The 57,671-nt window shown below is 30.0% G+C and carries 55 protein-coding genes, 1 other RNA gene and 1 pseudogene (2 of these 57 cut by a window edge); 29 read left to right on the plus strand and 28 right to left on the minus strand.

Going from position 1 to position 57,671, the window contains the following annotated elements:
• The 6 genes in view from IM744_RS16460 to IM744_RS16485 are tightly spaced (at most 5 nt apart) and all read left to right on the plus strand, a layout consistent with a single transcriptional unit that may run on beyond the window.
• A protein-coding gene (locus IM744_RS16460; RefSeq protein WP_194509267.1) for a Coq4 family protein crosses the window boundary here: on the plus strand, nucleotides 1–374 show its 3' portion. 127 nt of this gene lie to the left of the window's left edge; only the last 374 of its 501 coding nucleotides appear in the window; its start codon lies beyond the left edge, outside the window; it ends in the stop codon at nucleotides 372–374.
• A 1-nt stretch (nucleotide 375) separates the two neighbouring features.
• Nucleotides 376–663 (plus strand): hypothetical protein, encoded by a 288-nt coding sequence (locus IM744_RS16465; protein WP_194509268.1) that lies wholly within the window; start codon nucleotides 376–378, stop codon nucleotides 661–663.
• Nucleotides 664–668: 5 nt separating this feature from the next.
• Nucleotides 669–1,298, plus strand: a complete 630-nt coding sequence (locus IM744_RS16470; protein WP_194509269.1) for a SanA/YdcF family protein — start codon at nucleotides 669–671, stop codon at nucleotides 1,296–1,298.
• Complete coding sequence (locus IM744_RS16475; RefSeq protein WP_194509270.1) at nucleotides 1,295–1,678, plus strand: ribosomal maturation YjgA family protein; 384 nt, start codon at nucleotides 1,295–1,297, stop codon at nucleotides 1,676–1,678. Before IM744_RS16470 ends, IM744_RS16475 begins: the two co-directional genes overlap by 4 nt.
• Nucleotides 1,666–2,322 carry a DUF1361 domain-containing protein gene (locus tag IM744_RS16480; protein ID WP_194509271.1) on the plus strand — a complete coding sequence of 219 codons (657 nt, stop codon included), beginning with the start codon at nucleotides 1,666–1,668 and terminating at the stop codon, nucleotides 2,320–2,322. Before IM744_RS16475 ends, IM744_RS16480 begins: the two co-directional genes overlap by 13 nt.
• A 5-nt stretch (nucleotides 2,323–2,327) precedes the next feature.
• Nucleotides 2,328–3,035 (plus strand): hypothetical protein, encoded by a 708-nt coding sequence (locus IM744_RS16485; RefSeq protein WP_194509272.1) that lies wholly within the window; start codon nucleotides 2,328–2,330, stop codon nucleotides 3,033–3,035.
• A gap of 26 nt (nucleotides 3,036–3,061) precedes the next feature.
• Here the strand turns inward: IM744_RS16485 and IM744_RS16490 are convergent, their stop codons facing one another.
• The 3 genes from IM744_RS16490 to IM744_RS16500 form a co-directional block, all read right to left on the minus strand.
• Nucleotides 3,062–3,856 (minus strand): SDR family NAD(P)-dependent oxidoreductase, encoded by a 795-nt coding sequence (locus tag IM744_RS16490; RefSeq protein ID WP_194509273.1) that lies wholly within the window; start codon nucleotides 3,854–3,856, stop codon nucleotides 3,062–3,064.
• Nucleotides 3,846–5,051, minus strand: coding sequence for an NAD(P)-dependent oxidoreductase (locus IM744_RS16495; RefSeq protein ID WP_194509274.1), 1,206 nt, complete (start codon nucleotides 5,049–5,051; stop codon nucleotides 3,846–3,848). The genes IM744_RS16490 and IM744_RS16495 overlap by 11 nt, the downstream gene beginning before the upstream one ends.
• A 68-nt stretch (nucleotides 5,052–5,119) precedes the next feature.
• The gene (locus IM744_RS16500) at nucleotides 5,120–5,332 is read right to left on the minus strand and encodes a hypervirulence associated TUDOR domain-containing protein (RefSeq protein ID WP_194509275.1); all 213 of its coding nucleotides are present in this window, start codon (nucleotides 5,330–5,332) and stop codon (nucleotides 5,120–5,122) included.
• Between the two features lie 237 nt (nucleotides 5,333–5,569).
• Here IM744_RS16500 and ssrA point away from each other — a divergent pair.
• The 10 genes from ssrA to IM744_RS16545 all read left to right on the plus strand — a co-directional run bounded on the left by ssrA (nucleotide 5,570) and on the right by IM744_RS16545 (nucleotide 19,726).
• Nucleotides 5,570–5,965: a transfer-messenger RNA gene (gene ssrA / locus IM744_RS16505) on the plus strand.
• A gap of 127 nt (nucleotides 5,966–6,092) precedes the next feature.
• Complete coding sequence (locus IM744_RS16510; protein WP_194509276.1) at nucleotides 6,093–6,374, plus strand: helix-turn-helix domain-containing protein; 282 nt, start codon at nucleotides 6,093–6,095, stop codon at nucleotides 6,372–6,374.
• Nucleotides 6,375–6,583: 209 nt separating this feature from the next.
• Nucleotides 6,584–9,823, plus strand: coding sequence for a helicase-related protein (locus IM744_RS16515; protein ID WP_241738359.1), 3,240 nt, complete (start codon nucleotides 6,584–6,586; stop codon nucleotides 9,821–9,823).
• Nucleotides 9,823–13,461, plus strand: a complete 3,639-nt coding sequence (locus tag IM744_RS16520) for an Eco57I restriction-modification methylase domain-containing protein (protein ID WP_194509278.1) — start codon at nucleotides 9,823–9,825, stop codon at nucleotides 13,459–13,461. The genes IM744_RS16515 and IM744_RS16520 overlap by 1 nt, the downstream gene beginning before the upstream one ends.
• On the plus strand, nucleotides 13,461–15,464 hold the full coding sequence (locus tag IM744_RS16525) for an ATP-binding protein (protein ID WP_194509279.1): 2,004 nt from the start codon (nucleotides 13,461–13,463) through the stop codon (nucleotides 15,462–15,464). The genes IM744_RS16520 and IM744_RS16525 overlap by 1 nt, the downstream gene beginning before the upstream one ends.
• Nucleotide 15,465: 1 nt before the next feature.
• Nucleotides 15,466–16,044 carry a hypothetical protein gene (locus IM744_RS16530; RefSeq protein ID WP_194509280.1) on the plus strand — a complete coding sequence of 193 codons (579 nt, stop codon included), beginning with the start codon at nucleotides 15,466–15,468 and terminating at the stop codon, nucleotides 16,042–16,044.
• A gap of 6 nt (nucleotides 16,045–16,050) precedes the next feature.
• Nucleotides 16,051–16,515 carry a hypothetical protein gene (locus IM744_RS16535; RefSeq protein ID WP_194509281.1) on the plus strand — a complete coding sequence of 155 codons (465 nt, stop codon included), beginning with the start codon at nucleotides 16,051–16,053 and terminating at the stop codon, nucleotides 16,513–16,515.
• 336 nt (nucleotides 16,516–16,851) lie between these two features.
• Nucleotides 16,852–17,541 carry a hypothetical protein gene (locus IM744_RS16540; RefSeq protein ID WP_194509282.1) on the plus strand — a complete coding sequence of 230 codons (690 nt, stop codon included), beginning with the start codon at nucleotides 16,852–16,854 and terminating at the stop codon, nucleotides 17,539–17,541.
• A 1,316-nt stretch (nucleotides 17,542–18,857) separates the two neighbouring features.
• A complete protein-coding gene (locus tag IM744_RS20810) occupies nucleotides 18,858–18,980 on the plus strand; it encodes a hypothetical protein (RefSeq protein ID WP_262893008.1) in 123 nt (40 codons plus the stop codon).
• A gap of 107 nt (nucleotides 18,981–19,087) precedes the next feature.
• Nucleotides 19,088–19,726, plus strand: coding sequence for a hypothetical protein (locus tag IM744_RS16545; protein WP_194509283.1), 639 nt, complete (start codon nucleotides 19,088–19,090; stop codon nucleotides 19,724–19,726).
• Nucleotides 19,727–19,836: 110 nt separating this feature from the next.
• Here the strand turns inward: IM744_RS16545 and IM744_RS16550 are convergent, their stop codons facing one another.
• The 4 genes from IM744_RS16550 to IM744_RS16565 form a co-directional block, all read right to left on the minus strand.
• Nucleotides 19,837–22,503, minus strand: coding sequence for a UvrD-helicase domain-containing protein (locus IM744_RS16550; protein ID WP_194509284.1), 2,667 nt, complete (start codon nucleotides 22,501–22,503; stop codon nucleotides 19,837–19,839).
• Nucleotides 22,504–22,626: 123 nt separating this feature from the next.
• On the minus strand, nucleotides 22,627–24,555 hold the full coding sequence (locus IM744_RS16555; RefSeq protein ID WP_194509285.1) for a WG repeat-containing protein: 1,929 nt from the start codon (nucleotides 24,553–24,555) through the stop codon (nucleotides 22,627–22,629).
• 1 nt (nucleotide 24,556) lies between these two features.
• Complete coding sequence (locus tag IM744_RS16560; RefSeq protein ID WP_194509286.1) at nucleotides 24,557–24,835, minus strand: hypothetical protein; 279 nt, start codon at nucleotides 24,833–24,835, stop codon at nucleotides 24,557–24,559.
• Between the two features lie 156 nt (nucleotides 24,836–24,991).
• Complete coding sequence (locus IM744_RS16565) at nucleotides 24,992–26,068, minus strand: hypothetical protein (protein ID WP_194509287.1); 1,077 nt, start codon at nucleotides 26,066–26,068, stop codon at nucleotides 24,992–24,994.
• Nucleotides 26,069–26,395: 327 nt separating this feature from the next.
• On the opposite strand from IM744_RS16565, the gene IM744_RS16570 reads away from it, so the two are divergent.
• Nucleotides 26,396–26,722 (plus strand): hypothetical protein, encoded by a 327-nt coding sequence (locus IM744_RS16570; RefSeq protein WP_194509288.1) that lies wholly within the window; start codon nucleotides 26,396–26,398, stop codon nucleotides 26,720–26,722.
• 143 nt (nucleotides 26,723–26,865) lie between these two features.
• Here the strand turns inward: IM744_RS16570 and IM744_RS16575 are convergent, their stop codons facing one another.
• From IM744_RS16575 to IM744_RS16595, 5 genes are all read right to left on the minus strand, one after another.
• Entirely contained in the window at nucleotides 26,866–27,585 is a 720-nt protein-coding gene (locus IM744_RS16575; protein ID WP_194509289.1) for an ATP-binding protein, read from the minus strand.
• Nucleotides 27,586–27,587: 2 nt separating this feature from the next.
• Entirely contained in the window at nucleotides 27,588–28,241 is a 654-nt protein-coding gene (locus tag IM744_RS16580) for a hypothetical protein (RefSeq protein ID WP_194509290.1), read from the minus strand.
• Nucleotides 28,242–28,253: 12 nt separating this feature from the next.
• Nucleotides 28,254–28,538 carry a helix-turn-helix domain-containing protein gene (locus IM744_RS16585; RefSeq protein WP_194509291.1) on the minus strand — a complete coding sequence of 95 codons (285 nt, stop codon included), beginning with the start codon at nucleotides 28,536–28,538 and terminating at the stop codon, nucleotides 28,254–28,256.
• Between the two features lie 95 nt (nucleotides 28,539–28,633).
• A complete protein-coding gene (locus IM744_RS16590; protein ID WP_194509292.1) occupies nucleotides 28,634–29,737 on the minus strand; it encodes a hypothetical protein in 1,104 nt (367 codons plus the stop codon).
• A gap of 9 nt (nucleotides 29,738–29,746) precedes the next feature.
• Nucleotides 29,747–31,006, minus strand: a complete 1,260-nt coding sequence (locus tag IM744_RS16595) for a tyrosine-type recombinase/integrase (RefSeq protein ID WP_194509293.1) — start codon at nucleotides 31,004–31,006, stop codon at nucleotides 29,747–29,749.
• A gap of 784 nt (nucleotides 31,007–31,790) precedes the next feature.
• Between IM744_RS16595 and IM744_RS16600 the strand changes: the two genes are divergently transcribed.
• From IM744_RS16600 to IM744_RS16620, 5 genes are all read left to right on the plus strand, one after another.
• On the plus strand, nucleotides 31,791–33,866 hold the full coding sequence (locus IM744_RS16600; protein ID WP_194509294.1) for a hypothetical protein: 2,076 nt from the start codon (nucleotides 31,791–31,793) through the stop codon (nucleotides 33,864–33,866).
• A 304-nt stretch (nucleotides 33,867–34,170) separates the two neighbouring features.
• The gene (locus tag IM744_RS16605; protein WP_194509411.1) at nucleotides 34,171–34,428 is read left to right on the plus strand and encodes a DUF6090 family protein; all 258 of its coding nucleotides are present in this window, start codon (nucleotides 34,171–34,173) and stop codon (nucleotides 34,426–34,428) included.
• A 51-nt stretch (nucleotides 34,429–34,479) separates the two neighbouring features.
• Nucleotides 34,480–34,935, plus strand: coding sequence for a hypothetical protein (locus tag IM744_RS16610; protein ID WP_194509295.1), 456 nt, complete (start codon nucleotides 34,480–34,482; stop codon nucleotides 34,933–34,935).
• Nucleotides 34,936–35,140: 205 nt separating this feature from the next.
• Nucleotides 35,141–35,437, plus strand: coding sequence for a DUF6090 family protein (locus tag IM744_RS16615; protein WP_194509296.1), 297 nt, complete (start codon nucleotides 35,141–35,143; stop codon nucleotides 35,435–35,437).
• A gap of 136 nt (nucleotides 35,438–35,573) precedes the next feature.
• Complete coding sequence (locus IM744_RS16620; RefSeq protein WP_194509297.1) at nucleotides 35,574–35,867, plus strand: hypothetical protein; 294 nt, start codon at nucleotides 35,574–35,576, stop codon at nucleotides 35,865–35,867.
• Between the two features lie 61 nt (nucleotides 35,868–35,928).
• Here the strand turns inward: IM744_RS16620 and IM744_RS16625 are convergent.
• Nucleotides 35,929–36,899 (minus strand): annotated as a pseudogene (locus IM744_RS16625) (IS110 family transposase).
• 487 nt (nucleotides 36,900–37,386) lie between these two features.
• Between IM744_RS16625 and IM744_RS16630 the strand changes: the two are divergent.
• Nucleotides 37,387–38,481 carry a formylglycine-generating enzyme family protein gene (locus IM744_RS16630; protein ID WP_194509298.1) on the plus strand — a complete coding sequence of 365 codons (1,095 nt, stop codon included), beginning with the start codon at nucleotides 37,387–37,389 and terminating at the stop codon, nucleotides 38,479–38,481.
• Nucleotides 38,482–38,694: 213 nt separating this feature from the next.
• Nucleotides 38,695–39,693, plus strand: coding sequence for a 2-hydroxyacid dehydrogenase (locus IM744_RS16635; protein ID WP_194509299.1), 999 nt, complete (start codon nucleotides 38,695–38,697; stop codon nucleotides 39,691–39,693).
• Nucleotides 39,694–39,707: 14 nt separating this feature from the next.
• On the opposite strand, the gene IM744_RS16640 is transcribed toward IM744_RS16635, so the two are convergent.
• Together IM744_RS16640 and IM744_RS16645 are read right to left on the minus strand one after the other, a co-directional pair.
• On the minus strand, nucleotides 39,708–40,646 hold the full coding sequence (locus tag IM744_RS16640; RefSeq protein WP_194509300.1) for a L,D-transpeptidase: 939 nt from the start codon (nucleotides 40,644–40,646) through the stop codon (nucleotides 39,708–39,710).
• 77 nt (nucleotides 40,647–40,723) lie between these two features.
• On the minus strand, nucleotides 40,724–40,954 hold the full coding sequence (locus IM744_RS16645) for a heavy-metal-associated domain-containing protein (RefSeq protein WP_194509301.1): 231 nt from the start codon (nucleotides 40,952–40,954) through the stop codon (nucleotides 40,724–40,726).
• A gap of 122 nt (nucleotides 40,955–41,076) precedes the next feature.
• Between IM744_RS16645 and IM744_RS16650 the strand changes: the two genes are divergently transcribed.
• The 4 genes from IM744_RS16650 to IM744_RS16665 all read left to right on the plus strand — a co-directional run bounded on the left by IM744_RS16650 (nucleotide 41,077) and on the right by IM744_RS16665 (nucleotide 44,345).
• The gene (locus IM744_RS16650; RefSeq protein WP_194509302.1) at nucleotides 41,077–41,850 is read left to right on the plus strand and encodes an MlaE family ABC transporter permease; all 774 of its coding nucleotides are present in this window, start codon (nucleotides 41,077–41,079) and stop codon (nucleotides 41,848–41,850) included.
• Complete coding sequence (locus IM744_RS16655) at nucleotides 41,847–42,608, plus strand: ABC transporter ATP-binding protein (protein ID WP_194509303.1); 762 nt, start codon at nucleotides 41,847–41,849, stop codon at nucleotides 42,606–42,608. The genes IM744_RS16650 and IM744_RS16655 overlap by 4 nt, the downstream gene beginning before the upstream one ends.
• Before the next feature lie 6 nt (nucleotides 42,609–42,614).
• Complete coding sequence (locus IM744_RS16660; RefSeq protein WP_194509304.1) at nucleotides 42,615–43,604, plus strand: MlaD family protein; 990 nt, start codon at nucleotides 42,615–42,617, stop codon at nucleotides 43,602–43,604.
• 138 nt (nucleotides 43,605–43,742) lie between these two features.
• Nucleotides 43,743–44,345, plus strand: a complete 603-nt coding sequence (locus tag IM744_RS16665) for a hypothetical protein (RefSeq protein WP_194509305.1) — start codon at nucleotides 43,743–43,745, stop codon at nucleotides 44,343–44,345.
• A gap of 77 nt (nucleotides 44,346–44,422) precedes the next feature.
• On the opposite strand, the gene IM744_RS16670 is transcribed toward IM744_RS16665, so the two are convergent.
• A complete protein-coding gene (locus tag IM744_RS16670; RefSeq protein ID WP_194509306.1) occupies nucleotides 44,423–46,021 on the minus strand; it encodes an ABC1 kinase family protein in 1,599 nt (532 codons plus the stop codon).
• A 106-nt stretch (nucleotides 46,022–46,127) separates the two neighbouring features.
• A complete protein-coding gene (locus IM744_RS16675) occupies nucleotides 46,128–46,502 on the minus strand; it encodes a hypothetical protein (RefSeq protein WP_194509307.1) in 375 nt (124 codons plus the stop codon).
• A gap of 132 nt (nucleotides 46,503–46,634) precedes the next feature.
• Between IM744_RS16675 and IM744_RS16680 the strand changes: the two genes are divergently transcribed.
• Nucleotides 46,635–47,039, plus strand: a complete 405-nt coding sequence (locus tag IM744_RS16680; RefSeq protein ID WP_194509308.1) for a CBS domain-containing protein — start codon at nucleotides 46,635–46,637, stop codon at nucleotides 47,037–47,039.
• Between the two features lie 130 nt (nucleotides 47,040–47,169).
• Here the strand turns inward: IM744_RS16680 and IM744_RS16685 are convergent, their stop codons facing one another.
• From IM744_RS16685 to IM744_RS16735, 11 genes are all read right to left on the minus strand, one after another.
• Nucleotides 47,170–47,688 carry a flavodoxin domain-containing protein gene (locus IM744_RS16685; RefSeq protein ID WP_194509309.1) on the minus strand — a complete coding sequence of 173 codons (519 nt, stop codon included), beginning with the start codon at nucleotides 47,686–47,688 and terminating at the stop codon, nucleotides 47,170–47,172.
• Between the two features lie 161 nt (nucleotides 47,689–47,849).
• The gene (locus tag IM744_RS16690; RefSeq protein ID WP_194509310.1) at nucleotides 47,850–48,311 is read right to left on the minus strand and encodes a DinB family protein; all 462 of its coding nucleotides are present in this window, start codon (nucleotides 48,309–48,311) and stop codon (nucleotides 47,850–47,852) included.
• 12 nt (nucleotides 48,312–48,323) lie between these two features.
• A complete protein-coding gene (locus IM744_RS16695) occupies nucleotides 48,324–49,202 on the minus strand; it encodes an RsiV family protein (protein ID WP_194509311.1) in 879 nt (292 codons plus the stop codon).
• Nucleotides 49,203–49,218: 16 nt separating this feature from the next.
• Nucleotides 49,219–49,674, minus strand: a complete 456-nt coding sequence (locus IM744_RS16700; RefSeq protein WP_194509312.1) for a pyridoxamine 5'-phosphate oxidase family protein — start codon at nucleotides 49,672–49,674, stop codon at nucleotides 49,219–49,221.
• Between the two features lie 64 nt (nucleotides 49,675–49,738).
• Complete coding sequence (locus IM744_RS16705) at nucleotides 49,739–50,962, minus strand: metallophosphoesterase (protein WP_194509313.1); 1,224 nt, start codon at nucleotides 50,960–50,962, stop codon at nucleotides 49,739–49,741.
• Nucleotides 50,959–51,549: a CDP-alcohol phosphatidyltransferase family protein gene (locus IM744_RS16710; protein ID WP_194509314.1), complete on the minus strand. Its 591-nt coding sequence runs from the start codon at nucleotides 51,547–51,549 to the stop codon at nucleotides 50,959–50,961. The genes IM744_RS16705 and IM744_RS16710 overlap by 4 nt, the downstream gene beginning before the upstream one ends.
• Nucleotides 51,550–51,661: 112 nt before the next feature.
• The gene (locus tag IM744_RS16715; protein ID WP_194509315.1) at nucleotides 51,662–53,635 is read right to left on the minus strand and encodes a heavy metal translocating P-type ATPase; all 1,974 of its coding nucleotides are present in this window, start codon (nucleotides 53,633–53,635) and stop codon (nucleotides 51,662–51,664) included.
• Between the two features lie 68 nt (nucleotides 53,636–53,703).
• Nucleotides 53,704–53,913 carry a YgaP family membrane protein gene (locus IM744_RS16720; protein ID WP_194509316.1) on the minus strand — a complete coding sequence of 70 codons (210 nt, stop codon included), beginning with the start codon at nucleotides 53,911–53,913 and terminating at the stop codon, nucleotides 53,704–53,706.
• A gap of 68 nt (nucleotides 53,914–53,981) precedes the next feature.
• Nucleotides 53,982–54,287 (minus strand): hypothetical protein, encoded by a 306-nt coding sequence (locus IM744_RS16725; protein WP_194509317.1) that lies wholly within the window; start codon nucleotides 54,285–54,287, stop codon nucleotides 53,982–53,984.
• A 45-nt stretch (nucleotides 54,288–54,332) separates the two neighbouring features.
• Nucleotides 54,333–57,527, minus strand: a complete 3,195-nt coding sequence (locus IM744_RS16730) for an efflux RND transporter permease subunit (RefSeq protein ID WP_194509318.1) — start codon at nucleotides 57,525–57,527, stop codon at nucleotides 54,333–54,335.
• 109 nt (nucleotides 57,528–57,636) lie between these two features.
• Nucleotides 57,637–57,671: the 3' end of an efflux RND transporter periplasmic adaptor subunit gene (locus IM744_RS16735; protein ID WP_194509319.1), read on the minus strand. It continues 1,042 nt past the right edge of the window; the window shows 35 of its 1,077 coding nt (coding positions 1,043–1,077); its start codon lies beyond the right edge, outside the window — the gene reads right to left on this strand; the stop codon is at nucleotides 57,637–57,639.

Genomic DNA, 57,671 nt, shown 5'->3' on the forward strand with positions numbered 1-57,671 from the left:
ATCCAATACATTCTTTTGGGAGGCATTTGGGAGAATTTTTAAACAAACATGGGTTTGAACTCATTGCAAAAGTAGAGCGTCATGATGCCTATCATACTTTAACCGGTTATGGTACAGAAGTAGAAGACGAAATTGCATTGCAATGTTTATGTTTTGGTAACGGAAAACGCAGCTTATACCTCTATGGTTCTATGATTCTAGGAATTATCATTCTACCAGATTATTACAAATACTATAATCAATCCTATCATATTGGCAAGCGCTCTAACCCTTTTCATCATTTTGACTACAAGCAGTTATTACATGTTAATATCGATGATTTTAGAGATGCCATATTTTCAAAGAAACAACGTCAAACTTTAATTTTTAATTGAAATGGATAGACTAAAAACAGCTATTGTAGTAGCAACGCTTTTCTTTATAATTGGCACACTTTTTTTGATACTTCAAATTTGTTTCAAAGGCATCTTTGAAATTACATTATTTGGATACTATTACGTGTACTTTTCTGTTATAGTCAACATAATAGTTTTAGGGTTACTACTTCTGGTTTTAATTTTTAAAACCAACAGAATTAAAACGCTTAAAGCTATTGGTGTGCTTTTAATAAACATACCAATTGCTTATCTCTATTTTCTCATTGTTATGAAACTCATTGATTAAAACTTATGAAAAAACTTAAAATTTTACTACTGCTTGCCATCTTCATCTTACTGGGTTTAATGATGACTAATTATATGATAAACTCACAAGCAGAAGACTATATCTATGATTCGGTTGAAGACATACCAGAGAACAAAGTCGGACTCCTCTTAGGGACTTCAAAATTTCTTTCTAACGGAAATATCAACTTGTATTACACCTATAGAATCAATGCAACTGTAGAACTTTACAACGCAAGAAAAATAGAATTTGTTTTAATAAGTGGAGACAACGGAAGCTCAAGTTATGACGAGCCCACAACTTTTAAAGACGACTTGATTGCTTTAGGCATACCTGAAGATAAAATCTTCCTTGACTATGCAGGATTTAGAACTTTAGACTCTGTTATTAGATCTAAAGAAATTTTCGGTCAAAGTTCAATTACAATCATATCTCAGCAATTTCATAACGAACGTGCTATTTATTTAGCAAAACATAACAACATTAAAGCTGTGGCATTTAATGCTCAAGATGTTTCTGGTCGTTACGGACTCAAAGTACAACTTCGCGAATATCTAGCAAGAGCAAAAGCATCAATAGACATATTGTTTAACGTAGAACCTAAATTTTTAGGTGATAAAATAGAAATTAAATGACCATCAAATTCAACAAACCCTTTTTTGCCTCCAGCTTGCTATTATTTTCTACGGAAATTTGCATAGCAGCATTTCTAACCAAAGGTTTTATTAGACACACCTTTGGTGATTATTTGGTGGTCATTTTAATGTATTGCGCTATTAGAAGCTTTATTAAAACCAAACCTATTTATATCGCATTAATAGTTTTAATCATCTCTTTTAGTATTGAATTTTTACAACTCTACAATCTTTTAGATTATCTAAACCTTAGAGACAACAAACTCGCAGTCATTGTTTTAGGAAGCACTTTTGAAACATCAGATCTTATTGCCTATAGCCTAGGCATCATCACCATTTTTTTAATCGACATAAAAACAAATAGCTCATGGAAACTATAAAAACATTAATATTCAATAGATTTAAAATCATCTCATTATTAACCATTTCAATGGCATTGAGTATAGTCTTATTGATGATTAGAATGAAAATACATCAATCCTTTTATTTGTTATTTTTAATCTGGAATTTATTTCTAGCCATCATACCATTTGCGATAACAACAGGATTAACAAGCTCTAAGAAAGTTAATAAATTGGTGTTATTTTTTTTCTTCGGAATTTGGCTCCTCTTTCTCCCAAATGCACCTTATCTCGTGACAGATTTAATGCATTTAACAAGAACTGACCAAAGTTTTTTATGGTTAGATATATTGGTCATTATGTCATTTGCTTTTAATGGTTTGATATTGTTTTTCTTATCGTTATCAGATATGGAAAAACTCCTAAAACAACATCTTAATTCTAAATTGCTCACTCCATTAATGTTCTCAATTTTTGGGCTCACAGCCTTTGGCATTTATCTTGGACGTTTCTTAAGACACAATTCTTGGGAAATCATCAATAATCCATTAAATATCTTTAGAGATATATTCAATATCGTATTTCAACCTAATATAGAAGCTTGGATCTTCACTTTAACTTTTGGGAGCTTTTTGGCAGTATCTTATTGGATGCTTAAGGCTTTTTCTAACTCTAAAATTTAAAACTTATGAAAAACTATATCATAATTCTCGTTATCCTAATTTCAATTTCTGCCTGTACAAAACAAGACAACAGAAAAGTAGTAGATGAAACTAAAGATGTTTCCGAAGTAAAAAAAGAAAGCAAAACTGTAGCTATTGCAGAGTTACCCTTTGTTATAGATAGCACTTCATATATGATTCATCTAATTGGGAATTATACGACTCATAAACGCAGGTCTGAATATATAGGATCTAGTGGTAGTTATTCATCAGATGATATTTCTTTTACAAATTTTAGTAAAAATAGGATTAGTGGAAACATTTCAAATGTAAAATTTCAACATATAGATTCTAATGAACTAAAATCGTTAACTAAAAACATACTCAATATTCACTCCATGAATTTTCTTCGTGAAGTTTATAAAAAAACAGAAAACGGTTATTTTGTATATAACCTCACAGATAAAGACACTAATGCAGATGGCGAGCTTGATTATAATGATTTAGAATCTCTATATATTAGTAATTTAAACGGAACAGAATTTAGAAAGCTATCACCTAACGGACAGGATTTAGTAACATGGAAAACAATTTTAGAGGCTAACAAGCTTTATTTCAAAACTATAGAAGACATAGATGGTAATGGGGAATTTGATAAAAAAGACAAAACACATTACTTTTATTTAGATCTTAATAATGTTGGTTCAAAAGTTGTTGAGTATCATCCTATTTAAAGATTGTTACTACAATTAGAAGTTAATTAATTTGTGTTTCTATTTTTATCTTGGATTTTCCTAACAATTTTTGTCGTCCTATTTCTAGTCAGCATTCTTGGTAGTATGGATAAAAATTTATTAAAAAGTCCAGGTATTGCAACAACTTTACGATTGTGCATCGCTTTATATCCATAAGCAGCAACATCCTTTGGACATGCCATATTAAAAGTTATTTTGTTGTCATCGCAACCTTCTGAAACCACACCTTGAAATGACGTTTTAGTTGGGCCAGGACATAATACAGTAACACTAACTCCTGTCCCTTTTAATTCGTTTGAAATGGCTTGTGAAAAAGATAAAAGATAAGCCTTAGAGGCATAATATAAAGCCATTAAAGGACCTGGTTGAAAAGCTGCTAAAGATGATAAATTTAAAATTTTACCAGAACCTCGTTCTACCATATCTGGTAAAATAAGTTTTATTAAATGTGTGGTTGTTATAATATGTAAATGCAACATTTCCAAATCGCGCTCCCAATCTGTATCGTAAAAGGTACCAAACATTCCAAAACCAGCATTATTTATGACAATATCTATTTCAGTATTATTAATCTCATCATAAATCTCTTGAGCAATATTTACTAAACTCAAATCTTTTACCAGCAAGATAATTTTGATAGGATGTATTTTTAGGATATTGGTTTTTGCTTCTTCTAATTTTTTTGAATCGATATCAATTAAAATAAGATGATAACCATCCTTAGCCAATAGAAGCGCTAACTCAAATCCTAATCCTGAAGCTGCTCCTGTTACTAAAGCGGTTTTTGTGTTATTCTCCATCTACATAATCCTGAAGGTATTTAAAACGTTCAGTTAGCTTACCATCTGCGGTTGTCATTCTTGCGCGTTTTAATATTCCGCGAGCATCGTCATTAAAAAAGGCAGGAATCACATGCTCTAAGAACATATCTCCAAAACCTTCACTCGCATCTTTTGGCAATTCACAAGGTAAATTATCTACTGCCATTACTGTAATTGCTCCTTTTGCATCAAAAGCAACTTCTTTTTCAGTTTGAGGATCATATCCATAAAAAGGATCTGCGATTGTTGATGGTTTTATTGTACTAGCCACAGGTCCATCAATATCACATGAGACGTCTGCTACTAAATTGATTCTAAAATAGGGATGTTTAGCATCTTCTCTTGTAAACAAATAAGGTGCATTATTACCATAAAAGTGTCCTGCAATAAAATAATCTGTTTCTTTAGCGTAAGGCATAAAATTACTTTCGTAACCTGTTGGGTCTTTATAAAACGCAAACTTATCTCCTACTTTACCATCTTTACGTTTGGCATATTCCATGACATCTGCCATGACATAAACAGGCTCAGTGAATTGAGATGTTAAGTATAATGTATCGCTGACTTCTTTAATTTTTAAATGGTCCAAAATTTCTTTTGCTCCAAGTGCTACTTTCCCAGTACCTGTAAGGAGTATTTTAATGTTTGGTAAGGTGATTTTATCTAATTCTGCTTTAACCTCATCTAAATCTGCAAGCGTTTCTACTTTTGGAAGATTGAATAATCCATCTCTTAATCCTAAGGCTCTAAAACCATTGTAAGCTCCAACTAATCCAGCATAACGTCCAAAACCTATGAGTCTTGCTCCACTTTGTTTAACGATAGTTTCATGATCATACATCTCAATATGTTTATTGAGCATATCAACCAATAGCTTTCTATTATATGGTTGTTTCTTTATGGTATGTGAGAAATAAAAGTATTTTTTCTTCGGAAGGAGTGCGTCAAGCGGAACTTCTTTAACTCCAATCATCACATCACAGTCTGACACATCATCTGTGACAGTAAATCCTGCTTTTCGATAAGCCTCGTCTGAAAACACTCGAATATCTGAAGACTCGACTACAAATTCTGCTTGTGGAAATTGTAATTGTGCTTCTTTTAATTTTTCGGGTGAGAAAACCACACGTCTATCTGGTGGGTTTTTACGTTCTTTGATTATAGCAAATTTCATGTGTGATAATTTTACACGAAAATAAGCTGATTTTACCGTTTTAGCAAGTCAATTATTGCTTTAAGAAATTAATCTATGCGTTCTACTTCACTTTCAGATTTTAAGACACAATCTCCATCTTCTTGCTGAATATATAATGCTTTGTTACCTTCTTCTCCATTGCGAGTTACCTCATTGCCTTTTATGGTTTTAGTTACTTTTTTGGTGTAAGTGTCTTGAACTTTTCCTGAAGCTGTACTGTTTCCCCAATTCCATTTAACTTGTGTTCCTTTTTTGATCATTCTATTGAGTTTTACTTAAAATTAAGAATTAGAACTGACAATTTTTCTTAATAGTTTTATAAAACGGGTTTGGTATAGCATTTGCATTACTATTTTTAGTAATTTCGCACACCTTTTTACTGTTATTACAGTTGATTGGGTGAGTGCGTTAAGGATTGAGGTATTGTTGGAGCTCCTCGCAGAGAGCGACTACCGAAAGCCTGACCTGAAAGGGAACGCTAAAATAATTACTAAAATGGGGTCGACTGGTTTTGACAGCGAGACTCATTGAACGGTAAGCACGTCGTGTAATGACTTTGAAACACGTAAAAGGCTAGGTCAACTTTTTAATCGGCGAGAATAACTACGCTTTAGCTGCATAATCTGAATTACAGTAAGATTAAGCCTCGTCCTACTAGGTAGGAGTGCTAAATGTCTCCAGAAAGCCTTGGTTAATGGCGTTCTTATTAGAGGCATCGAAAATATTAACTTAGATCGTGTGGCGCTTTGATGCACTTTCGAGATTAAGAAGATAAGTTATAAGTGGGTTGTCTTTTGCCAGCTTATAATCGAAAACCTAATGAAAGAATAAGCGTGTAGAAGGCTCTTTAATAGCTTGTTTGGACGAGAGTTCGATTCTCTCCGACTCCACAATTAACCCTGTAAATAACTTGTTTACAGGGTTTTATGTTTTTAGGTGACAAATGAGGTGACAAATCTGATGTTAATAACTTGTTTTAAATTCCTTACTTAAAAAATATTAACACACTAAAATAGTAATATGAAAAATATCAAATTTGAGGATATGCCAAAAGCTGTAGAATTAATTTTAGAAAATATAACAGCAATAGCAGATATTTTAAATCAACAAGAACTTCATTCTCGTTTTCAAGATCCTGAAAGCTTAATGACCAGAAAAGAAACAGCCGAATATCTAAAAATCGATTTATCTACATTATGGAGTTGGACTAAAAAAGGGAAAATTAAATGCTACGGAATTAGTAATCGTAGATATTATAAGAGAAGCGATATTGAAAAAGCATTAGTTCTACTAAACAAATAAATATCTAACTCATTATTTTAACCCAACAGAACCCAATTAACCCAATGGGTTCTTGTGTTTCAATATTTACTTGGAATTATTCCTAAATACCACAAAAAAGATTTATATTTTTATGGTTTTATAATATCATATACTGAATGTCAACAAAGTTTTTCACTAATAAATCAAATAACAGTTTATTAAAAAAGTTCGAGGGAGTTTTTAATAACTTGCCGAACATACATAATTTCGATGCTTTAGTAGGCTATTTCAGAGCCACAGGCTATTTTAAGCTAAGACCATATTTAGAGAACATCCCAGAAATTCGCATTTTAGTTGGTATAAATGTAGATTTACTTTTAGAAAAGTATCATTCTGTAGGGCAACAATATCTTAAAGATCCACAAGAAACGAAAGACCAATTTATAGAGGCTCTAAAAAAAGATATTCAAGATGCTGACTATTCTAAGGAAATTGAAGATGGTATTGTGCAGTTCATAAAGGATATTGTAAATAAAAAGATAACAATAAAAGCACATCCAGAGAAAAACCTACACGCTAAAATCTATATTTTTAAACCTAAAGAATTTAATGAATATTCTACAGGAAGCGTAATAACAGGTTCTTCAAATCTTACCGAATCTGGATTAGGTTCTCGTGAAAAGTCGAATTATGAATTTAATGTAGAGTTACGAGATTACGATGATATTCGTTTTGCATCTGAAGAGTTTGAATTACTTTGGAGTGAATCAATAGATATTTTACCTGTTGATATTTCTGGATTAAAAGAGGAAACATTCTTAAATGACAACTTCACACCATTTGAGCTTTACATCAAATTATTAATAGAATATTTTGGAAAGCGTATTGAGTACGACCCAACAAATATAGATTTACTATTACCAGATAAATATTTAAGACTTACCTATCAATCAGAAGCTGCAATAGAAGGCTATGAGAAGTTAATGAAATACAACGGTTTCTTTTTAGCAGATGTTGTAGGTTTAGGTAAAACAATTGTTGCTGCAATAATAGCAAAGAAGTTTATTTTTGAAAATGGCTATCACTCTAAAATTTTAGTAATATATCCACCTGCATTAGAAGATAACTGGAAAACAACAATTAAAGATTTTCATATAGACAACAATACTTACTTTGTATCAACAGGAAGTCTTCACAAGGTTTTAGAAGATAAGTATCTAAATTACCCTAATCCAAATGAATACGATTTAATTATAATTGACGAGGCTCATAAATTTAGAAATGACACCTCTAATATGTATGAGAAGTTACAGACTATTACAAAAACAGATAGAAGAATACCAGGATCTAATGGTGATACTCGTAAAAAAGTAATGTTACTTTCTGCTACGCCATTAAATAATCATCCTGCTGATATAGAAAATCAAATCTATTTATTTCAAGATAAAAGAAATGCGAATCTTCCAAGTGTAAAAGATTTACAATCATTTTTCACACCTCTAAAAGATGAGTATGATGAATTAAAAAAAGATGATATTCTTGATATAGAAAAGGTTAAAGCTATTTTCGATAAAATCAGAGATAAAGTAATAGAACCTTTAGTAATAAGAAGAAGTCGTACAGACATTGTAAACAATGAAGACTTTAAAAAAGATATAACCGAACAAGGCATTGTATTTCCTAAAATAAATCCACCTAACGAAGTTAGATACGAATTTGACGATGATTTAAGTCAATTATTCGATACCACAATTACGATGTTAACATCAATGGATGAAAATAGAAATCCTGCTGATGGTATTGGTTTTTATAGATATAGGGCAATTGAGTTTTTAATAAACGAAGAAGACAGAAAAAAATATGGGAATGTAGAATCCATTTCAAAGAGGTTAGCTGCAATTATGAAAACGTTATTAGTAAAACGTTTAGAAAGTAGCTTCTACGCTTTTAAAATGTCATTGTCAAGGTTACATAAGAACACAAATCATATGATTAAGATGTTCGAGGATGGTAAAGTTTACATTGCACCAGACGTTGACGTGAATAAATATCTTAATGAAGGTAAAGAAGATGAGTTAGAAAAGAAAATGAATGAAAAAGGTGGAAATAACGAAACCTATGGTGATGAAGATTTTAAAGAGGATTTTATCGAGTTATTAAAAGGCGATGAAAAGAAAATAAAACTGTTAGTTGATGAATGGGCTAAAATTGATTACGACCCAAAATTAGATAAATTCATTACAGATTTAAAAACTAAATTCTTAAACAAAAAGAATAATCATTCTGGTAAATTAGTGATATTCTCTGAATCCAAAGAGACAATTAATTATTTGAGTGATTCGTTAAATGATATAGGAATTAAAAAAATATTGACGATTAGTGCAGCTAATAGAAAAGATAAATTCCCTACCATATTAGAGAATTTTGATGCAAATCAAGATAAAGCAGATTGGAAAAATGATTACAACCTAATTTTTACAACTGAAGTATTAGCGGAAGGAATAAACCTGCATCGTTCTAATGTCATTGTTAATTATGACGTTCCTTGGAACTCAACAAGACTTATGCAACGTATTGGACGTATAAACCGTATTGGTACAGAAGCAGATGAAATACACGTTTTCAATTTTTATCCATCAGATAAGTCAGACAATCAAATAAAATTAACCAATACAGCTATTAAAAAACTACAAGCATTTCATAGTGCTTTTGGTGAGGATAGTCAAATATATTCACAATTAGAGGAAGTTGGTGAAGCTGGTTTATATGGTTCTAAACTTAAAGAGGAATTAAATGAAACATTATTGTTTTTACAAGAATTAAGAAGTTTCAAAAAGAAGCATCTTAATACTTTTAATAAAATCAAAAGCATTCCTAAAAAATCTCGTATTGCTCGTAAATCGAATAATGTAGATTCTTTTATAAATGTAGATAATGCTTCAATTACATATATAAAAAGTGAAGGACATCCTGGGGTGTTTTATAAAACTGATGAAAATAATGTTGTACACGAGTTAACCTTTGTAAACGCTGCAACTATTTTTAAAGCAAATACTAAAGAAAAGGCAATTAAATTACCAGACAATCATCATAAACAAGTAACCAAAGCCTTAACTCACTTTAAAACAGTTGCAAAAAACATTGAAACCAAAAATGTAACAAAAGCGCAATTATCGGCTATTGAAAAGAGTGCAATTAAGGATTTAAGTTATTTCATTGGTATTGCAGAAAATGAATTTATTAAAAATCAATTGCAAAGAGCTTTAGACGAAATTTATAAGGGTTCACATAGGCAACTACCTAATAAATTGAATAAATTTTTTAAATCAAACACAGAAAATGATGCCCAAAAAGTAGTTGAAAAAGTGTTTAATGAGGTTTTAAAAAAGATGAACTTTAGTGATACTGCAAGAATAAAACAGCAAAGAGCATCACTATTTAGCAAACCACAAATTGTAATATCAGAATCCTACATCGAAAATAAATAATGGAAAGTACTTTAATCCAAATATTCAAAGAGAATTATAATCGAGATGCATTTGTGCAAAATGTTTTGATCCCAATATTTAAAGAATCTGTAAAAGATTTTGAATTGTATGATGCAGATGGTGAACAAGAACTTGAATTATCAGAAACGGAAAAACGTACAGCTAAAAGAGTTGTAAAATATGGTGAGTTTAATACACACGATAACCGTAAAATTGAATTATACGAAGTAACCGTTGAAGATTATAGTAAAGTAAAAATTGCACGTGTAGGTTTAGGTGCTATAGTTAAAAAATTAATTATTGGAAATAACGCAGCATTTGCAACATTTAAGTATGAAGATGTAATAAATAAGCATTGGCGTTTCTCTTTTATTGCTTACGATAGTTTTTTTGAAGAAGGTAAAGTACAAACCAAAGAAACTAACCCAAAACGTTACACCTATGTTTTTGGTGATGAAGATGAAACCTATCGTACAGCAATCGACCGCTTTAAAGAGTTAGATAGTAAGTTTCAAATCAAGGTAAAAGATATTCAAGATGCATTCGCTGTTGAGGCAATGTCAAAAGAATTTTTCGATGAATATAGAGAAACACATTATGCAAATTTTGTAAAATACTTAACAGGTGAAGAGTTTCAAAAGAAAGGTGGGAAATATAATTTAGTCAAAGTTCAAAATCCATCCCTTTTTTTAGCATCTGTGTTTAATGGTGATAAAAAGGACGCAAGAGATTTTTGTAAAAAGTTGTTAGGGCAAATTGTATTCCTATATTTTATTCAGAAAAAAGGCTGGTTAGGAGCTAAAAACATCAGTTATAAAGAAGGAAACGGAGATAAAAATTTTATACAGAATTTTTTTAAAGAAGCGGGTGAAAATGATTCATTTTATCCTGTTTGGCTATCTAAATTATTCTACGCTACATTAAATCAAAAAAGAACTAATGACGATTTTACGATGCCTGATGGTAAGGTGGTTAAAATCCCTTATTTAAATGGTGGTTTGTTTGAGAAGGAGTCTGAAAAGTTTGACCATTTGGTGTTTCCAAGTGAATTGTTTGCAGACTTATTTGAGTTTTTTAATCGCTTTAATTTTACCATTTACGAGAACAGTCCAGAGGAGCATACTATTGCAGTTGACCCAGAAATGTTAGGTCACATTTTTGAAAACCTACTTGAAGATAATAAGGATAAAGGTGCTTTTTATACACCAAAGGAAATTGTGCAGTATATGACACAAGAATCCTTAATAGAGTATTTGGCAACACATTTAGGCGTTAACAACAAAGAAAGTATTAACCAATTTGTAAAACAAAAAAATAAAGAAGCATTAACAGATACGCAACTAAATGAAATAAATAACCTTTTAGATAAAGTAAAAATATGCGACCCAGCAATTGGTTCTGGAGCATTCCCAATGGGTATGCTTCAAGAGATATTTGCTATAAAAGAACGTATTGCTTTCGATTTAGGTTTTATAGTTTGGAGTCCAGCTACCGTAAAAGAAAACATTATACAAAACTCTATTTATGGTGTAGATATAGAAAAAGGAGCTGTAGATATTGCCCAATTACGTTTTTGGTTGAGTTTAATTGTTGATGAGGAAGAACCTAAACCGTTACCCAATTTAGCCTATAAAATTGTAGTAGGTAATTCATTGGTAAGTAAGTTTGGTGATGAAATTATTGAAATTGATTGGGAAGTAGATGAAGGTACTCAAAGTAATTTATTTGGGAACCCTTACCAAGAAGATATACAAGTCTTACTAAAACAAATCTCTAAAAAACAAAAAGAATATTTCACAGCTAACAACAGTAATAAACCAAGATTAACTAAAGAAATTCGTTTACTAAAACTTAATATATTAAGTAAGCAATTAGAATTAATGATCAGTACAAATCCTTTTGATATTCAAAAAGGTAAGAAGCTATCAAATGCTCAAAAACATAGAAATGATGAAATAGATAGCTGGAAACGTACATTAAAGCAAATAAATGTATTAAAAACTAATAATAAGCTTTTTCATCATTTTGATTGGCGATTAGACTTTCCAGAAATATTAAATCCTATTGTAAATGAAAATACAGGTTTTGATATTGTAATCGCAAATCCACCTTACCTCGGAGAAAAGGGGAATAAAGAACTATTTCAAGATGTAAAAAAAGGGTTTTTAAAAAAACATTATAAAGCAAAAATGGATTTGTTTTATTTCTTTTTTCATATCAGTTTTGATATGTTAAAAGAAAAAGGGATTAGCACATTTATTACTACAAATTATTATTTAACAGCAGACGGTGCTGTGAAATTGCGCGAAAGTTTTAAAAAGGAAACTTCCCCTCTTACTCTTGTTAATTTCAACGAATTTAAGATTTTTGATAGTGCTTACGGTCAACATAATATTGTTACAATTTTACAGAAGTCTAAAGCGAATAATGTTGACTGTAAAATAATAAACACCAACAGAAAAGCGCTATATGATAAAGCGATTTTATCTGATATTTTATTAAATATAGATGTTGATACGAAATATTTTTATTCAAATAATATATTTGAAGGTAATAATAGTTACATAAGAATTAGTTCATCTAAATCAAGTCCTACATCTATTGTATTAAGCAAAATAAAGAGTAATCATAAACTACTCAAAGACTTTGTGAAAATTAATTCAGGATGTGATATAACCATAAGTAAGGTTACGAATAAGCATTTAAAAGACTTTAATGGAGGTTTAATCAAAAATGAAGGGGTATTTGTTTTGACATTAAATGAATTTAGGTCTTTAAATCTGAATGAATATGAAAAATCCTTAATTAAACCATTTGTTAAAAATAGTGGTATTAAAAATTATATTTATGAGAAGAGTAATGATGTATTAATTTATACGGATTGGGAAACTAATATTGAATTAATTCCAAACATTGTTAATCATTTAAAAAGATTCAAAGCAATCATTGATGACCAAAAGCATAGGTATAATGAGCCCACTTGGCCTTGGTTTAGTATTCATCGACCAAGAGAAATTGGAATATTTAATTCAGAGGATAAAATAATTGTGCCTTATCGCTCATTAAGTAACAATTTTGCCTATTCAAAAGAGCCTGTATTTTCTTCAAGAGATGTTTTCTTTTTAACAAACCCTAATAATATTAATACAAAGTATCTACTGGCTTTATTAAATAGTAAATTAATTTATTTTTGGTTGTATAATAAGGGCAAAAGAAAAGGTGAGACCCTCGAATTATATGCAACACCTCTATCGGAAATTCCTATTTCACAAATACAAAACGAAAGTCCATTAATAGTTTTAGTATCCTATTTATTGTTTTTGTTCAATAAAAAACACGTAGATATTATAAGTCATACTTCGAATGAAAGAATAGCTTCACATATACAGGAAGTATTAGATATGATGATTTATGAATTATATTTTGAAGATCATATGAAAGAAAAAGGTTTAAATGTTTTACAATTTATAAATCCGCAACCTATTGAAGATGTTAAAGAAGAAATAAAAATAGGTGAGATTATAAAAGACTTTTATTTATGGTATCAAAAACCAGAAAATGAGGTGCGTCAAAGAATTTTATTAATTGAAACACGTAGTAAAGATACTTTAGCTGTTATTAGAAAATCTGTTAACTAATGAGCAGAATTGATACTTTACAAATATATAATTTCAAGTTTTTTAATGAGCAAGAACCGATAAAATTAGATGGTAAACATTTATTGCTATATGGTGAAAACGGTAGTGGTAAAAGTTCTATTTATTGGGCATTATATACACTTTTTGAGGCTTCACAAAAGCACAAGGAAGATATAGAAAAGTATTTCAAACATCATTCTGTTCATCCTCAATCATTAGTAAATATTCATACAGAACCAATATATACTGGTGAGTCTTTATTTTATGATTCTTTTATAAATGTAAAGACAAAACATAAGCCACCATTGGAGTATAATGTTTCTTTAATAGATACGACTATTAAAGATGATACTGTAGCGAGAGAGATTAATCAAGCTTCAGACTTTATTAGTTATAAAGTACTCTATAAATTTCAAGACTTCTGGAATGGAAAGAAAATGGATTTAGCCGATATTTTTATTGGTCATATACTTTCTTATATCAACTTTCCAGCAAAAGAATTAATCCGTAATGGAAACTCAGTAACTTATACTAATGCTTGGGATATGTATAAGGAAATTAAAAAAGGACCTGGTAAAACAACTAATGACAGCGGTAAACCAATTCAGGTTTACAAAAACAGCCTTGAAAACACCACTTTTAACAACTTTGTATCTCACTTTAATGATGAAATGAAAGGTTTAATTGACTTTATAAATGTTAATGCGCCTGATATACTTAAAAAGTTGGGGTATAATATTATTTTTGAGTTAGATTATAGCGAAGTAATACCGTATAAAGGGTATACAAAATACGATCATAAAAAGTTTGAAATACTTTTTAAAATAACAAGTTATTTAGGTACGCCTATAACAATTAATAGACCTCAATCATTTTTAAATGAAGCTAAAATTACAGCAATTGCAATTGCAATTCGTCTAACAATACTAAAAAAACGAATAAATTCAGAAGCAGGGGATATTCTTAAGTTTATTGTATTTGATGATGTTATGATTAGTTTAGATATGAATAATCGAGATAGACTACTTGATTTTCTATTAAATCCTAATAATGATTTCACAAAAGACTATCAACTACTTTTTCTTACTCACGATAAGTCATTTTATGATTTTTTGGCTTATAAGATTGGCAAGTGGGATAATATGAGTAATTGGGTATGTAAAGAGATGTACACTGGTAAAAATGAGCTTACTAATAAAGAATATCCAATTATCATCGAGAGTGAATTAGAGTTTATAGATAAAGCTAAAAAATATTACGAAGCAAGAGACTTTACAGCTTCTGCTATTTATATTAGAAAAGAAATAGAAAAATTAGTAAACAAGAGATTACCTGATGAATTAAAACTTAAAACAGATGGTACATTTTTGTCTTTACAAACCTTATGGAATAATTTAATTGAAAGATATTCCTCTCTTAAAAAACCAATATCGAAAGATTTAAAAGAATTATTTTCTCAAACGAAATTGATGGTTTTAAATCCTCAAGCCCATTTTCAATCAATTTCATCACCTTTATATAAATTTGAATTAGACAGGGCTTTTCAGTTAGTTGATAAAATTAAAAGAGAATGCCCTATTCCAGAAAAAACAATACTACTTGGTAAAGGAATGAAATTGATATATAAACATCATTCTGAAAATTATTTATTGCATTTAGAATTAGTGTCAGATTTTACACTAAATCTATTTGAAGTAGGAGATAAACAGGTATTGCTTCCCAAATGTAAAATTCTAAACTGGTCATTTAAAAACATCAATTTTTTAGATGTTAACACATCTAAAATAATGAAGTATAATATTAAGAAGCCTATAATACATTCTTTGGGGAAAGTAATAGATACAAATGTGAATCATAGTTTGTTGCCGAATACAGTTGATTTATTTTTAGAAAACACTAAAATTGAAAATAGTATATGGGGTTTGAAAGAAATTGTTGATAAAGCAGAAATTTCATTTCGCTACGATTTTATCCATAGAAAAATGATTGCTTTTGTTTTGTAATATGAAGTTAGTTACTCTTGTCAATACCAAAAATGATAATCTAAATAACTTTATTAATTCTTGGTCAAAACTATATTCATTCTCAAATGAAGCTATTTATAGTAAATCAATAGTAAAAGAAACACTTACTAAAACAGATATTCAAAACTTATACAAGTGGAAGAATGGTATGAAATTAAGTGTATTAAAGCAAAAATCTTTAGACACTAAAATTAAAGTGAAACTCACAATTATTAATACTTTTAAAAAGAGTGATAGTATAGATATAGAAGCCTTTAAAATAGAGTTTAAAAAGGTGTCAGCAGTTTGGAAGATATTTTTATTGCATATTATAAAACCAAACAAATATCCTATTTACGACCAACACATTCACAGAACATTTTTGTTTATTCATAATGAAGATTGTAGTAATATTTCAAATACATCAATTAGTAATAAGGCTAAAGAGCAGTTTTATTTTGAAAGATACTTACCATTTATAGAATCACAAAACATTAAAGATTTAAAGAAATTGGATGAAGCATTTTTTGCTTTTGGTCAGTTTCTAAACACACGTAATTACAGCACACTATTACAATAATTAATTATGATAGATAGATTTACTAATTGGGTGAAATGGGAAGATAGAAACGATTTAGAAGGTTTAAACTATCCTGGTATTTATTGTATTGCAGTTTCAGGTAAATCACTCACTAAATTTAGTTTTATTCCAGAATTAGAATATATAGGAATGACTAATTCTAAAGGTGGTTTAAAAAATCGTTTAAATCAATTTGGTGCTACAATAAGAATGAAAAGTATAAATCACGGTGGTGCTGATAGATTCCTATATCAATATGAAGATTTTGAAGTGATAAAAGATAATATTTATGTTGCAATCTGTTCTTTTAAATGCGATACTAAAAACCCAACACCAAAAGATTTAAGAATTATGGGTGAAGTTGCAAAATGTGAATATGATTGTTGGGCAATCTACATAGAGAACAATGGAAGATACCCAAAGTTTAATGATATGAGTAATTCACTCAAATACAGTAAAACAAAGAGATAGTCAAGTCTACACAAGTTTAGCGTCTTTTATATTGATGTTAATAGCATATTGCAATTTGGTTGTCATTAAATCAAAATATTTGCTATCGTAGAATATTTCCTTTTCAGAACTGCTACTCTACTCTATTTTTGTAGTTCAAATATTTATTAATTCTTAAAACATTGTATTATGGCTTTAGACAAAGACTACGATTACACACAAGCAGAATTAGACAATCACTCTAATGTGCTTAACCCTAACAATGATGCATATCATGGTTCAAGAAAGGGAAATCAGTATTAAACATTAATTAAACGCCTCCTTAGTATTAATTTATTAAGGAGGTGTAAATTATTTATGGCAACATTAGAAGATATTATTAATCCACATTATAACAAGAAAAGAGGAATGACCGTTGGCTTCCTTATATCTGTAATATTTTGTTCTGAAAGAAAGGACATTGAAGATCAAGTTATCGTTATAATGTACATAGCTAACGCTATAGAATACGATTTAATAAAACATAATCGTGATAAATTGACAAAAAGATTCTTATTACAAAGAATTTTTGACCTATCGGCTAATAAAAAATATGTCTCTAAATTAGAACTACGTCAGTTAGTAAATATGGAAGATAAAGGAACTTTTAATAAATACTATAATAAGCATCTATTAGAGCTTGGACTAACGACAAATAAAAGATTTACACTTTCTGAACTTTATAAAATTTTAGAGATAAATCAAGGTAGCCATGATTGGAATAGATTGGCAGTCTATAGTAAAAGGGAATTGGCTAATGAATATAAGAATGGTAATTACGAAGATTTAGAGCTTGAAATGACCAATAAAATATTCGATTTTGAGACGTATAAGAATCGTGATTACATACTGCCAGCAGATGCTCACTTATTTATCAAAAACAAAGCTTCCAAAAAAGATAATAATATTGATATAGCAGACTACGAAAAAGATCAACTAAGCTTCTTTTTTTATTCATTCTTATTATATTCATTCAAAAGTCAATTTAATCCAAGGATCAAAAATTGAAATTTGAAATAATCGAACCATTGATGAACAATTGATGAACCATTGATTATGATAACAAATGTAATCTGAATGAGTCTTTTTGTACTCAAATTTTAAACATTTTAGATTTTTCTAAACTAATTTTTACCTTCTCACACTGTTTCCATAAAATTCTATTATGCTAAACATTTCAAAAACTCTATCCAAAACCCTACCTCTATATAATTTGCCTAATTTATCCAAGGCTAAATTAAGGTTTGGAGATGAATTAACTCGCTAGGCATATTGGTATTAGCTCTCATGCGATAAGAAGAACAAAAATTTAGTAGCATTACAATATATGTTTAGTGATTTAGTTGTAAAACTTAGAACTTTAGAAAAATCAAGTTGATCTTAGCAACACACATTGCAACAACACTGTTGATTTTATGTTACTAATATCAAATCATAGATAGACCACCGTTTATATGGCTTTTAGAACAAGCAACAACAAAACTGCAACAGTGTTGTTGCAATGTTTATTGATTAAATATGTTCAATTTAGTCCACTTTGAAATCCTTTTTGACTTTTTCTATTGAGAAATAATACTAAATTCATCATTATGAATAATAGATTTTTTTATTAATTTTTATTTTGTGATAAGCAATGCATTGTTGATTTTTTCTTTCAAAATATCACTCTTAAATGATTTCATATTAACAGCAGAGATAATATCGATAGAGAGTATTATTCCTCTTCAAACTTCCTTAAAATCAATTAAAGACATTTTCTAAATCACATTAAAAGCATCATAGTATGTAACGCTTTCATTATCTATTTTCTTAATAACGATAATTGCATCTCTTTTTTTTCAATTTTACTTGGGCTATAAATGACTCTCTTGTATTGCTCAATTCCTTCTTCTCATTATTAACAGCATTTACGGTTAAACCTAAATTATTATACAGATTATATACTGAAAGAAGAGACCCATAATCTGAATGCTCTATAATTCTATTTTAAACTTCTTTTATGGGAACTTTTACTTTTAATAATGTAAGAAACCTGTATGCAACAACCACATTGCTGTCAGATATCAATTTATTATGAAATTAGGATACTAACATTCGTTTTTTTTACTAAACTAGTAAAGTCTCAACAACAAATAATCAATAACTTTAATATCTATGTGTTACCAATACGGAATGAGAATAGAAAACTTGAGTCAAAGAGCAACCAGGAAGATTAGTTATTGAACGAAATGAATAGATTTTCTATCGTAGAATATTTCCTTTTCAGAACTACTCTACTCTATTTTTGTACTATAAATAATTATTAAGTCTTAAAATTTTTTATTATGGCTTTAGACAAAGATTATGAGTACACGCAAGCAGATTTAGAAAATCATTCGGATCAACTTAATCCAAACAATGATGAATATCACAATTCAAGAGAAGATAATTCGTGTAAATTTTATTAATTTTCAAAATTCACACCTCGTTGTAACTCACATTTTAATGGGGTGTTTATTTAACTATGGTTACACCAGAAGAAATATTTAATCCTTAGTATAATAAGAGTAAAGGCATGGCCCTTGGCTTTGTTATATCTGTAATATTCTGCTCTAATATAGAAGAGTTTGAGCGTCAAGTTATCTTTATAATGTATATCGCTAACGTTATAGATTATGATGCAATAAAACCTAATCGTGATAAATTAACAAAAAAATTCTTGTTACAAAGAATTTTTGAACTATCGACTAATAAAAAATATGTCTCCAAATCAGAACTACGTCAGTTAGTAAATATGGAGGATAAAGGAACTTTTAATAAATATTATGATTATCATCTATTAAAGCTTGGAATAACAACAAATAAAAAATTTATACTTTATGAGCTTTATAGAATTTTAGAGATTAATCAAGGTAGTCATGATTGGAGAAGAATGGCAGTTTATAGTAAAGGGGAATTGTCTAATGAATTTATGAATGGTAACTATGATGATTTAGAGCTTGAAATGACCAATAAAATATTTGATTTTGAAACGTATAAGAATCGTGATTATATATTGCCAGCAGATGCTCACTTATTTATAAAAAACAAAACTTCAAACGAGGTTAATAATGTTGAGTCAGCAGATTACGAAGAAGATCAACTTAGTTTCTTTTTTTATACTTTCTTATTATATGCAATTAAAAATCAAAATAAACAAAAAATTAATATTTAAGATTTATAAGTAATTTAGGAAAAGAAAACGAACCACTGGGAAATGCTTTGGATTTTTCGATTATACACAAAACCAGCAATTAATCATACACATTTTTATCTGTTTAGGCTTTACTGTAAATTTATTGTATTTCTACATTTTGGATAATTTGTACATCCTAAAAAGTCCCCATATTTCCCTGATCTCTTTGTCATAAAGCCACTTTTGCAATCGGTACAAAGAAATTTATCTTCTAAAATTTCAATATCTTTAAACGTCTGATTACAATTTGGATAATGGGAACATCCCAAAAATTGGTTGTCATTAGATGAGTTTTGCCTAATAACAAGTTTCCCTGTTTTACAATAAAGACAATTTGTAGTATTTAGTGTTCCTTCAGAATTAGATAATAAATAATTGTTATCTGTTAGTAATTCTTCTGCAAATAAAGAAACGTCAGAAGGTATTAGCAATACGACCTCGTTTCTAGTTCTTGTTAAAGCAACATAAAATAATCTACGTTCTTCTGCAAATCTATACTTTTCATCATCACTGAGTAAGAGAGACAAAATAGGATCGTCCGTCATTTTGTTAGGAAAACCAAGCAAATGATTCCTAAGATTCAATAGTATAACATTATCTGCTTCTGTACCTTTTGATCTGTGCACTGTTAGGTATTTAATGTCAACTTCTTCAAAACCCTGTACTTCTAATTCCCCTGTTCTTTCAATATATTTTACTCTGCTGTTTGGAGTTAGTTTTATTAAGTCATTAATATCAAAACTATGCCTCCCTAAAACCAATATTGATTTATTGCCATATTTATTTACAAGCGTTTGTATTTCGTTTATGAAAGTAGCTTCAATTTCTTCTGGCTTGAAATGAACAAATTTAACAGGATCTTCCAAAGGGTCTTTCATGGACTTTGGATTTTTGGAAATCTGCTTGGTGTTTTTCTGTATGTATTTTGAAGTAATATCTATAAGCGACTGTGAATTCCGATAAGTCTGTTCTATCAACAATTGCATAGACTCTCCAACATACTTTTTAAAATTGCTGAACAAAGAAATATCACTTCCTGCAAAACGGTAAATTGATTGCCAATCGTCTCCGACACAAACCAATTTCGCTCCTGTCAAATCCCTAATTTCTTTAATCAAGTTAAAACGAGAAAAGGAAATATCCTGATACTCGTCAATGATAATATACTGATATGAGTATTGAGGCATACTACTTTTTACAACATCAGTAGCTTGATTTATCATATCGTTGAAATCAATCTCATTTCTTTCTTTTAAAGTATTATTATATTTTTTCAGAATTGGAAGAACAAATTCCAAAAACATTTCTTGCCGTTCAAGCATGAAATGATTTTGGGTTTTAGTTTTGTGCGAAAATAAACTCATCAGTGAATGATGGTCTAAACGTCTTGATTTACTTAAATTGATAAAGCTTTCGATAAGTTTAATTATTTCTTTTCCGAAATTTTTATCATTATCTGATACTTTGGAGTAAATATTTTTCGCATCCCTTGGTTTAAAAACAACATTTTCTGCTTCCAACATTTCTCTAAGTTTCTCTAATAGAATGTTATCCCTGTTATAGTAGGAATAGGTTTCTAATAACTTAGTATTGTGTGTTGTATGGTTTGCCCTTTTTAGTTCCATTTCCTCAACATACTTTTCTTCATAAAATGGCGTGAGCCATTTTGCTCTGTTATTCTCATCTACACCAAAATGTTCTATATATATGTTATACTCTGTAAGGTAAAAGTCGGGACGATACATCGCCTCTCCAAAGGGATAAGGTTTTTCATATTCATACTCAATTCCATTCAAGTACAAGAAATTGGCTATTATGAGTTCCTCCACACTTTTTACTCTTTCGCCCTGTATGGTGTCAAGTTTAGAATTTGACACGATGTTTAAAGGTTCGCATTTTGATTTTAATGTCTGAAAATCAATTCCTTTTTCAGTGTCTATTTTTTCACCAATTGAATTGAAGTTATCATATTCTTCTGGAATGTTCATATAGCAAGCAACATATTGAATATATGATTGCAACACTTCCGAATCGTTGAAAATGTCCTGTTGCAAATACGCTTTGATAACTCCGCTTAAGGTGTTTTCATTTGTAACAGCAGGAGTGTCTGGATGATATTTTTTGATTATGTTATAACCAAGTTTATGAAAAGTGATTGCTTCTGCACCAAGTTCAATCTTTTTTAGTCGTTCGTTTAATTCTTCAACGGTTTTTTTAGTAAACGAAAGCAGTAAGATATCTTGAGGATTAATATTTTTCTTCTGAATAAGATATTTAACTTTTCCAAGGATGGTTAGCGTTTTACCCGAACCTGCACCAGCAATTATTAAATTTGAATATTCATCTGTTATCAATGCGGTGCGTTGCTGGTCGTCCAATTTTTTTCCTTCAATATTATCGAAATACGGTTTTAATTTTTCTTTCTGTGCTTTGACATAATTTTGATTGAAACGGACTATGTAGTTGTCAAAATTGTCAAAAATTTCATTAAATCGTTTAACATTTTCTTCTTTTTTGTAGAATTTGGTTTTGTTTTTAAAAAACTGTCCTACGATCGAATATTTTGATTTTATTTGGTCGCGTTGAACCCAAGTAACGTAATCATCAAATTTTTCTATGGTTTGGAAAAATGAAGTGATTTGGCGTAACTTAGAAAGGTAAGTGGCATCCTGATATTTTTTGGTTTCTGTTAATTGTCGATAAACAAATAGAAGACTAATTATTATAGCAGAAAAGATAATCCGAACCCAATTCATTCTATCAGTTAATGTTTTTTATACTTTGTATGTCTCATTATGATTGTGCTCTTGCCTGACATATAACGGTTAGTATATGAAAATAAAGCTACATTTAAATAGGCGATTTCTAAAATTCTCAGGTCATAATTTCTTAGTAAGAATTGCGTTGCCATACTGGTCAATGTAAAATGTTTCTGTTTTTCCGTTTAGTTGAGTTCGAACTAATTCATTAGATAAAAGTGTGATTTTATCATAATTGATTTTAAGTACTTCTACACCTGAGGAATTTACTAAACCATATTTTACAAAAATAAGCGGAAAGTTAATATGACCTTTTTTATTCGATGGATTCACTTCTCTTCTATGACTAAACCTAATTTTACCAAAAACAAACAACTTGTCATTATATGAGTGTAAGGTATTGTAATTGCTATTCTCACTCACTATTACTTGACTATCAGGCTTTACAAGACCAAGACTATTAAACTTCGTTATATAATGCATATATTCATAATAGTTATTTGTCGAGTAAATATTATTTTCAAAGAACTTAGGTTGAACTATATATTCTTGATTTTGGGCTAAACCTGAACTGTATAAAAAAAAATCATTTTCTAATAGAATAATATTTTTAAATGGTTTCAATAAATCTTCTTCGTTTTCGTCTTTTAATATGCAATACCCATCACCAGAATCTACTCTTGAGTTATTAATTGTGCTAAAAATGTCATTATAATTATATCTCTGATTATATGGAGTATCAGCTGTGATAGAAGTATATACAATTGGGTAGTATGATGATTCCACTAATTTAGTTTGACTTAAACTATAATCTGTTAAAGAATCATTTTCAATGATAATTGAATCTACTAAGATAGGATGAGATACATCAATTTCAGGATAATCATAACGATCAGAATGATAAGGTATTGCAGCAGTATATGAAATGTTTTGGGTTGATTCTTTCTTCTCCGATTTAGTGAATTTATTAATAAAAGAAAAAATACTGAGACATTTTTTATTTCTAGAAACATCAATAATTGTAGAGTCAAATGTCTTAACGGTCTCACCTTTGGAATTGATTTTCTTAAAACTTAAACTGTCAGCTACGTACGCGAAACCATTGCAAAAATCTGTCGCTTTGTAATACTTTTCTAAATTCATAGGAGTATATTTTTCATTATAGTAATTGAATATTGTAGTCTCAAAAATAAGTTTGGGCACTCTACTACTATCGGTATAAGTATTTGTCTCTTCAACCTTGAACCAACCTTCATTGAAATCTCCGAAGTAAATTTTTTCGTACCCTACTGTTAATTTGTTTTTGTTCTTTAACTTATTTCCATATTCATCCAAAATATATATAAATTCTCCTGTAGAGCATACAGCGTAACCATTCGAAAAATTTCTGACGTTATCGTATTCAGTATCTACTATAATATTGCCGTAAATATCAATAAAACCATATTTGTTCTTATTTTTTATTATTGCTTTACCCTCCATAAAGGGGTACACGAATATGTTATTCTTATTATCCAAGCTTCGACGTCTAATATTAGATATAAAAAGTTTACCTTCCACAGGTTCCTCGATTTTAAAATCACTTGGGTTGTTTTGATAATCAGAGAATAGTACAAATGCGTCTCCTGCATTATTTTCAAGATTAATAGCTCCGTGCTTTAGTGCATTAACATAAAGTGATAAAAACTTCTTTAAGACTTTGTTCAACTGTTCAATATGATTGCCAGATGATGTATTAGATAAACGTTCTAAATCATTTTTCAAAGCAGAATATTCCTTTTTTAATCCATCTGTTTTTAAGTCAGTATGCTCATCAATACTGTCAACAAAAAGTTTCACTGTTTTAAATAACGGAGACAAGTTTATCACCTTATTGACATTAGTATAAGAATAGACATTCTTGTTTAAGTTATTGACGTATAAATTCTTATTACTAATATTAACATCTGTTAAAGTATTATTATTTCCAAATTCTACTTCGTTACTCTGAGCAATTAATAAAGTAAAAGTGAATAATAAATAAATTGCTATTGTAAAATTTAGTTTCATATTAGTTCTCTTGTTCTATTTCTAAACCCTTAATTTCGTTATCATCCCCTATTTTTACTTCATTTTTACCTTCCTTAGATATGTTTTTTATAGAGAATGAGTCAATTTTATTACCATTTCCTATTTCTGTAGCATTACCCTTCTCAGTTTGAGGAGAGCTGATAATTGGTTCACTTGGAAACATTTTGTCTTTTACAAGAAAGAATAAAACAATAATCGCGACAAAAAATGTGATTAATTTATGCCAAATAGTAAATTTTTTTAAAAATGATTCTTTCATGTAAATATAGTTTTAATTTAATGTTGCTTAAGGTGCTCGATTATCGTTAGTTGCGAGGAAGTACACGATTCATATTCCGCACAATAATATATTCAAATGTATAATGATCGTAATATTAGCCAGATGTAGCAATTAAATATTTACGTACAATGTTAGCTACAGTTGTTTTAATTCATTAAACTCGTCTGAACTAAAATATCTTATAATATAAACACTATTAAAATCATTGTTAAAGCGTATTGTCTCGTGCTTTTCAAACGTAATTTCTATGCTTGCTGCAACTTCTATGGCTTTTGCTTTAGGAATTGCGAATCTTGATTCCAACGCTGTTGATATTTCACTAATATTTACTTTATTATTCTCTATATTTCCTTCAAGCTGAATAGCCACCAAAGAGGAGTTAATAACAGCATTAGGCCATTCTATAAATTTCATCAATTGTTGCGAAAATCGATTTTCTGATGAACTACCGTTTGCTGATTCTTTGATGGACTCTATATTATTTTCTATGTAAGATTTTACTACACCTACATAATCATTATTCATTGATACTGAATAATAGACTCCGGAAACACTTGTTGTCTCATCTGCTAATTTATTTAAGTACGCTCTAACGTTTCCACTACTTTGGACGTTATTCGCAATGAGCGTACTATCCACTTTAGCCTTTAATTCAGCAGTAAATTTTGAAACTTTTTCCTTAGAAAGTTTAAAATTTTTAGGGTTTAGTTCATAGCGTGTTGATACTAACTTTAGTCTAAAGTCTCGGTATTTATCTTGAAAAAGTATTTTCTTTTTTTCGTAAGGGTCAGGTTCATTGAAAATTTTATTTTTCAATTCCAAAAACTCACTATTATCAATTAAATCAGGATTTTTTGAAATCATTTTATCAAATCCTTTATTTTGATAGTATTCAAAATCAATTTGGTTTAGATGTTTGAAATTGCCATTGAGAGAAGATAAATCAAATAAATTACGTGTTTCAGCAGTCCCTACGTTTTTTCTAAAAGTCCCTACATTATTTAAAAATTCATAACTTTGTTTCTCTATCAATGGGTTTAAAACTGGGCTATAATATCTATCCTCTGAACCAAAAAAACCTTTTTGTCCATTTACTTCTTTGGCTTTAAATTCCAAATTAAACAATTTTATTTTTTCGTTATTTTTCCAAAATTGAGAATAAGATTTCAAAGAAAACAGGAATACAATAGAAATTAAAATGACTTTTTTCATAATATTTAATTGGTTGATTAGTAGAGTACTAAGGTAATTATAATTTTTGAAATTTTTTGATTCGGCTAGAATTGTTTTTAATTGCAACTAACTTGTTATACAGTAGCCAAACACACTTATATCTCATTATAACATCTGGACAAACATTCTTATTGTACTTCTTTCTTAGTTACAAAATTACTAAAATCTATAAGCTTATATATACGTAGTTCTACGTATATTTTAATAAAAATAAACAGGGTTATCTATTTACAGAAAAGCCTTAAATTTTAGAATCTGTCTTATTATCCACTAATCATCTTAAATAAATTTAAATTTAATTGTTCCATGAAAACCGAAATTACAAACCTTAAATTCGAAGTAAAAAAATTAACATCTAAAATAGAGGAATTGTCAAAACAACACTTAAAAATTTTTACATTATTGCAGAACCATTTAAGTTCACCCCAACTCAATACCTTAACTATACAACAGTTTAAAAAGAAACCTAAGGGAGAATACGTTGATATGGAAATTGTACAGTGGCTTTTAAATAGAGACGATATTAGAGAGAAATTCAATTTGGTAATTACACCTCAAATGCCAGCAGTACTTCACTATTTGAAAACTAATGATTCATCAATTTTTTACAATTATAAAAGAAAGAAACTTTAAAAAGGGTCAATCGAACCGTTGATGAACTGTTGATGAACTGTTGATGAACTGTTGATGAACTGTTGAATATGATAACAAATGTACTCAGAATGAGTAGTTTTGCACTCGAATTTCAACCACTTTAGAATGTTTTAATTCAGTATTTATCTTCTCATACTCTTTCCTGAAAACTCTATAATATTAAACATTTCATAAACTCTATCTAATACTCTCCCGCCATATAACATGCCTAATTTATCTAAAGCTGCCTCAAGATTTAAGGGGTTCCTTTCATCATAATTACAAGCTAATATCGTTAGACTATTGGCATCATACCGACTCTCAAGGACAACTTTAATCAAATTAACAAAACCATAGTTAGATGCTTTTTTTTCTGTACCTAAGTCATCGTAAATTCTTCTTCCTGACTTATGCTTTTCCACGAACATGGACTTATCTGAAAGAGTAAGTGATTCATATTCCGAAACTAAATCAACTGTTAGATTATATGAAAAATAATTATCCGTTATAATTGGAATTGTTTTTAATAAGGCTGTTTTGCCAACTCCGTAATCTCCAACTAAAATGAGTCCTTTTTTAAAAGAGGGCGAATTCAAATCTTTACTTAATAATGGTGATATAAAAAAACGATTATCCTGAACTAAATAATATGCCAATGTTTTAACCTTGTTTATATTATCGGAGTCAACAATGAACTTTTTATTTGTTTGCGTTTTAAAAGTTGAAATAATGGCATTGTAAACATTTTCAAAAGTCCATTCCATTTTAGGTGGTGATTTACCTTTTGGATTTTCTTTTTTGTTTTCTACAACTTCAATGTTGTCGACATTAATTGTTTCTCTCAAAATTTTCTCTATGTGCATTTCTATCGATTTTTATGAATTTCATGTTTAGTTACACTTGCTTTTTCTGTGGCTTTCCATTTAAATAGTCTTTTTTCCGTTTCCCAAAACTTTTCTATTTCAAAACGCATATTATTATTTGAATCTGTTTCAGACCAATAATTAAAAAAAGAAATTAAAATTGTTTTAGAAAATTGAGTATGAGATAATACCGTCTCTCTAAATCTCTTTTTTCTTTTCTTTAATTCATTATTATTAATATTCTTAGTTGTTGCGATTTGATTGTTATTGCTATGAGATTTGGTTGCTAATTGTTCTTCATTCTGAATGTCATCCTGTGTGTTAATGACATTATTCTTTATAATTTTCCCGAAAAACTTAGAATTGACTTTTACTTTAGTATACTTACTCGTTTTTATAGTGGTTAAATCTTCTGTGCTCTCAAGTTTCGCTAATGCTGTTCTAACTTTACTTATTGTTAGTCCCGTTTCGATTGCTAACTGTCCGTTAGAAGTAATAAACTCACCTTTATTTATGGTTATTCCTTGCCATTTCTTCTTACTGTAATTAGCTTTTACCAAACAGTGAAATAATAGTTTACAAGTGTTAATATCAGTGTACCATTCCCAATCAGTGATAGATCTAAACAGTTTTATAAATCCTTTATGTGTTTCCATATCAGTCATATCTTATCTTTTATATTTTAGAGATTTAACTTCTTTTAGAGCTTGGTCTATATCGGAACGATTAATGAAGACTCGACGCCCGATTTTAAAGGCTGGTAGAATACCTTTTTTAATATAATTATGAATAGTTAAGTCAACTACTCCTAATTCTTGCGCTACTTCTTTTATGGATAGCTTTTCATCTTTATTTTTTGCTGTAAATGGAGCGAGCTTTTTGTCAATTAGATTTTCTAAATGCTCATAAAGTTCATTTTTAGAAATGTTATCCAGTTGGATCATTTTTGTCATACAGTAAAGTTTTTAGTTAAACAATACTGTAATATTATATAAGATTATACTCATTTTATTTGACTGGATTTGACCAGTCAAAGAGTCAAATGAAATTAAGTAATAATTAATTTATCTATAGCCTTAAAATAATCGGTTTGTTTTGGAGAATCTTTAAAAGATGAGTAATTCTGTTTTGATAAATTACAATTACTGAAAGTATTATTCATTGCGGAAACAATCTCTTTATCAGTACTGTATATTTTCATGTAATCTTTTCTCATTAAATACATAGCAAGTGCAACATTGAAAAAATTTCGCTTTTTTGTAAATTTTTTAGGATAAATTATCTCATGTCCATTGACTGTATTTTTAATGATATTTTTTTTAATATATAATTTTATGAAAGGTTCATAATTTTCAACATTATTAAATAAATCCTTTAGAGTAATTTCACTCTCTTTGTTCTTCTTATCTACTAAAACTCGGTTTTCATTATCTATTTCCTCTAATAAAAAAAGAATTTCATTTAAAATTAATTCTGCCTTATAAAAAGTTTTCCATTGTTCCACAAAATCTTTAAATTCATGATCAACTTCTATGGCTAATGCAACCATGTCTTTGATAAACTTCTCTAAAGTTAAATCACCTTTAGAATTTGTCAAGTACAAACCTAAAAAAGATTCGGAATCGCTTCCTACCAAATCGGTAAATGATTCATACCAAGCTTGATGTACTCCGTAAACTTTTTCGCTCTTATCTACTAATGTTGAAAACGATGCGAATTCTAAATCGTCAGGCAAAAACTTTTCATATTGCTTTTTCAGGTACTTTTTTTTAGATTTTCTATCAAATTTAGAATCAACTTTGAACTCTAATGCAAGCACAAAATCTTCAGTTATATAACTTTTATTTTCAATATAATTTCTAATTAACAAAAAGGATTCTTTAACAATTAAAGGATTAAAATCATAGTAAAAAGGCTTACGAGCAATAAACCATCCAAATGCATTGTATTTCTCACGATCTTCATCATATTCTTCAATCAAATCAGGAAATTGATAAACTTCTCGTATTACATAAACCCTTTTATCAATTAAGATTTCAATAAGATTATCATCCAAATTAGACAAATCATAATCTTTTAAAATTCCTATAAAATTCGGGAGGTTAACTTGCCAATATATATCTAGTCTGTTTATAAAATCAGTATTTTCCATAGACTCAAATTAAATAGATTTTAGTTTTGGTAATTCCATTGTGCTAAAAGCTTCTTCAACTGCGTTTTTTCTTGCTGCATTGTCCACTTTATGGTACATATTAAATGTTTTGATGTCTTTATGCCCTGTTATACTCATTATCGTTTTGTCAGCAATCCCTTTATTCCTCATTATGGTAATAAATGTTCTTCGAGCAGTATGGGTTGATACTCTTTTATAAAAAGGCTTAACAATTAATTTTTGCTCTACGCCTTTAACCCTTGTATACTCAACCTCATGAGTAAATTCTGCATCTTTAAGTAACACTTTAATTAATTCATTTTGCTTTTGGTTTGAGATCAGCGGTAATTTATAATCATACTTTTTGAGAATATAATTTGATATTTCAAATAGTGGGACTTCCCTTTCACTTTTATTTGAATCTTTTTCTTCTTTCAATATTAGACGATTATTGTCAACATTACGTTTATTAATCTTTTTCATCTCACCATATCTCAAGCCTGTTAAGCATTGAAATACGAAAATATCCCTAACTCTTTCTTGACTATTAGATTCACATTTGAAGTTAAAAATCAATTCAACCTCTTGCAATGAAAGAGCAACCTCTTTAGTAATTGCCTTCTCAGGTTTTTTGAATTCCTTAAATGTGTCCTTATAGGTGTAGTTGTTTTTATATGCCCAAAACATAAAAGTCTTAAATAAACCAACATTTCTGGCTAAGGTGTTGGTATAATGATTTTGTGTTGTGTAACAAAAATCAGTAAAGAGACTATAAAAGGTCTCATTTATAGAACTAAAGGTCAGTTTATAAGATTTGTCTTGTTCAAATTTCAGTAGGTGATTCTTAATATTATTATATCTTTTTACTGTAGCTGGTTTCCACAGTTTATGCATTTGTTTTTCTTCCATAAACTTATCATATGCATCAAAAAATAAGTTTTTCTTTGTTGATGATTTTTTAAACCTTGAATCGAATGAGTCTTTTAAATAACTTGAAGTAAAGTCTTCTTCCATTCTCTTGCATTCCGATTCCATTGCCATAAAAGTTTCGACATAACGACCTAATTGAATATTGATTGTTCCAGCATCATGAGCTTTTGAAGAACCCTTCAATTTAGGTTGATTACTTTCTTTACTCCAATGGATAGGTTTTATCTTCTCTCCTGTTGAGTAAACAAACTTCTTATTTTCTTCTTTAAAGTAGCATGAAAAGTAAATAAGTGATTCTTTTGATGAGTTAGGTTGTTTTAAATAAAATGTACAAGTCATGTTTGGGTTATTTAGTAGGTGACAATATAGGTGACAATTTATATATCATTAGATATATAATCATCTATAAACAAACATAAAAATAATTGTAAGATAACCCTTCAAGCTTATAGTATAGTTATAAACAGCTTAAATAAGAAATAAAACTGATGATTCTCTCCGACTCCACAAAAACCCCCTGTGTTTATTAAAAACAAAGGGGGTTTTGTTTTTAGTTGATAATTCATATCCTTTAAACGTAAGAAATCACAACTGTGTCATAATTTTATTTTTTTTAATAAATCTTTTTATTTAGTAAATTATTATTCTAATAGGTATTTCAATTACTGATGTATAATCGTTATTTGGTACACAAACACCTTTACCAATAGATTGTAAACCAATGCAACTGTTCGCCTAATAAAATCAACGGTTTATTTTTTTTTGTCACAAATAAAACCATCATCATCCTCAACTAATAACTATTTCGCAATACACCTCTTTTTGAAATCACGTAAATATACCTATATGAAATGTTATTCATTTTGATTTACTTGTAACTAATTAAAATTTAAGCATATACAGCTTCTCATTTAAAATAGCTATACCGAAATAAATATAATACAGAAATGTTCACTGGCAGTATCTTTATGTGAGAAACTAACATTTTTCTGGATGTACTATACCGTTATCCAAGAAAATAGCAACTTATAACGTGTGTTATAGTCTAGTAAAAAGTTAGTATTAATTTAAAGCAGCGCATGATTTAAATCAAAATAAATAAGTTATCAATAATAAAAAAACTATGACAACAGTACAACCTCAATCAACTTACGTTCTTTTTATAACTAATCTCCCAGAAACTCCTGAAACTAAACGTTTGGTATGGATGAAAAAAATAATAAAGGAAGGATTAGGACCAAAGATTTCTATTAAAGATAGTAGGGTTTTTTCTGTACTTTTTGATTATTCAGCCATTCTCATTGTTGGTTCTGATAGTTTAGAAGACATAGAAGAGAGTGTGAAAACTGCTAAAGATTATTTTACTATAAAAATTGAACAATGCAGTAACTATCATAGAAATAAAGAAATACACAATTTTAATTATTGTGTTTTATTTTTAGGGAATAGTAATAAGGAAAATCGATTTAATAATTTCGTAGTAGATAACAAAAATTCAAAAATTCATACCAATCTTGATTTAGAAAGTATTACAACCAACTACAGTAATATCCTATTTATAGATACAGATGCATATTTTGATGTTCATTCACAACTAAGTGATGTCATTTCTGAAGGAAGATTTATAATTAGAAACGTCTATTCTTTTTCTGATTATATATCTTTAAGAACATCTCCAATTTTAAATGAAATTACGAAAGAAGATAAAAATTCTTCTATCCCTAAAAAACAAAACAGTCAAAAAATAAAAGGTATTGTACACAATAATAGCGCTGAAACTGCATATATAGCATCTTTTGAAAATAGCCAGACGAACATAAACGAAATATTGGCAGGAAGAATTAAAGCGGAATCCGTCAGCAATATGCCTGTAAATCCTGCTGTATATTTTTGGACAGCAATGTCGGGAAATTTTACAATGAATATTCTTTGGGGAGAAACCTCTCCAAAACCCATAAAATATAATATACCTACAAATGCACCATTACCTTTTATAACTCAAACCGTTGCTTCTGGAAACATATTAAGTTACAATTTGCAAAGTTCCGTAGATAGGATTCATTTGAATAGTGACGTTGGAACTTGGTTACATGACATTATAATGTCAAATAAATATGACGAAAAATGGCCAGAGGATTCCTATACTGGGCAAGAGTTGGATTGCTATAATTATATATTATCAGATCTAAAGAAAAGAGGTATTAATACAGTTCCAAAGCAAGGAACACTAGCTCCCGATAAAATTGAACAAGTTGCTTATCCTAAAGATAAAAATTTAAACGAAAAAACATTTTTAGAAGTAAGAAATCATTTACAAGATGAGTGTTCGTTCTTTTTTAATGAAAGTAATGTTTGGTTCGCCGGTAATGGCTTATTCCATTCTTTACTTATGGAAACTTCTTCAGTCTCTCAAAATGACCTTACCGCAGTTGCAGCATTGCTTAATATTCCTCCAAAAACTTCACTTATTAATATAATATTAGATTCAATCATAGGAGATCTTACATATTTTATAGGAGCAATCCCAGTTGCTGGGCCACTTCTGGCGGCTGTTGTAAATTTGGGATGGACTACTGCAAAATTAGCTATGAAACCAGGTGATTCATCTCAATCTAAACAGGTAGCAGTGGCTGATATGGCAGATGAACTTAATGTGTACTTAGCAAATATGTTGAGTGCTATAAGTGGTCAATTAGCTATTGTAAATGGTAACTGGGGTAAGTTAAGAGAGTTTTCGCTTGGTGTCATTAATCAGAAAATAACTCCATCCATGTTTGGAATGGAAAGAGTTGCAAATAATCATCAAGTTCCAAAAGAATATATTGATGCTATTATTAAATCTTGGCGAGTTATTTGTTACAAGAGGCTACTGCCAACTTTTTATAAAGTCTCTAGTCATATGAATACAATGACTGTAATTCCCGAACCAATTTTCAATGCTACAAAAGGAAAATATGATTATTCTTATTACTTGAAATGTCAATGGATGGATAGTAGCAATAACCTACAAATAGGTTTTGTTCAAATGTATTACAGTGTTAAAGCACCTGTAGAAGTTTTAAAGGATTTATTTGATCTTGACAAATTAGGAATTAATCCTATTGAGTTTTATATGGGATATAACGGATGGCAAGGTGGCATTCCAGATTATCCTGTTGGCGAAATACTGCACCAACCAATAAGGAAAGTCTACTTGTAAATGATAATGATTTAATTAAACGGTTCTTTAGTCAAATACAGTAACAAATTTTACTCTTTTATGTTTACATGTTTACCCCAAATTAATTGAATTATAAACTTATGACGTGAATCTTTAATTCTTAGGTTCTAGACTATTTGAAAAATTCCTTCGATATTTTCTCAGGTTCGTATTTGTTTATTAATTTAGTTTCTTAACCACGCAACAAACCATATACGTATTCCAAGATAAAATCCTAATAATATTTAGTTTTATTTTTTAAGCTGCATACACGTTGTGCTTCATTATCAGTAACCTCTAACCAATGATAAAATTCTTCAGAAAAATTAGACAAAAAACTCTGACTGAAGATAAGTTCGGAAAATATCTGACTTATGCAATCGGAGAAATAGTGCTTGTTGTGATTGGGATTTTAATTGCCTTACAAATCAACAATTGGAATCAAGACCGCATAGAACATAAAGGAACCGAGGTCTTATTGAGTAATCTTAAGTTAGAAGTTGAAGAGAACATCAAAGATTTGAAAGACCAACAAAATTTATTGAAAGTGCGAAAAGATTAGGCAGATTTTATACTCAAATCACTTGATGACCAAAAAGTAATAGATTCCACAATGTTTATTACTGCCATAACAAAGGTTGGCTGGATTATGGATTACTCTCAAATGCTTCCTACCTATACTGAAATTGTTAGTTCTGGGAAATTATCATACATTAATTCAGAAAATCTTAAAAAAGAGTTAGCGGATTATCAATCACAAGTTGAATTGAATCAGCAAATTACATCATCTTATAATCCTGCCTTAAAGGAAACCGAAAGATTGGCTATTGGTCACCTTAATGGAATGCCTGAAGCTTCTAATTTAATTAAACCTGTCTCATCTTATAAGGGAATAAGTTTTGATTTAAAGTCAATAGCTACCGATATCGAATTCTATAAAAACATAAAACATATTTCTTTTCAATCAGCTATGACCATTGATTATATAAGCGACCAACTTATAACAAGTACAGAAAGATTAAAAAGTTTAATAGACGATGAAATTAAAAGCTATTCAAAGAATAGATAAAATGTACAACATAATTAATTTAGAACTAAACGTAAAAAAAATAACGAAAGCACAACACCGTATATAAGTTATGGCTTAGTCAGTCCTCACTTGGAAAATCCTGCGGATTTCCCAAAGCCAGTTTTTATCTGGAGAGGTTCGTGCTTTAACAAACCAAAGCTCATATACAAAAACGTTGTACTTCATTATGACAAACATATAATCAATGATAAAATTCTTTAGAAAAGTTAGACATAAAATGCTGACTGAAAATAAATTCAGTAAATATCTGATTTATTCGATTGGTGAAATTATTCTTGTAGTTATCGGAATTTTGATTGCTCTCTCAATAAACAATTGGAACGAAGAGAAGCAACAAAAAAAAGTGTTGAATAATATTTATGCAACCATAAAAGCAGATTTACAGCAAGACATAAAAAATATTGACAAAATTGTCAATTCTTCGCAACCTTTAGAAAAAGATTATTTAGCAATTATAAACAAGAAAAAAAGAAGATTTTAAAAATTGTAAAAATTGCTGGTATGTAAATCTCGGATTCCCTGATATTAAATTAAGGAAAAATGGAAGCGAACTATTATTAAATTACAACAACCAAAACAATAATTCTAATGATTCATTATCCATTAAATTAAACAGTTTGTATATTGATTTAACTAATAAGATTTCTGTTGATTTAGAGGAATTAACCGCTAACTCAAATTCCTTTTTAGAAATTGTAAAGTACACACAACCTTGGTTTGCGGATCTTAATCCAAATATCACTTATAATGATGATTTTATAGAATATGCCTTAACCGATTTTGGTTATAGAAATACAACTAAAGTCCTCTACTTCATGTATTCCAAAAAGTATATCCCAGATTTAAAACTATATAAAACCAATGGATTAGAAATCATCGCTTTAATAGATAAAAAATTAGAAGATGAATAAAATATTTCAAAAATAACGAAAGCACAACAAAGTACTGTGCTAAAAAACAAGTAAAAATCCATTAAATTTTAGCTAGTTTACTTTTATATTCATTATCAAATATTAATCCTGATTTAGAAATGGCTAAGGCTTGTCTTAATAGCTTATTACACACTGCTATCAATGCTAATTTTTACTCTTCCCTTTGGCAACGATCCTTTCATAAAGTGCTCGGCATGCTTTGCTATATTTACAAGCGGTGAAACTGCACATAAATAATAAATTTCTGAGTTTTTGATTTCCCATTTTGCTAATTCTTGGTCGCCCTTTTACACTGCTTCCACTTTGTCGAATCACTGGTGTTAGACCTGCGTAACTACACAACTCACCTGTACTTGAAAAACGTTCAAAACCTCCCGTTAGAACTATTAACATAATGGCTGTTTTTCTACCGATTCCTGGGATAGTTTTTATACGTGTAAACAAATCTTGATGTGACTTTTTTACCAATAGCATTAACCTCTCTTCTAAAGTCCCCACCTCTTTATCAAGCTGTCTCAAACTACGTTTTAAGGATCTCACAACAGCTTTACTCGGCTCGCCCAAAACAGATTCTCCATGCAATTTATTCTTTAACATAGTTCTCTGTTTTGTATACACAGAAAGGGCTCTGGCAATTTGAAGACTCTCTTGAACCTCTTTAGAACTACCTTTCCAAAGCTTTAATTCTACTTGCTCTGCGTAAGCGCAAATGAGTTTTGAATCGCTCTTGTCTGTCTTGATCTTTGATAGTCTCATTTGGATGAAACGTTTTACTGCTAAAGGATTTTCAACAGATACTTTTTTATCGTTTTCAAACAAATAATAAGCCAACTGGTAATGATAATAACCCGTGGCTTCCATCACGCAATGACTATTACAATTTAAGAGCTTTTTAAACTTTTTAAAGCCTGAAACTTTGTTTTTAAACTGATAGTAATTGCCATTAGAATCTGTAACATCAAAAACCAAATGACTGATGTCAATACCAAAATATTTAATATCTTTATTCATAAGAAAATGTTTTTTTTGAAAGGACATACTACGCGAGTTTCAACGACTTAAAATCGAGGTCTAAAAGCCTTACAGAACTGTTCGAAATCTGTGTAGAAAAGAGAGGGGATTTACAATGTTGAATTAAATAGCAAAACACATAGTAAAATTCAAAAGATTATCATTAACTAAAATATAAAATTGAAGTCTTATTTCTTAAATAAAGACATATCCTTGAATAGATTAATAACAGAAAACCACAATATTTTTTAAAAATATTGCGATTTTTTTATCCTAAAAAAGTGGTCTATGCTCGACCAAATAATTAGACTTACTAAGGTAAAATGAAATTTAGTTGGTAAATAGCATAAAATTAAACGGAAATACTTATAATTTCATCTGTTTAAATTAGTTTATTTACAAGCGACATCATAGATGTTTTCAGAACGAATCTTTAATAGGGTCGTCATTACAAATAGTTATAGATTACATAAAAACTAAATAGGACATGTATCATCAAAACATAAAAAAAGGATGGGCTTATTGCCCGCTCATTTTGGTAATTGCCTTAACAGTGTCTAGCTGTAAAGATGAAGCGCAAAAATCATCTCAATCAGAAGTAATAACAACAACAGAAGTTCCTGACGGAATGGTTTGGGTTGAGAGTAATACCTTTTTACAAGGCGCCAAAGAATCAGACAACTTTGCCATGCCAAGAGAAAAACCTGCGCATATGGTAACCGTAGATGGCTTTTTTATAGACATAACAGAAGTTACAAACAAGCAGTTTAAAGCCTTTGTAGAGGCTACAAACTATATTACCATTGCAGAACGACAAATTGATTGGGAAGAAATGAAAAAACAACTTCCAGCTAACACACCAAAACCTCATGATAGTATTCTACAACCAGGAAGTTTAATTTTTAATAAAAATGTAAATGCTGTTGTAAACATGAATAATTATGGCCAATGGTGGACGTGGAAAACTGGTGCAAACTGGAGACATCCTGAAGGCCCAGAATCTACAATAGAAGGTAAAGACAATTATCCTGTAGTTCATGTTGCATACCCAGATGCAATAGCCTATTGTAAATGGGCTAACAGACGTTTACCTACAGAATCCGAATGGGAATCTGCTGCACAAGGTTCCAATTCCAATGCCATTTTTACTTGGGGAAATGATCCTTCTATTTTAGATTATAACGCAAATACTTGGCAAGGTGTATTTCCTACTAAAAATGATTCGAAAGACGGATTCGAATTTATTTCTCCAGTAAAAACTTATGCTCCAAACAGTATTGGTTTGTACGATATGGCTGGTAATGTTTGGGAAATCACTAGTGATTTCTTCAATGTAAAATATTATAATGAATTAGACATTTCTAACCCTATTTTAAATCCTAAAGGAGCTAATCAACATTTCAACCCAAATAATCCATATCAAGTAGAACACGTCATGAAGGGTGGTTCATTTTTATGTCATGCCTCTTACTGTGCTAGTTTTAGAATTTCAGCAAAAATGGGTGTATCGGTAGATTCTGGGTCTGACCATATGGGTTTTAGAACGGTTGCTACACCAGACATGTTAACTTCTAAAGAATAAAAAGCATTCATATTAATAACTAAAAAAGGAAAAATAAATGTTCCCTTTTTTTTATATAATACTATTAGTACTAAATATATAGCTTAGCAATTTATTAGAACTCTTAATCTATCAAAAGAGAATTCTTTTGACACTCTAGATGAGCAATATCATAAAAAAAACAAATCCTTTTCAATAGATTTACTTAAATATAAACTATAATCAGTAATCAACATGAAAGTACTCGTCTACAGCGCCAAAGATTTTGAAATTCCGTATTTAGAAGAGGCTAACAATAAAAAGCACAAACTTGATTATATTAAAGATGCCTTATCTTCTAACACAGCTATGAAAGCTGTAGGTTATGATGCTATATCAATGTTTTCAGCAGATGAAGCCGATTTTATAACTATTGAAAAACTTAAAGATTTTGGTGTCAAATATATTGCACTACGATCGGTTGGGCATGATAATGTCAATTTAAGAAGTGCCTCTAGGTTAAACATTAGAGTAGCAAATGTTCCAGCATATTCGCCTCATGCTATTGCTGAACATGCAGTCGCTTTATTGTTAGCTGTTAACAGAAAATTAATCGAATCTAATTTTCGAGTGAGTCATTATAATTTCAATTTAGATAATCTCGTTGGTTTTGATCTAAACAAAAAGACTGTAGGTATTATTGGTACAGGAAAAATTGGCTCGGTGATGAGTAAAATAATGAATGGCTTTGGTTGTAAATTATTAGGCTATGATATTGTAGAAAATACTGACTTAATTGACAAATATGATATGAAGTATACAACTTTAGTAGACTTATGCAACAAAGCAGATATTATTTCTCTCCACGTTCCTTTAAACACAGAAACTTATCAATTGATAAATGAAGATTTAATTTATGAAATGAAAGATGATGTTATACTTATTAATACAACAAGAGGCTCAGTTATTAACACAGAAGATGTTATTAATGGTCTAAAAAAAGGTAAGATTGGAGCTTTGGGTATTGATGTCTATGAAAATGAAAAAGGTGTCTTTTTTAAAGATCACTCTCAACATTTAATAGATGATGATCTTTTATTAAAATTAAATGCAATGCCAAATGTACTTATAACAGGCCATCAAGCTTTTCTAACTGAAGAAGCACTCTCAAATATTGCAGAGACAACTATATACAACCTGGATTGTTGGGATTTAAAAAAGGAAACGGAAAACGAATTGACAGAAATAAATTAAAGACTATTTATAAACTAGTTTTTCTTATTGTATCCATAAATATCTTTTAAAACAATAGTATCGCCTTTTTCATTTACTACATTTAAATCGTATCTAATTTTCACTGCTGTATTTATAGACGCATGATAATAAATAATCCAAGCATCTCCCTCCCTAGTTCCAATACAACCATTAGAATAGGCTTTACCCAAAGATTCCGGATTTGTCGTAGGATGTATTAATTGACCATAACGCAACCCATTAATTTCAGTTTCAATAAAAGGAATTCGTGGTAACTTAGTTACTTTTTTATCATCTCTATTGGTTACAAAATACTCATGGTTATTTACAGGATTCGCGTATCTCGCATCACGCACATAGTTTACTATGTAACCTTCACCTGTTTTTGTTTTTAAGTCCTGCACTCTACCTGACATCTTCAAATATTTTTTTTCATTCCTTCCTACTCTTATAGGAAATTCATAAAGCTGAATAGTATCCTCATAAATACGAAGTTTAAATTCAGGAATATTAATATCTATCGTTGTTTTCTGAAATGCGCTCAATAATGTTTTGGCTTGTATTGAATCTGGAATCACCATTAAACTACCCTTTGCTAAAGCAATCATCTTTTTTTGATCATAAACAAAAGAATCTCTAGCCATCATTCTATAATAATCTGTGTTTTGTAAGGTATCTATAATCCAAGGATTAGCTCTTACCAAAAGATGTTCTGTCAATTTATATGATGTTAAAGAATCATATTTAAAGACAATAGAATCTAAATACTCAAAATAGTTACTTATAGTAACGTTCTTTTTGATTTCTATATTAGCTGGTAACACTAAACGAGCTAAAGCTGCACTATTCTTTAGACTTGAAGATACTAACACATTATTATCTTTAAAACTATAAAGACTAAATACCGTTAACAAAATGATTACAACAATAACCCCTAAACCTGTTTTTAGCATATTAATTTGTGATTAAATTCTACTTCAATATTATTCTATCATTTTTTAATCCTAACCTTAGCAGAACTCACATAAGATTATGCCTTAGTTTTTAGTTTGTTTTCTTTACCAACTATGGGATAACCTATTTGTGATAGCAAATGTTTTGCAGCTTCAAAATCATGACTTGTATGATAATCAAAAGCTATAGTAGATTGTTCTTGATTAATTTCAACATCACTAATGTTTTTCACTTCGGAAAGCCTATTAATAATGGTATTCTCACACTCACCACATTTAAGGTTTTGTATATGAACTTTTGTTCTCATAACTTACTATTTTAGTAAATAAAGTTAGCTGTAACAACCTTAATATGAAATGATATATATCATTTTTTTCAGAGCACTATTATTATACATTTGATAAGACTTTTTTAATTAAGTTATCAGGTATGCGAAAAATTAAAGCTCAATTAGATTTGTTTTTAATTGAAATAGGAGATTTAACCTATTTTACTAGTCGCTTTTTTAAAGAAACATTTAAACGTCCATTTGAGTTTAAAGAATTACTAAACCAATGCTACAGTATGGGAAACAAATCCTTATTATTGGTAGCCATCACTGGTTTTATTATTGGTTTAGTTTTAACTTTACAAACACGCCCAACTCTTATGGAGTTTGGAGCTGTTTCATGGATGCCATCTATGGTAAGTATTTCAATAGTTAGAGAAATTGGACCTATATTAACCGCATTAGTTTGTGCAGGTCGTATTGGATCTGGAATAGGTGCCGAAATTGGCTCAATGCGAGTTACAGAACAAATTGATGCTATGGAAGTCTCTGGCACCAATCCTTTTAAATTTCTCGTTGTTACTAGAGTTCTAGCAGTTACGCTTACACTTCCCTTATTAGTTATAATTGGTGATGCAGTTGCTTTATTTGGTTCCTTTTTAGTAGAAAATGTAAAAGGAAATGTATCATTTGTATTGTATTTTAATCAAGTGTTTAATTCTTTAGAGTTTGGAGATATTATGCCAGCGACTATTAAATCATTCTTTTTTGGTTTAGCAATAGGACTCGTAGGTTGTTATAAAGGGTATTACTGCAAAAAAGGAACAGCAGGTGTTGGAAAAGCAGCAAATTCTGCTGTAGTTTTCACCTCTTTATTATTATTTATAATTGATTTCATCGCTGTTTTTGTAACTGATATTTTCTTTGATTTATGACAAATAACAAACAAATACCTACACAAGATATCGTTCTAGAAATCAAAGATTTGCGCAAAAGCTTTGGAGACAACCATGTACTCAACGGTTTCAATTTACAGCTTCATCAAAGTGAGAACTTAGTTATTATGGGAAAATCGGGTTCTGGAAAATCTGTAATGATAAAATGTTTGGTTGGCTTAATGGAAGCCGATAGTGGTTCTATCTCTGTAATGCATAATGATATTACAAAATTAGACCAACGAGCTTTAGATATTTTACGTGCTGATATTGGTTTCTTATTTCAAGGAAGCGCCTTGTATGATTCTATGACAGTACGAGAGAATTTAGAATTTCCACTAAGGCGACATTCCAAAAGATTTAAGGATGACACTAACAGAGATGCTATAGTTATCGAAGCCTTAGAGAATGTTGGGTTAAAAGATGCTATCGATTTAATGCCTGCGGAATTATCTGGTGGTATGCAAAAACGAGTTGCCTTAGCAAGAGCACTCATCTTAAAACCGAAAATAATGCTTTATGATGAGCCTACAAGTGGTTTAGATCCTATTACAGCAAAAGAAATTATTATGCTCATGCAAGTTATTCAGAAAAAATATGGAACTTCATCACTCATTATTACTCATGATGTAGATTGTGCCCGAGTCATTTCTGATAGAATGATTTTATTAATTGATGGTATCGATTATGCTACTGGCACTTTTGCTGAATTATCAACTCATAAAGACCCAAAAATAAAGGCTTTCTTTAAAAATTAAATCGTTATGAAACAAACAAATTCACAAAAACTCAACTTAGGACTCTTTGTTATCATAGGAACTATTCTCTTCATTGCTGCGGTTTATCTTATTGGACAACGCCAAGATATGTTTAAAAAAACATTTACAATCAGTGCTTTTTTTCAGAATATAAATGGCTTACAAAAAGGTAATAATGTACGTTATGCAGGTATTGATATTGGTACGGTTAAAGGCATTACTATGATTAATGATTCTACCATTAAAATAGATATGAATATAGACGAAAAGATTATTATTCACATCAAAAAAGATGCTATTGCTACAATTGGTTCCGATGGATTGGTTGGTAATATGATTGTAAATATTGTTCCGGGAAAAGGTATTTCCGAAGTTATAAGTAATGGAGACATCATCAAATCTTACAGTAAAATTGGAACAGATGATATTTTAAACACTTTGAATACAAGTACTGAAAATGCAGCGATATTGACTTCCGATTTATTAAAAATCACAAATAACATTACCAAAGGAAAAGGTACCATAGGTGTGTTACTAAATGACACTATAATGGCAAATAATCTAAAACTGTCTATTATCAATCTTAAAAATGCTAGTTATGGTGCTTCACGTACTATTGGTGAATTAAATGATATTGTCTCTTCTGTAAAAACAAATGATGACACGGTTTTAGGCATGCTACTTAATGACTCTATTTCTGGGAACAAACTAAAACATATAGTAACCAATCTAGAGGCATCAAGTATTGAAATTGAAAGTGTCCTAAAGAATATCAATTCTGTAGTTGATGATTTCAATTCTAGTGAAGGCACTTATAATTATGTTGTAAAAGATACGACACTCGTTAATAGTTTAAAATCTACACTAAAAAACATAAATGAAGGCACAGACAAATTCAATCAAAACATGGAAGCTTTAAAACATAATTTTTTAACACGTGGTTATTTTAGAAAATTAGAAAGACAACAAAAAAAAGAGGCAGAAAATAAAAATTAAATATTCAATTTTTATATCGAATCCCTTTCATAGAAAAATTAGAAAAGAAGCTTAAAACTTTTGCTAATTGATATATATCATAGAAATTTTGAAGAATTGTGTTGATATTTATATTGAATATAAAAAATCTTAATTATTATGGAAACAGCACAAAACACTCATTTTATTGATAAGGTTGTAGAAGCTCTAAAAAAAACATCTATTGAATTAGAGGAATTTCAAGTAACTGCAGCATTGGGAAAAGCAGAAGCGCAAGATAAGTATGAGGAAATTAAAAAGAAATTTAACTTATTTATTCACGATAACAAAACCAAAATTAAATCAGGGAAAGAAAAAGTTGATGCTATTCATACTAAATTTGACGAACTCCGAGTGCAACTATCTTTAGGTAAAGCAGAAACATTAGAAAAATTCAATGCACAAAAAAAACAGTTGCTAAAAACAATGCATGAGCTTGAAGTAGAAATCAAAACAAACGAAACATTCAAACGCACGTATGCTTTAGTCTTGATTGAAATAGAACAGTTTAGAATTAGCCTAGAAATTTTAGAAGAAAAATTTAACGAAGGTAAAACAGATACGAAATCATCTTTTGAAAAAGGCAAACAAGAGTTTAAAGAGTTTATTAATGAGTTGAAATCAAAGTATTCAAAAAAGGAAAAAACCAAATTAGAGCATTTTCAAAGTGAAATCTCTGAAGCATTTACGCATTTTAAACAAGCGTTTGTTAATAAACCTTGATTTAAAAAAGGATACATAATCAAAAAGCATCTCTAGTAAGAGATGCTTTTTTGCTAACAGTTTTTATAAAATCTATTTTAATTATCATAATCTCCTTTTTTAATATTCGCTAGCAAACCAAAAATAAGAATACCAGCTAATATTAAACCAATGATACCAAAAACAGAAGTATTTCCCCATAAGGGTTTTACATCATTAATAATAAATAATGATGAACCTATAACTAGTGCAACAGCAATGAAAGCACTAACCAATTGTTTTGCAATTCGTTGCAGCGTATGCACCATTGGATCAATGCCCTTATGTGTTAAATCTACTTTTACTTGTCCACTATTTATTTTACGGATAGCATTTTTTAAGTCACCTGGAAAATCTTCCATATAATTACTTAACTCATAAATAGAATTGAGTACTTTTTCTCCCATTTTTAAAGGATTATAATTTCTGGACACGCTTTTAAATAAATATGGGCGAACCATTTCAAACTGCTGTAAATCTGGATTGAGTTTTCCTATAACACCTTCAATAGTCACCAATGATCTAGCAAAAAGATAAAAATAAGTTGGCACTTTTAAACCATGAGCTACTATTATATCTTTTAGTTCAAGTAATATGGTGCTCATTTCGTTTTTATGAATCGTTCTTACGTAGTTCTTTTCCACAAATTCATTAATGTCAAATTCTAAATCTCTCATGTTAGGTATCGCAGAGTTACTTGATAATTTCTGCAATACTTTAATAATTTTATGAACGTCCTTTTTTATAATAGAAATAAATAATTGACCAAAAATCTCAATATCTCTTGGCAGAATACTACCCATCATTCCAAAATCTAAATAACAAATAGCTCCATTTGGCATCACTAATAAATTACCTGGATGAGGATCTGCATGAAAGAAACCATAATCAAAAATTTGCTTAAAATAAGTAGTAGCTAATCTGTTACCAACATCTTTCACATCAAAACCAGCTTTCTCTAACTCCTCAATATTATTTATTTTTATACCAGACATAAATTCTAATGCAAGTATTTTTTCTGTTGTAAAATCCTGATAGACTTTGGGTGAGCTAGCAAATTGATCTTTACCAGTATCATTATTTATGTTATTGTAAAACCGCTGTACATTTATAGACTCGTTAATAAAGTCAAGTTCCTTTAAAATTGATTCTTCAAAGTTTTTAACCAAACCAATAGGATCAAAGCTTTTTAAAGAAGGAATTCGTTTTTCTAATATAGCAGCGATGCTATACATCACTTTTATATCTTCAAAAATAATTTCGCGAATATTTGGTCGTTGAATTTTTAAAACAATTCGCTCTCCACTATGCAGTGTTACCTTATGCACTTGTGCCATTGAAGCAGATGCAAAAGGTTTAGGATCAAACCAGGCAAATAAATTTTCTACTTTATCTTTTAGTTCTAATTCGACAATGTCTTTAGCTTGTTCTTCTGGTATTGGCGGAACGTTATTTTGTAATTTCTCTAACTCAAAAACCAAATCAAACGGAATCAAATCAGGACGATTACTCATTATTTGACCAAACTTTACAAATGTTGGCCCAAGCTCCTCGCAAACCAATCGCATTTTCACCCACTTTGTATGTTGTAAAGCACGCTTTTTTGAAGACTTAGGAATGAATTTTTGAAAAAACTGAAATCGCTTTTCTCTCTTCATGTAAAAAACCAAGTCATCAAAACCATATTTGATCAAAACTTTTAAAATTTGATTATATCTGACAACCGAATTGTAACTATAACTAATTTGACCAAAAATTCCCATATTATTTTTTTAGTTCTAAATGATTTAAACGTGCTTCTAATAACGCAATTTCCTTATCAGCCTTTGTAACTTTTTCATTAAGAGCTCTAATTTCATCCATATGAGCAATATTCATTTTCTTGTAAATCTTAACAACTTGCTCTTCAATTATTTCCTCAAGTTCTTCTTTTACTTGATTTGCTTTAAGAACAATCTTATCAATAAATTCCATTTCATTTCCATTATCATCTAATTGAGATTCTGAAGCGACTTTGTTAATTCCATCCTTACTCTTATCTGACAACTCATTAATTTTATCCATAAGCTGTGCCTCTTTGGCAAAATGATATATACCCGATGATAATGTGAGTAACTCTAACATGGTTCTAGTTTTCATATGCTAATTATTTAGTTTAATACTGAACTAAATATATTGCTTAAAAAGATGCTTAAAAATGATATTAATCATAAGTTTTTAATAGTCTTTAAATTACTTTAGCTTAAGTATTAACAACTATAAAATCAACTTATGAAATCTACACCTATATCTTCAATAATGACAAAAAATGTCGTTTGTGTTTCTCCTGAACAAAAAATCATTGATGTTAAACACATCTATGAAAAGGAAAATTTTCATCATCATATTCTTGTTACTAAAAATGATAAATTAATGGGCATTGTTAGCTTAATTGACTTTATGTATAGAATAAAAGGTGCTGGACTTGACGATAATAACTCGATTTACAACGACCTTTTGGTAAAAGACATTATGACTACTAATCCTTTTTCATTAAGTCCTAGTGCAACTATTCAGAAAGTTGCTTTAGAATTGTCTAAAGGGAAATTTCGTGCAATCCCAATAGTAGAAGATGAAAAAGTTGTTGGCATAGTCTCTACAGAAGATTTAATAAAATATTTCCTTGAGAAGCAATAAAAATTTTTGTTTTTTAAGAGAAAACTCAAGCCATAATAATCATTAATAATCAATCTATTTTTAATATTAGAGCACATTAAACTATGAAAAAAAATAATGATTTGACTAATAATTAAAATTGATCAAAAAATTATACTTTAATATATTTACAATTAATGTTTTGCTTAACCAAATCTATAATTGGCTTAATACTGGATTTATCCATATAATCAAATCCTTTCAATTCTTCTTTTCGGGCAACAGGATCTGGGTTTTTCAATCCAGCAATTATTAGCATTATCCTATCAAACCAAGTGAGTTCTTTTGGAATTTGTCTTCCATGAAGCGCGACATGTTTTATTTTTGAGATCAACTTCTTAGGTATACTATTAGCAAACCAATCATCAAGCTTTGGTCCAGGTCCAGCTCCAGAAACAGTAAAAAAGATTATTGGCTTATTCTCAATACTTGCCAAATTGGCTTTCATCCATTTCCGGTTATAAAGCTTGTAATAAATTATGGGACATCCCAGGACCAAAAAATCATATTCAAACGGATTAACCTTTTTGTCTTTTGTGTCAAATACAGGTAAACCCGTAGCCTCACCTATCCAATTTGCATATTGAGCTGTACTTCCATATTTACTTGAGAAAAAGATTGCTCCTTTCATAATAGCTCATTTTTAATAATTGAAATGATACTTAAAGGAAAACAATTTTAGAATAGTTTAAAATGATATTAATTATACATATATACTACAAAGTGTTTTAACGAAAAAAACACTAGAGAATTTAGCTTTTTAAATTTGCGCTTTTATTTTGTGTTATTCTGTCAATTACTTCGTCCATATTTATTTACAATAGCTAGTTGCCCTGCATGATAAGTGGTATGTGAAATGATTCTCCCAAAGGCTTCCGTTTTGGTTTTTGCACCAAATTCTTTAGTTACAATATTCGTTTCCCAATCTTTATCCTCTTGTTGTTCAACAATAGATTGTAATACATTAAAAGAATGGTTTACATACTCCAATAATTCACTAAGGTTAGTCCACTCTCCTGTATCTTTTTGAGCAATAACTGTTTTCGCAATGACTTTTGTTTCGCTTGCACCAAACACATTTTTAGCAAAGAGCAATTCTACATCTCCAATATGACGTATTAGAAAACCGATGCTGTTTGGCGAAGGCAATAATTTCTTTTTTAAATCTTCTTCTGAAAGATTAGATAACTGATTTGAAAAACGGGTTCTAGATTCTATCCAGAGTTCTAGTAATAATTGTGTTTTTGTTTTCATAATCAAGTTTAATTAAAAAACTAAAGGATTTGAATCGTATTTTTTTAAAACTGAAAGCAATTCTACTAACTCGATTTCTATAGAGTAAGTTCCTGTATAAGATGGACACATGACACAATCATCAAAATAAAACTCTACATAGGTATCATTAAGCACGAAGTTATTTTTACTTTCAAAAAAATCATCTGGAGATAATTCCCAACAATCATAATACATCTCTCCTTTGCCAATTTGTTCATTTATTTTCTCATTGATTATCACTACCAACTCTTCTTCAGATCCTTCGTTAAAAAAGTCCTCATAAGTCATAAAAACACCTCTATTCAAATCAAAATTGAAACCATCAAAAGAATAACTTGGATGCATCGCTCCAGAATAAAAATTTTCTTTATAAAAAAGCACACTTACAAGTTGATCGTTTACATTATAAATTTTATAATCAATAAACCGTTCTTCCCTAAATTTTGAAGCTTCTATACTATCGCATAACGATTTGTTTTCCAATATATCTGACTCCGTTTTAGTCACATTGACATAATACTCGTTAATAAACTCATTAAAGTTTCTGTTTGTAGGTTTAAGAGTCTCATTAAGTAGCGGGTAATTAAAATTTATAGTATAATCTTTCTTCTCCACAAGATATCTTTTATCGATAATCAAGTTTTGTAAATCTTTCCGTTCATCTACTTTTTCTATCAATTTTTGTTGTTTTAATTCAATAGTAATGGTTTTGTCCAAATCCTGAACATGTGTATCCTCTATTTGTACAGTATCATTTAAAACAGGTTCAATTTGTTTAGTTTCTTCAATTTCAATAATACTGTCTTGACGCTTATCATTCTTACAGTTTGTAAACAATAGGATTAATAGTATTATGCTTAAATATTTCATATGTTCTATTTTGAAATTAATTACGCCTCATTTTACCTGTAATTTCCTCTATCTTAATTTGAAAAACAATTGGTAAGTCATCTTTATAGATTTTACTTGAGAATTCACTAATAAAATCTAGTTTACGGTGTTCTTTATTAATAATTAAATCTTTTACACCTAAAGAAAATATATGAAGCTGTGCTTTTGCATCGCTTCCTGAAAGTTCTACAAACGTACCTTGAGCTAAAACAGATTCCCAAGAATTCACAGAATCAATACCTGAGACGCTAAGAGACACATTGTTATTTTTACGCATGGCATTTATTTTATGGCCTTCGGCAGAATAACCTATAATCACATCATTAGCTTTATCAAAAAAATAAGTGATTGGAGCTATAAATGGTCTATTTTGGTAGATATAAGATAAGTTACCAATGTAATTGGTTTCTAGAAGCCTTGAGCTTTCATTTTGTTTTAGTGTTCTGATCATTGTTTTAGCGTTGAATGTTTCAAGCTAAATTATTCAAAATATAATTATTAAACCATGATTTTGGTCAGTTATCCTTAGTTCTTAATTCTATAAGTGTAATTTCTGGTCGCATACCTATTCTTGCAGGAAACCCCAACCATCCTAATCCTCTGTTTACATAAAGATATTGTTGTTTATGTTTATATAAACCTGCCCAATGCTTAAACTTATATTTTATTGGACTCCATTGTAAATTTTTATATTGAAAAGCAGCTTGCATACCATGTGTATGACCTGCAAGTGTTAGGACGATATCTGTTTTATCCATAACCTCCTCTGCCCAATGTAAAGGATCATGAGATAATAAAATTTTAAAATCAATTGCTTTTACGTTTGCCATAGCTTTTTGTAAATCACCATATTGTTTTAAAGGTGGTTCTCCCCAATTTTCAATACCTATAAAAGCGATATGCTCATTACTTTCTGAAATTATTTTAGATTCATTCAATAAAAGCTTAAAACCTATATCACTATAAAACTGTTTAATAGCATCAAAATTTTCTTGTTTTGCTTCTACTGAATCCCATTGACTATAATCACCATAATCATGGTTTCCTAAAATTGCAAATTTTTCTTTTTTGGCGATAAGTTTATTAAAAACAGACTTCCAACCTCGTAATTCCCACGCATAGTTATTTACCAAATCACCTGTAATAACTATATAATCTGGTTTTAAATGGTTGATTTTTTCAATGGCATGTTCTAATTTGTCATAACCATAATTGAAACTACCCAAATGTAAATCGGATAATTGAACAATCTTCAAACCATCAAAGGCTTTGGGCAAAATTTTGGATGTAATGTAATGATGATGTACTTTAAATCTATACACAGACTTAAAGATACCGTATACAATTATAAAAAATGGAAGAAATCCTGAAAGTAATCCAATAATAGGAACCACAAAAAGCGATTGACTTTCTGAGAAAAGATAATTTGTAAAATAGAGAATAGAGATCACTATGACAAAAACAAGTTTGGGCACAAAAGATGAAATGGCGAGCCCATAAAACCTTGAAATTAATAATTGTTTTCTAGTAGGATTAATAGTATCCAATGTTATTTTTAATACAATAATTGAAGTAATTAAACCTACAGTAAAGACCCAAAACAGAACATGAATACTTGTTTTTAATAAAGAGGAACTTATATGTTGCGTTATAGATTGAAGCCAATAAAAGGCTATAGTATCTATTAGTAAAATTGCTAGACACAAGAGAATAATCGTAAACAGAGAAAATGACTTCATAGATTCTTTTTTAGTCGTCTTTGATCTCTATAAGCCCAATAAATACCTTTTACATCTGAAGCCCAGTTATCATACATAAAAATGAGAGTGATTTCTTCAAAGGTCTCTAATAATCCAATACCAATCATTATGTAGAATAGAGAATATTCAGGAGAGAAGAATAGTGACCATAAAATAAAAACACTTTGCACAATAGCAGATAATTTTGCCAAATACGTATGGAAGGCTGTGGCTTTACCATATTTTGAATAGGCAATAATCATTTGAATGATATATGGTACAAACACAACACCAATTAAAACAATATTGGTTTTTATAAAATCTATTTCAAAATAATATAAACCTATAAGCCCAACAATCAAAGTTATTTGATCTCCAAAAGAATCCAACTGTGAACCTCTTGGACTTGTTATTTTAAGCTTACGTGCTAAAAAACCATCAATTGCATCTGTTGAATAACTTATTAAAAGAAGCCATGTGAAAATTAGTCGTTGATCATACCAAATAAGCGCTAATAAAAAAGGCGCAGCTATTATTCTATAAAACGAAAACCAATCTGCAATATTGAAGTTTTTATATGAGAACATCTAAATTTCTGTTTTAGTAAAAATAGGACTAGTAAGTTCTATCCAAAATGAGAAATGTCAGTTTGTTATGAATAAACTATAAATTGAAAATCATATTAAGTACTAATTTTAATTAATCCATTTTGAAACGAAGTAATCTTAATGCATTTAGCACAACCACAATAGTAGACCCTTCATGAAAAGCGACAGCCAAGCCAATATTTGTTAGTCCTAAAATAGTAATTGGAACTAACAATGCAACAACACCTAGACTTACAAAAATATTCTGTTTAATGATACGCTTAGATTCTCGACTCAAACCAATAACAAAAGGTAAGTTTTCAATTTTATCAGACATTAAAGCCACATCAGCTGTTTCTAAAGCCACATCGCTTCCTGCTGCTCCCATAGCAACACTTACAGTACTTAATGCCATAGCTGGTGCATCATTTACACCATCTCCTACCATTGCTATTTTTTTATCTCTTTTAATTAATTCTTTTATTGCTTCAACTTTATCTTCTGGTAATAAATTTCCTTTAGCTTCTGTAAGACCAATTTGCTTGGCAATAGCATCACCAACGTTTTGATGATCACCAGTAAGCATCACCATATTTTTGATTCCTATTTCTTTAAGTCGTTTTAATGTACTGGCTGCAGTTTTTCTAGGCACATCCATCACACTTACAAGCCCAATCATTTCATTTTTAAAAGCGACCAACATTACAGTATGTCCATTTTCTAAAAGCCCATCCATTTTAGAACTAATAACTGGGTCAACTTTTATAGATGAATCTTCCATCAATTTTACATTTCCGATGAAAACAGTATTATCATTATAAGTTGCTTGAATTCCCTTGCCTTGGATAGCATTAACGTTTGAAGCTTTATTTTGAGGCTCCATACTATACTTTACCTTCAAATCATTTGCTATGGCTTTAGCAAGTGGATGGTTGCTTAAACTCTCAACCTCTAAAACTAATTGAGCCAAGGCATTCTCATCAAAATCATGTAACGGAATAAGATTTGTGAGTTTTGGTTTCCCTTCTGTTAATGTACCCGTTTTATCAAAAGCTATGGTCGTAATTTCACCTAAATCCTCCAAAGCTCTTCCGCCTTTAATAAGAACTCCTTTTTGTGCTGCTCTTGCAATACCGCTCAATACCGCACTTGGAGTAGAAATTGCTAATGCGCAAGGACTCGCTGCTACTAAAACCGTTATTGCTCTATACAGGCTCTCACTAAAAGTTTCATCAATAACTAAATATGCAAAACACAATAAGAACACCACAATAATAACTATTGGAACATACCATTTCTCAAACTTTTTTGTGAGTCGCTGTGTAGGTGATTTTTGAGTTTCAACTTCACTTACCATTTTAACTAATCTAGAAACTGTAGAATCTTTTGTCAGTTTGAGAACTAAAACCTCAAAACTGGCATCTCCATTGATGGTTCCTGAGAACACCACATATTTTTTATCAATGTCTACAAAAGTGGGCAAATTACTATAATCTTCAATAAACGTTTTATCTACTGGAATACTTTCTCCTGTAATTGGTGCTTGATTGATAGAACTGCTTCCACTAATTATTACACCATCTGCAGCGATTTTGGTATTTGGCTTAACGACAATAATATCGTTTAATTTTAAATCCTCTATTGGAACTTCTTCTAATTTTCCGTCTTTTTTGACGAGTGCAGTTTTTGGAGATAAATTGCCTAATGCTTCAATTGATTTTTTGGCTTTACCCATGGCATAATGCTCAAGAGCATGCCCTAAACTAAAAAGGAATAATAACAAAGCACCTTCCACCCAACTACCAATATATGCAGCACCTACAGCTGCAGCTATCATCAAAAAATCGATATCAAAACCTCCCTTTATAATTTTTTGAGAAGCTTCAATAGTAATAAAATAGCCTCCAAAAAAATAGGATACAATATAACTTGATAAGGAAACCCAATGCGGTAAATCTGTTAATTTTTCAATTAAAAAACCTACAATTAGAAAGACACCACACAGAATAGCAAAATAGAGTTCTGTTTTCTTTCCAAAAATCTGGTTATCGTGATTATGATTGTGTTCTTCTTTATGTTCTTTCATTAAAGCATTGGTTTCTGTCAAATTTAAAAATAATCAAACATATACTTACATAAAAATAAGATTATCAATTAACAAGAAGAACAAGAACCTCCTTCTTTTTTAACACCCAACTTTACCAAAATAGTTTCTAACAAACACCATTTTGTGAATGCTGATTGAATTAAATTTACACCAATAAAAACCGTAAACCACATCCAGTGTGGACTTACGTAAACGGAAAGCACAACACTCAATAACACCATTGTACCAACTATAACTCTAAAATATGTATTTAACATTTTAATTCTTTTTTAAGTTTATTATATAGTCCTACAAGATTTTTTAAAACCTTGTAGGACCTTACTTTTTAAATATATTTTTCAATAGGAATCACAACAGCTTTCAATGGATTGTTAGTTTCTAAATTTGCATTGAATTCTTTAATTAAGTTGAATAATGCATCAATGTTTTCATCCTCTGTAAAAGAGAAAAACATACTCGATTCGTTTCCTCCTTTTTCTACAGAAAACCAATTAGAAGCCATTAAAAGAGAAGATCCATTTTTGTATCCATCAATATCTGAACTACTAAAGTTTTCAATATTTGCTTTTTTGAAAAGTTTCAAAACATCTTTTTGATACTGTTCTACTGCTGTAACTATGACTAGCTTCATCTTTTTAATATTTAAACGTCATTCTGAACTTGTTTCAGAATCTCATTATTTATAATTCTTCTTCTCTATCATGTAATACACTAATGGCACAACCAATAAAGTCAATACAGTAGACACAATAGTTCCTCCCATTAACGATATTGCTAACCCTTGAAAAATTGGATCAAACAGAATAACAAATGCCCCAATAACAACTGTTCCTGCTGTTAATAAAATTGGCGTTGTTCTAACTGCTCCAGCTTCTATTGCTGCTTGTTTAAGTGGCACACCTTCTGCAATTCTTATGTTTATAAAATCTATTAATAATACAGAATTACGCACCATGATTCCTGCTAAAGCAATCATTCCAATAAATGACGTTGCAGTAAAAAATGCTCCCATAATCCAGTGGCCTAAAATAATCCCGATTAAGGATAATGGTATAGCAACCATCATTACAATTGGTGCTTTAAAGTTTTGAAACCATCCTACAATTAAGATGTAAATCAAGATAATAGCACCTAAAAAGGCAATTCCTAAATCTCTGAATACTTCTAAAGTAATTTGCCATTCGCCATCCCATTTTACGGTATAATTATCTTCAAAATCTGGCTGACCTAAATACATTTCGTTTAACTCGTAGCCTTTTGGTAACGGAATTTCTTTCAACTTCTCCTCCATTCCCAAAATAGCATACGCAGGACTTTCTAATTCTCCAGCCATATCTGCCATCACATAAACCACACGTTTTTGGTTTTTACGATAAATGCTTTTTGCAGCTGTAGTTTCAGTAATAGTTACCAAATCTGCTATAGGAATCATGTTACCTTGTTTCGATTTTACTTTCAATTGCGAAATATCTGTAATGGTAGATTTTTCTTTTTCATCTAAGGCCAAAACTAATCCTACTTGGTTTACAGCATCTTCATCATATAAATTTGTGATGGCTCTATTTGACAACGCCATATTCATGGTATAGGCAATTTGCTGTGGAGCAACACCATACAACATTGCTTTTTCTTTGTTGATATCGAATTGATATTCGGTTTGATCATCTTCAACCATCCAATCAATATCAACCACATCAGCTGTATTCTTCAGGATATTTTGAACGCTGTTTGCTACTTTTATTTGCTCATCATAATCTGGTCCATAAACCTCAGCAACAATAGTTGATAACACTGGTGGTCCTGGTGGAACTTCCACTAACTTCACATTCGCATTATACTTGGCTGCAATTTTTTGAATATCAGGGCGCATTAATTTAGCAATGTCATGACTTTGAGCAGTACGTTCACCTTTATCAATTAAATTCACTTGAATATCTGCCATATTACTACCACCTCGTAAATCGTAATGACGCACTAAACCGTTAAAAGTTATTGGTGCAGAAGTTCCAACATAGTTTTGGTAATTGACTACTTCTGGTCGTGTAGATAAATACTGTGAAATCTCTTGAGCTACAACTCCTGTTCTTTCAAGCGTTGTACCTTCTGGCATATCAATAACTACTTGAAATTCATTTTTGTTATCAAAAGGTAACATTTTTACTGCAACCGAATTGGTAAAAAACAACATCATAGTTCCCATTAAGACTAGAAAAGTCAATCCTAAAAACAACCAACGTTTGCTTTTGCTTTCTAATAAAGGGCGCTCAAACTTATTATAAACTCTATAAATTAGTGTGTCTTCAATAGCCTTTTCAGGCTTCTCTTCTGCTCCTTTTTTATCTTTTTCTCTTAAGAAGATATATCCTAAATATGGTGTAATCGTTAAGGCCACAAATAATGATAAAATCATAGCAATAGAGGCTCCAATTGGCATTGGCGCCATATATGGACCCATTAATCCAGAAACAAAAGCCATAGGTAAAACCGAAGCAATTACTGTAAACGTTGCTAAAATCGTTGGATTACCAACTTCATTAATCGCATATAAAGCAGCCTGTTTAAAAGGCAAGCGTTTCATCTTAAAATGTCGATGCATATTCTCGGCAATAATAATCGAGTCATCCACCACAATTCCTGTTACAAATACCAATGCGAATAAGGTGATTCTATTTAACGTGTAATCCATCATATAGTAACTCAACAACGTTAAAGCAAACGTAATTGGAACCGATAAAAACACCACCAATCCACCTCTCCAGCCCATGGCCAACATCACAACAATCGTTACTGCAAAAATAGAACCTATAAGGTGCCACAATAATTCTGATACTTTATGCGATGCAGTTTCTCCATAGTTTCTGGTCACTTCCACATGCACATCATCAGGAATTAAAGTACTTCGTAAATGATCAACTTTATCTATAATAATTTCTGAAAGTTTCATCGCATCTGCACCTTTTCGCTTGGCTACAGAAATGGTTACAGCAGGATATTCCGATTTATAGTCTGAAGATTTCACACTACCTTTTCCAAAACCTAAACTCACGTAATTTTGTGGTACTTCTGGTCCATCAATAATTTTAGCAACTTGCTTTAAATAAATAGGTTGATTTTGTTGCACACCAACTACTAAATTTTCAATATCTGTAACCGTTTCTAAAAACTTCCCAGTATTTACCAAAAACTCGTTGTCATTCTTATCAAAACTTCCTGAACTTAACTGACTATTATTCGCCTTTATCATTTCAGAAACCGACAAGAAATCTAATCCGCTAGCTGCCAATTTATCTTTATCTAAAACCACACGTAATTGACGATTTCTACCACCAATTTTGTGAGTCGTTGACACGTCATTCACCTTTTTAATTTCAGCTTCCAACTCAAGCGCCATTTGGCTCAATTGGTAGTCGTCATAATTTTCACTCCATAAGGTTAAACCTAGCATTGGCACATCATCAATCGCTCTAGTTTTCACTAACGGAAACGTTACACCAGCAGGCATTTGATCCATATGCTTGTTAATTTCGTTGTATAATTTCACGAAACTACGTTCTATATCTTCGCCAACATAAAATTGCACAATGACCATTCCTTGCTCTTTCATCGACGTTGAATACACGTATTCCACACCTTTGATATTCGAAATTAATTGCTCTAATGGTTTAATCACTCGAGATTCTACTTCCGTAGGACTTGCTCCAGGATATCCAACAAAAATGTCTGCCATTGGCACATCAATTTGCGGTTCTTCTTCACGAGGAATTAAAAACGAACTATACACTCCAACGACCATAAACACAATCATTAACAACACTGTTAACTTCGATTGCATAAAGACTTTGGCTATTTTACCTGCGATTCCTTCTTTCATTATTTTATATTTTTCGGGCGTTTTAACAGGCTATACATTGCAATCTTTTTTTGCCATATATGGCAGCAAAAAAAGGATTTCCATTGCTATCCTTAACGCGACTTATTAATTATTGAATTGAAATTTTTACACCATTGTAAAGCT

Origin of the sequence: Psychroserpens luteus (assembly GCF_015319355.1) — a bacterium.
GTDB lineage: Bacteria > Bacteroidota > Bacteroidia > Flavobacteriales > Flavobacteriaceae > Psychroserpens > Psychroserpens luteus.

What these genes read in the sequence shown, in the direction of transcription:
- IM744_RS16465 (WP_194509268.1), top strand. Translation starts at nt 376, where the DNA reads ATGGATAGACTAAAAACAGCTATTGTAGTAGCAACGCTTTTCTTTATA.
- IM744_RS16470 (WP_194509269.1), top strand. Translation starts at nt 669, where the DNA reads ATGAAAAAACTTAAAATTTTACTACTGCTTGCCATCTTCATCTTACTG.
- IM744_RS16475 (WP_194509270.1), top strand. Translation starts at nt 1,295, where the DNA reads ATGACCATCAAATTCAACAAACCCTTTTTTGCCTCCAGCTTGCTATTA.
- IM744_RS16480 (WP_194509271.1), top strand. Translation starts at nt 1,666, where the DNA reads ATGGAAACTATAAAAACATTAATATTCAATAGATTTAAAATCATCTCA.
- IM744_RS16485 (WP_194509272.1), top strand. Translation starts at nt 2,328, where the DNA reads ATGAAAAACTATATCATAATTCTCGTTATCCTAATTTCAATTTCTGCC.
- IM744_RS16490 (WP_194509273.1), bottom strand. Translation starts at nt 3,856, where the DNA reads ATGGAGAATAACACAAAAACCGCTTTAGTAACAGGAGCAGCTTCAGGA.
- IM744_RS16495 (WP_194509274.1), bottom strand. Translation starts at nt 5,051, where the DNA reads ATGAAATTTGCTATAATCAAAGAACGTAAAAACCCACCAGATAGACGT.
- IM744_RS16500 (WP_194509275.1), bottom strand. Translation starts at nt 5,332, where the DNA reads ATGATCAAAAAAGGAACACAAGTTAAATGGAATTGGGGAAACAGTACA.
- IM744_RS16510 (WP_194509276.1), top strand. Translation starts at nt 6,093, where the DNA reads ATGAAAAATATCAAATTTGAGGATATGCCAAAAGCTGTAGAATTAATT.
- IM744_RS16520 (WP_194509278.1), top strand. Translation starts at nt 9,823, where the DNA reads ATGGAAAGTACTTTAATCCAAATATTCAAAGAGAATTATAATCGAGAT.
- IM744_RS16525 (WP_194509279.1), top strand. Translation starts at nt 13,461, where the DNA reads ATGAGCAGAATTGATACTTTACAAATATATAATTTCAAGTTTTTTAAT.
- IM744_RS16530 (WP_194509280.1), top strand. Translation starts at nt 15,466, where the DNA reads ATGAAGTTAGTTACTCTTGTCAATACCAAAAATGATAATCTAAATAAC.
- IM744_RS16535 (WP_194509281.1), top strand. Translation starts at nt 16,051, where the DNA reads ATGATAGATAGATTTACTAATTGGGTGAAATGGGAAGATAGAAACGAT.
- IM744_RS16540 (WP_194509282.1), top strand. Translation starts at nt 16,852, where the DNA reads ATGGCAACATTAGAAGATATTATTAATCCACATTATAACAAGAAAAGA.
- IM744_RS20810 (WP_262893008.1), top strand. Translation starts at nt 18,858, where the DNA reads ATGGCTTTAGACAAAGATTATGAGTACACGCAAGCAGATTTAGAAAAT.
- IM744_RS16545 (WP_194509283.1), top strand. Translation starts at nt 19,088, where the DNA reads ATGGCCCTTGGCTTTGTTATATCTGTAATATTCTGCTCTAATATAGAA.
- IM744_RS16550 (WP_194509284.1), bottom strand. Translation starts at nt 22,503, where the DNA reads ATGAATTGGGTTCGGATTATCTTTTCTGCTATAATAATTAGTCTTCTA.
- IM744_RS16555 (WP_194509285.1), bottom strand. Translation starts at nt 24,555, where the DNA reads ATGAAACTAAATTTTACAATAGCAATTTATTTATTATTCACTTTTACT.
- IM744_RS16560 (WP_194509286.1), bottom strand. Translation starts at nt 24,835, where the DNA reads ATGAAAGAATCATTTTTAAAAAAATTTACTATTTGGCATAAATTAATC.
- IM744_RS16565 (WP_194509287.1), bottom strand. Translation starts at nt 26,068, where the DNA reads ATGAAAAAAGTCATTTTAATTTCTATTGTATTCCTGTTTTCTTTGAAA.
- IM744_RS16570 (WP_194509288.1), top strand. Translation starts at nt 26,396, where the DNA reads ATGAAAACCGAAATTACAAACCTTAAATTCGAAGTAAAAAAATTAACA.
- IM744_RS16575 (WP_194509289.1), bottom strand. Translation starts at nt 27,585, where the DNA reads ATGCACATAGAGAAAATTTTGAGAGAAACAATTAATGTCGACAACATT.
- IM744_RS16580 (WP_194509290.1), bottom strand. Translation starts at nt 28,241, where the DNA reads ATGGAAACACATAAAGGATTTATAAAACTGTTTAGATCTATCACTGAT.
- IM744_RS16585 (WP_194509291.1), bottom strand. Translation starts at nt 28,538, where the DNA reads ATGACAAAAATGATCCAACTGGATAACATTTCTAAAAATGAACTTTAT.
- IM744_RS16590 (WP_194509292.1), bottom strand. Translation starts at nt 29,737, where the DNA reads ATGGAAAATACTGATTTTATAAACAGACTAGATATATATTGGCAAGTT.
- IM744_RS16595 (WP_194509293.1), bottom strand. Translation starts at nt 31,006, where the DNA reads ATGACTTGTACATTTTATTTAAAACAACCTAACTCATCAAAAGAATCA.
- IM744_RS16600 (WP_194509294.1), top strand. Translation starts at nt 31,791, where the DNA reads ATGACAACAGTACAACCTCAATCAACTTACGTTCTTTTTATAACTAAT.
- IM744_RS16605 (WP_194509411.1), top strand. Translation starts at nt 34,171, where the DNA reads ATGATAAAATTCTTCAGAAAAATTAGACAAAAAACTCTGACTGAAGAT.
- IM744_RS16610 (WP_194509295.1), top strand. Translation starts at nt 34,480, where the DNA reads ATGTTTATTACTGCCATAACAAAGGTTGGCTGGATTATGGATTACTCT.
- IM744_RS16615 (WP_194509296.1), top strand. Translation starts at nt 35,141, where the DNA reads ATGATAAAATTCTTTAGAAAAGTTAGACATAAAATGCTGACTGAAAAT.
- IM744_RS16630 (WP_194509298.1), top strand. Translation starts at nt 37,387, where the DNA reads ATGTATCATCAAAACATAAAAAAAGGATGGGCTTATTGCCCGCTCATT.
- IM744_RS16635 (WP_194509299.1), top strand. Translation starts at nt 38,695, where the DNA reads ATGAAAGTACTCGTCTACAGCGCCAAAGATTTTGAAATTCCGTATTTA.
- IM744_RS16640 (WP_194509300.1), bottom strand. Translation starts at nt 40,646, where the DNA reads ATGCTAAAAACAGGTTTAGGGGTTATTGTTGTAATCATTTTGTTAACG.
- IM744_RS16645 (WP_194509301.1), bottom strand. Translation starts at nt 40,954, where the DNA reads ATGAGAACAAAAGTTCATATACAAAACCTTAAATGTGGTGAGTGTGAG.
- IM744_RS16650 (WP_194509302.1), top strand. Translation starts at nt 41,077, where the DNA reads ATGCGAAAAATTAAAGCTCAATTAGATTTGTTTTTAATTGAAATAGGA.
- IM744_RS16655 (WP_194509303.1), top strand. Translation starts at nt 41,847, where the DNA reads ATGACAAATAACAAACAAATACCTACACAAGATATCGTTCTAGAAATC.
- IM744_RS16660 (WP_194509304.1), top strand. Translation starts at nt 42,615, where the DNA reads ATGAAACAAACAAATTCACAAAAACTCAACTTAGGACTCTTTGTTATC.
- IM744_RS16665 (WP_194509305.1), top strand. Translation starts at nt 43,743, where the DNA reads ATGGAAACAGCACAAAACACTCATTTTATTGATAAGGTTGTAGAAGCT.
- IM744_RS16670 (WP_194509306.1), bottom strand. Translation starts at nt 46,021, where the DNA reads ATGAAGAGAGAAAAGCGATTTCAGTTTTTTCAAAAATTCATTCCTAAG.
- IM744_RS16675 (WP_194509307.1), bottom strand. Translation starts at nt 46,502, where the DNA reads ATGAAAACTAGAACCATGTTAGAGTTACTCACATTATCATCGGGTATA.
- IM744_RS16680 (WP_194509308.1), top strand. Translation starts at nt 46,635, where the DNA reads ATGAAATCTACACCTATATCTTCAATAATGACAAAAAATGTCGTTTGT.
- IM744_RS16685 (WP_194509309.1), bottom strand. Translation starts at nt 47,688, where the DNA reads ATGAAAGGAGCAATCTTTTTCTCAAGTAAATATGGAAGTACAGCTCAA.
- IM744_RS16690 (WP_194509310.1), bottom strand. Translation starts at nt 48,311, where the DNA reads ATGAAAACAAAAACACAATTATTACTAGAACTCTGGATAGAATCTAGA.
- IM744_RS16695 (WP_194509311.1), bottom strand. Translation starts at nt 49,202, where the DNA reads ATGAAATATTTAAGCATAATACTATTAATCCTATTGTTTACAAACTGT.
- IM744_RS16700 (WP_194509312.1), bottom strand. Translation starts at nt 49,674, where the DNA reads ATGATCAGAACACTAAAACAAAATGAAAGCTCAAGGCTTCTAGAAACC.
- IM744_RS16705 (WP_194509313.1), bottom strand. Translation starts at nt 50,962, where the DNA reads ATGAAGTCATTTTCTCTGTTTACGATTATTCTCTTGTGTCTAGCAATT.
- IM744_RS16710 (WP_194509314.1), bottom strand. Translation starts at nt 51,549, where the DNA reads ATGTTCTCATATAAAAACTTCAATATTGCAGATTGGTTTTCGTTTTAT.
- IM744_RS16715 (WP_194509315.1), bottom strand. Translation starts at nt 53,635, where the DNA reads ATGAAAGAACATAAAGAAGAACACAATCATAATCACGATAACCAGATT.
- IM744_RS16720 (WP_194509316.1), bottom strand. Translation starts at nt 53,913, where the DNA reads ATGTTAAATACATATTTTAGAGTTATAGTTGGTACAATGGTGTTATTG.
- IM744_RS16725 (WP_194509317.1), bottom strand. Translation starts at nt 54,287, where the DNA reads ATGAAGCTAGTCATAGTTACAGCAGTAGAACAGTATCAAAAAGATGTT.
- IM744_RS16730 (WP_194509318.1), bottom strand. Translation starts at nt 57,527, where the DNA reads ATGAAAGAAGGAATCGCAGGTAAAATAGCCAAAGTCTTTATGCAATCG.